The 44,245-nt window shown below is 71.2% G+C and carries 38 protein-coding genes, 5 tRNA genes, 1 other RNA gene and 1 pseudogene; 28 read left to right on the forward strand and 17 right to left on the reverse strand.

Annotated elements, in window-relative coordinates:
• Positions 1-26: 26 nt before the first annotated feature.
• Entirely contained in the window at positions 27-2,360 is a 2,334-nt protein-coding gene (locus ABZ910_RS28520) for a DNA polymerase III subunit gamma and tau (RefSeq protein WP_361370204.1), read from the reverse strand.
• A gap of 45 nt (positions 2,361-2,405) precedes the next feature.
• An RNA gene (gene ffs, locus ABZ910_RS28525) (signal recognition particle sRNA small type) lies at positions 2,406-2,504 on the reverse strand.
• 72 nt (positions 2,505-2,576) lie between these two features.
• Between ffs and ABZ910_RS28530 the strand changes: the two genes are divergently transcribed.
• Positions 2,577-2,664 (forward strand) — tRNA-Ser (locus ABZ910_RS28530).
• A 554-nt stretch (positions 2,665-3,218) separates the two neighbouring features.
• Here the strand turns inward: ABZ910_RS28530 and ABZ910_RS28535 are convergent.
• Both ABZ910_RS28535 and ABZ910_RS28540 read right to left on the reverse strand, forming a co-directional pair.
• Positions 3,219-3,587 carry a hypothetical protein gene (locus tag ABZ910_RS28535; protein ID WP_361370207.1) on the reverse strand — a complete coding sequence of 123 codons (369 nt, stop codon included), beginning with the start codon at positions 3,585-3,587 and terminating at the stop codon, positions 3,219-3,221.
• 202 nt (positions 3,588-3,789) lie between these two features.
• The gene (locus ABZ910_RS28540) at positions 3,790-5,640 is read right to left on the reverse strand and encodes a copper resistance protein CopC (protein WP_361370210.1); all 1,851 of its coding nucleotides are present in this window, start codon (positions 5,638-5,640) and stop codon (positions 3,790-3,792) included.
• Positions 5,641-5,861: 221 nt separating this feature from the next.
• Between ABZ910_RS28540 and ABZ910_RS28545 the strand changes: the two genes are divergently transcribed.
• The 6 genes from ABZ910_RS28545 (at position 5,862) to ABZ910_RS28570 (ending at position 9,335) form a co-directional block, all read left to right on the forward strand.
• Entirely contained in the window at positions 5,862-6,482 is a 621-nt protein-coding gene (locus tag ABZ910_RS28545) for an HhH-GPD-type base excision DNA repair protein (RefSeq protein ID WP_361370213.1), read from the forward strand.
• A gap of 91 nt (positions 6,483-6,573) precedes the next feature.
• Positions 6,574-7,242 carry an HdeD family acid-resistance protein gene (locus ABZ910_RS28550; RefSeq protein WP_361370216.1) on the forward strand — a complete coding sequence of 223 codons (669 nt, stop codon included), beginning with the start codon at positions 6,574-6,576 and terminating at the stop codon, positions 7,240-7,242.
• Positions 7,239-7,664, forward strand: a complete 426-nt coding sequence (locus ABZ910_RS28555; RefSeq protein ID WP_361370220.1) for a hypothetical protein — start codon at positions 7,239-7,241, stop codon at positions 7,662-7,664. The genes ABZ910_RS28550 and ABZ910_RS28555 overlap by 4 nt, the downstream gene beginning before the upstream one ends.
• A gap of 98 nt (positions 7,665-7,762) precedes the next feature.
• A complete protein-coding gene (locus tag ABZ910_RS28560) occupies positions 7,763-7,888 on the forward strand; it encodes a hypothetical protein (protein ID WP_361370223.1) in 126 nt (41 codons plus the stop codon).
• A 316-nt stretch (positions 7,889-8,204) separates the two neighbouring features.
• Positions 8,205-8,501, forward strand: coding sequence for a type II toxin-antitoxin system VapB family antitoxin (locus ABZ910_RS28565; protein WP_003999914.1), 297 nt, complete (start codon positions 8,205-8,207; stop codon positions 8,499-8,501).
• Between the two features lie 219 nt (positions 8,502-8,720).
• A complete protein-coding gene (locus tag ABZ910_RS28570; RefSeq protein WP_361370314.1) occupies positions 8,721-9,335 on the forward strand; it encodes a LytR C-terminal domain-containing protein in 615 nt (204 codons plus the stop codon).
• 79 nt (positions 9,336-9,414) lie between these two features.
• Here ABZ910_RS28570 and upp read toward each other — a convergent pair whose 3' ends face one another.
• Positions 9,415-10,050 (reverse strand): uracil phosphoribosyltransferase, encoded by a 636-nt coding sequence (gene upp, locus ABZ910_RS28575; protein WP_361370225.1) that lies wholly within the window; start codon positions 10,048-10,050, stop codon positions 9,415-9,417.
• 714 nt (positions 10,051-10,764) lie between these two features.
• Between upp and ABZ910_RS28580 the strand changes: the two genes are divergently transcribed.
• The 7 genes from ABZ910_RS28580 to ABZ910_RS28610 all read left to right on the forward strand — a co-directional run bounded on the left by ABZ910_RS28580 (position 10,765) and on the right by ABZ910_RS28610 (position 15,092).
• A complete protein-coding gene (locus ABZ910_RS28580) occupies positions 10,765-11,301 on the forward strand; it encodes a hypothetical protein (protein WP_361370228.1) in 537 nt (178 codons plus the stop codon).
• 68 nt (positions 11,302-11,369) lie between these two features.
• On the forward strand, positions 11,370-11,801 hold the full coding sequence (tadA, locus tag ABZ910_RS28585; RefSeq protein ID WP_361370231.1) for a tRNA adenosine(34) deaminase TadA: 432 nt from the start codon (positions 11,370-11,372) through the stop codon (positions 11,799-11,801).
• A 147-nt stretch (positions 11,802-11,948) separates the two neighbouring features.
• A tRNA-Ser gene (locus ABZ910_RS28590) sits at positions 11,949-12,033 on the forward strand.
• Between the two features lie 202 nt (positions 12,034-12,235).
• Positions 12,236-12,415 (forward strand): hypothetical protein, encoded by a 180-nt coding sequence (locus ABZ910_RS28595; RefSeq protein WP_361370234.1) that lies wholly within the window; start codon positions 12,236-12,238, stop codon positions 12,413-12,415.
• Positions 12,416-12,426: 11 nt separating this feature from the next.
• Positions 12,427-12,720, forward strand: a complete 294-nt coding sequence (locus ABZ910_RS28600) for a Dabb family protein (protein ID WP_361370237.1) — start codon at positions 12,427-12,429, stop codon at positions 12,718-12,720.
• 209 nt (positions 12,721-12,929) lie between these two features.
• A complete protein-coding gene (locus ABZ910_RS28605; RefSeq protein ID WP_361370317.1) occupies positions 12,930-13,781 on the forward strand; it encodes an RNA polymerase sigma factor SigF in 852 nt (283 codons plus the stop codon).
• 381 nt (positions 13,782-14,162) lie between these two features.
• The gene (locus tag ABZ910_RS28610; protein ID WP_361370240.1) at positions 14,163-15,092 is read left to right on the forward strand and encodes an RNA polymerase sigma factor SigF; all 930 of its coding nucleotides are present in this window, start codon (positions 14,163-14,165) and stop codon (positions 15,090-15,092) included.
• Between the two features lie 225 nt (positions 15,093-15,317).
• On the opposite strand, the gene ABZ910_RS28615 is transcribed toward ABZ910_RS28610, so the two are convergent.
• Positions 15,318-15,512: a hypothetical protein gene (locus ABZ910_RS28615; protein WP_361370243.1), complete on the reverse strand. Its 195-nt coding sequence runs from the start codon at positions 15,510-15,512 to the stop codon at positions 15,318-15,320.
• Between the two features lie 487 nt (positions 15,513-15,999).
• Between ABZ910_RS28615 and ABZ910_RS28620 the strand changes: the two genes are divergently transcribed.
• The 4 genes from ABZ910_RS28620 (at position 16,000) to ABZ910_RS28635 (ending at position 20,534) form a co-directional block, all read left to right on the forward strand.
• Complete coding sequence (locus ABZ910_RS28620; RefSeq protein ID WP_361370246.1) at positions 16,000-16,506, forward strand: MarR family transcriptional regulator; 507 nt, start codon at positions 16,000-16,002, stop codon at positions 16,504-16,506.
• A 20-nt stretch (positions 16,507-16,526) separates the two neighbouring features.
• Positions 16,527-19,094 carry an MFS transporter gene (locus ABZ910_RS28625; RefSeq protein WP_361370249.1) on the forward strand — a complete coding sequence of 856 codons (2,568 nt, stop codon included), beginning with the start codon at positions 16,527-16,529 and terminating at the stop codon, positions 19,092-19,094.
• Positions 19,095-19,210: 116 nt separating this feature from the next.
• On the forward strand, positions 19,211-20,032 hold the full coding sequence (locus ABZ910_RS28630; RefSeq protein WP_361370252.1) for a YceI family protein: 822 nt from the start codon (positions 19,211-19,213) through the stop codon (positions 20,030-20,032).
• A gap of 31 nt (positions 20,033-20,063) precedes the next feature.
• Entirely contained in the window at positions 20,064-20,534 is a 471-nt protein-coding gene (locus tag ABZ910_RS28635) for a PPOX class F420-dependent oxidoreductase (RefSeq protein WP_361370255.1), read from the forward strand.
• Between the two features lie 75 nt (positions 20,535-20,609).
• Here the strand turns inward: ABZ910_RS28635 and ABZ910_RS28640 are convergent, their stop codons facing one another.
• The 4 genes from ABZ910_RS28640 to ABZ910_RS28655 all read right to left on the reverse strand — a co-directional run bounded on the left by ABZ910_RS28640 (position 20,610) and on the right by ABZ910_RS28655 (position 23,780).
• Positions 20,610-21,368 carry a TetR/AcrR family transcriptional regulator gene (locus ABZ910_RS28640; protein WP_361370258.1) on the reverse strand — a complete coding sequence of 253 codons (759 nt, stop codon included), beginning with the start codon at positions 21,366-21,368 and terminating at the stop codon, positions 20,610-20,612.
• Between the two features lie 220 nt (positions 21,369-21,588).
• Positions 21,589-22,332 (reverse strand): response regulator transcription factor, encoded by a 744-nt coding sequence (locus ABZ910_RS28645; protein ID WP_361370261.1) that lies wholly within the window; start codon positions 22,330-22,332, stop codon positions 21,589-21,591.
• A 109-nt stretch (positions 22,333-22,441) separates the two neighbouring features.
• The gene (locus ABZ910_RS28650; protein ID WP_361370264.1) at positions 22,442-23,320 is read right to left on the reverse strand and encodes a DUF2797 domain-containing protein; all 879 of its coding nucleotides are present in this window, start codon (positions 23,318-23,320) and stop codon (positions 22,442-22,444) included.
• Between the two features lie 82 nt (positions 23,321-23,402).
• A complete protein-coding gene (locus ABZ910_RS28655) occupies positions 23,403-23,780 on the reverse strand; it encodes an HGxxPAAW family protein (protein WP_361370267.1) in 378 nt (125 codons plus the stop codon).
• 417 nt (positions 23,781-24,197) lie between these two features.
• On the opposite strand from ABZ910_RS28655, the gene ABZ910_RS28660 reads away from it, so the two are divergent.
• Entirely contained in the window at positions 24,198-25,880 is a 1,683-nt protein-coding gene (locus tag ABZ910_RS28660) for a DEAD/DEAH box helicase (protein ID WP_361370270.1), read from the forward strand.
• Positions 25,881-25,960: 80 nt separating this feature from the next.
• Here the strand turns inward: ABZ910_RS28660 and ABZ910_RS28665 are convergent, their stop codons facing one another.
• Positions 25,961-26,422 carry a TlpA disulfide reductase family protein gene (locus tag ABZ910_RS28665; protein ID WP_361370273.1) on the reverse strand — a complete coding sequence of 154 codons (462 nt, stop codon included), beginning with the start codon at positions 26,420-26,422 and terminating at the stop codon, positions 25,961-25,963.
• 497 nt (positions 26,423-26,919) lie between these two features.
• Here ABZ910_RS28665 and ABZ910_RS28670 point away from each other — a divergent pair, with 497 nt between their 5' ends.
• Both ABZ910_RS28670 and ABZ910_RS28675 read left to right on the forward strand, forming a co-directional pair.
• Positions 26,920-27,567 carry a hypothetical protein gene (locus ABZ910_RS28670; RefSeq protein ID WP_361370276.1) on the forward strand — a complete coding sequence of 216 codons (648 nt, stop codon included), beginning with the start codon at positions 26,920-26,922 and terminating at the stop codon, positions 27,565-27,567.
• Positions 27,568-27,789: 222 nt separating this feature from the next.
• Positions 27,790-28,104, forward strand: coding sequence for a tyrosine-type recombinase/integrase (locus ABZ910_RS28675; protein WP_361370279.1), 315 nt, complete (start codon positions 27,790-27,792; stop codon positions 28,102-28,104).
• A gap of 80 nt (positions 28,105-28,184) precedes the next feature.
• On the opposite strand, the gene ABZ910_RS28680 is transcribed toward ABZ910_RS28675, so the two are convergent.
• A tRNA-Arg gene (locus ABZ910_RS28680) sits at positions 28,185-28,257 on the reverse strand.
• 214 nt (positions 28,258-28,471) lie between these two features.
• Positions 28,472-28,562, reverse strand: a tRNA-Ser gene (locus tag ABZ910_RS28685).
• Between the two features lie 178 nt (positions 28,563-28,740).
• Between ABZ910_RS28685 and ABZ910_RS28690 the strand changes: the two are divergent.
• A pseudogene (locus ABZ910_RS28690) lies at positions 28,741-29,199 on the forward strand (SSI family serine proteinase inhibitor).
• A 322-nt stretch (positions 29,200-29,521) separates the two neighbouring features.
• Positions 29,522-34,024 carry a PAS domain-containing protein gene (locus tag ABZ910_RS28695; protein WP_361370281.1) on the forward strand — a complete coding sequence of 1,501 codons (4,503 nt, stop codon included), beginning with the start codon at positions 29,522-29,524 and terminating at the stop codon, positions 34,022-34,024.
• 96 nt (positions 34,025-34,120) lie between these two features.
• On the opposite strand, the gene ABZ910_RS28700 is transcribed toward ABZ910_RS28695, so the two are convergent.
• From ABZ910_RS28700 to ABZ910_RS28710, 3 genes are all read right to left on the reverse strand, one after another.
• Positions 34,121-35,776, reverse strand: a complete 1,656-nt coding sequence (locus ABZ910_RS28700) for a long-chain fatty acid--CoA ligase (protein WP_361370284.1) — start codon at positions 35,774-35,776, stop codon at positions 34,121-34,123.
• Between the two features lie 148 nt (positions 35,777-35,924).
• Positions 35,925-36,518, reverse strand: coding sequence for a SigE family RNA polymerase sigma factor (locus ABZ910_RS28705; RefSeq protein ID WP_361370287.1), 594 nt, complete (start codon positions 36,516-36,518; stop codon positions 35,925-35,927).
• 254 nt (positions 36,519-36,772) lie between these two features.
• Positions 36,773-37,084, reverse strand: coding sequence for a hypothetical protein (locus ABZ910_RS28710; protein ID WP_361370290.1), 312 nt, complete (start codon positions 37,082-37,084; stop codon positions 36,773-36,775).
• 378 nt (positions 37,085-37,462) lie between these two features.
• Between ABZ910_RS28710 and ABZ910_RS28715 the strand changes: the two genes are divergently transcribed.
• The 5 genes from ABZ910_RS28715 (at position 37,463) to ABZ910_RS28735 (ending at position 43,523) form a co-directional block, all read left to right on the forward strand.
• On the forward strand, positions 37,463-38,329 hold the full coding sequence (locus ABZ910_RS28715) for a bifunctional DNA primase/polymerase (protein WP_361370293.1): 867 nt from the start codon (positions 37,463-37,465) through the stop codon (positions 38,327-38,329).
• Between the two features lie 410 nt (positions 38,330-38,739).
• Entirely contained in the window at positions 38,740-39,465 is a 726-nt protein-coding gene (locus tag ABZ910_RS28720; RefSeq protein ID WP_361370296.1) for a DUF2637 domain-containing protein, read from the forward strand.
• A 348-nt stretch (positions 39,466-39,813) separates the two neighbouring features.
• Positions 39,814-40,320, forward strand: a complete 507-nt coding sequence (locus ABZ910_RS28725; RefSeq protein ID WP_361370299.1) for a hypothetical protein — start codon at positions 39,814-39,816, stop codon at positions 40,318-40,320.
• Positions 40,321-40,623: 303 nt separating this feature from the next.
• On the forward strand, positions 40,624-42,528 hold the full coding sequence (locus ABZ910_RS28730; RefSeq protein WP_361370302.1) for a hypothetical protein: 1,905 nt from the start codon (positions 40,624-40,626) through the stop codon (positions 42,526-42,528).
• Positions 42,529-42,725: 197 nt separating this feature from the next.
• Positions 42,726-43,523 carry a hypothetical protein gene (locus ABZ910_RS28735; RefSeq protein ID WP_361370305.1) on the forward strand — a complete coding sequence of 266 codons (798 nt, stop codon included), beginning with the start codon at positions 42,726-42,728 and terminating at the stop codon, positions 43,521-43,523.
• Positions 43,524-43,651: 128 nt separating this feature from the next.
• Here ABZ910_RS28735 and ABZ910_RS28740 read toward each other — a convergent pair.
• Positions 43,652-43,738, reverse strand: a tRNA-Ser gene (locus tag ABZ910_RS28740).
• Positions 43,739-44,245: the final 507 nt, after the last annotated feature.

Genomic DNA, 44,245 nt, shown 5'->3' on the forward strand with positions numbered 1-44,245 from the left:
GTGGGCCCACTCGCCGAAGGGCGGGCCTACTCGTTCGAGAACTCCTCCATCACCGTGGCTCCCAGCTCGCGCACGATGAGTTCGTGGCCGGAGAGGGCCGACTCGTCGAGGTCGGGATCGTCGTCCTCGGGAATGTCGTCCTCGATGGAGACCGGGGACCGCTCCGGGGGAGCCGTCGGCTGGGGAGCCGGCGCGGGCGCCGACTGCTCGGTCGACGGGGCCGAGGGAGCGGCGGGGGCCGGCTGAGGAGCCGCCGGGCGCGGGGCGGGTGCGGGCGCGGAGGCACCGTAGCCACCGGCACCGCTGCCGCCGTAACCACCGGCACCGGCACCGCCACCGCTGCCGCCGTACCCGCCGCCACCGAAGCCGGGGGCGCCGCCGGACGGCGCGGGGGCCGAGCCGCCGGACGGGTCGACGACCGCCTCGATCTTCCACTGCACGTTGAACTGCTCGGCCAGCGCCTGCCGCAGCACGTCCTCGCTGCCGCTGCCCGCGAAGTTGTCGCGGGCGCCGGCGTTGACGAAGCCGATCTGAAGGGTGGCGCCGTCGAAGCCCGTGACCTGGGCGTTCTGGCTGAGCAGGATCCAGGTGAAGCGGCGGCGGTTCTTGACCGCCTCAAGGATGTTCGGCCAGAGCATGCGGGGGTCGATGCTGCCGGGCGGCGGGGTCACCGTTGCGGTGGCGGGAGCGGGCGTGCTCGGGGCTGCGGGCGTGGGAGCGGGATCCTGCGGGGCGGACGCCTCCGGGGAAGGCCGGCCACCGCCCGCCGGAGCCGCCGTGGGCCAACCACCGGGCCGTCGGCCACCGCCCGCGGGGGCAGCGGTGGGCCAGGCACCGGGGGGCGAGGCCTGTGAGGCGGACGCCTGCTGCGGGGCGGACGTCTGGGAAGCGGCCGGGGCGGGAGAGCCCTGGGCGGCTGGAGCAGACTGCTGAGCCGGAGCAGCGGGCTGGGCAGCCGGAGCAGGCGGCTGAACCGGAGCGGAGGGCTGGGGAGTCTGCTCACCGCCGGGACCGGCAGCCGCGGCGGCACCCGTGCCGGTACCAGTACCGGCACCCCGTACGGCAGCCCTCGCCGCCGCGGGGCCGCCGCCCGGCGGAACCGGGGCGACCGGCGCGGCAGCGGGCAGGCCCGCGCCTCCGGCGTGTGTGTCGGGTCCGGGAACGTACCCCGCCGCAGGCGCCGTACCGCCGCCGGAGAAGTTGACGCCGCGCTCGATGCGGTCGAGGCGGGCCATCATCGAGCGTGCGTCGCCGTAGGCGGCGGGCAACAGCACGCGCGCGCAGATGAGTTCCAGCTGGAGACGGGGCGAGTTGGCGCCGCGCATCTCGGTCAGGCCCTCGTTGACGAGATCGGCGGCGCGGCTGAGCTCGGCGGCGCCGAAGATGCCGGCCTGGGCCTGCATGCGCTCGACGACGTCCGCCGGGGCGTCGATGAGCCCCTTCTCGACGGCGTCCGGCACCGCGGCGAGGATCACCAGGTCCCGCAGCCGCTCCAGGAGGTCGGCGACGAAGCGACGGGGGTCGTTGCCGCCCTCGATCACCCGGTCCACGACCTCGAAGGCGGCGGCGCCGTCACCGGTGGCGAAGGAATCGACGACGGAGTCGAGGAGGGAGCCGTCGGTGTACCCGAGCAGGGACGTGGCCATGGCGTACGTCACACCGTCCGCCCTGGCACCGGCGAGCAGCTGGTCCATGACGGACATCGAGTCACGCACGGAACCGGCGCCGGCCCGCACGACGAGCGGCAGCACGCCGTCCTCGACGGGGATGTCCTCCTTCTGGCAGACCTCGCCGAGATAGTCCCGCAGGGTCCCCGGCGGCACGAGCCGGAAGGGGTAGTGATGGGTCCGCGACCGGATGGTCCCGATGACCTTCTCGGGCTCGGTCGTGGCGAAGATGAACTTCAGGTGCTCCGGCGGCTCCTCGACGACCTTCAGCAGCGCGTTGAAGCCGGCCGACGTGACCATGTGGGCCTCGTCGATGATGTAGATCTTGTACCGGCTGCCGGCGGGCCCGAAGAAGGCCTTCTCGCGCAGCTCGCGCGCGTCGTCCACACCACCGTGCGAGGCGGCGTCGATCTCGATGACGTCGATGGACCCGGGGCCGTTGCGGGCCAGGTCGCGGCAGGACTGGCACTCACCGCACGGCGTCGGCGTGGGGCCCTGCTCACAGTTCAGACAGCGGGCCAGGATGCGCGCACTGGTCGTCTTGCCGCAGCCGCGCGGACCACTGAACAGGTACGCGTGATTGACCCGGTTGTTCCGCAGCGCCTGCTGCAGCGGGTCGGTGACATGCTCCTGCCCGATGACCTCCGCAAAGGTCTCCGGGCGGTAGCGGCGGTACAGCGCGAGAGACGACACGCATACGAGGTTATAGGTGAGCACCGACAACCGGTCCCGCCCGCGAACGCAAGCGCCCCCCACGCACCTGCCAGAGCCGACCTACCCTTGCTGCCTTCCGGCCCTGGGGGAGTTCAGTCAGATAGCACCGCGTGGGGGGCTTCGCACAGGGTACCTGATCCGAGCCGCGGGCAACGAGTTCGCGAGCACTCCCCTCGGTCATGTAATGTTCCGACCGGAGGATTCGCCTAGAGGCCTAGGGCGCACGCTTGGAAAGCGTGTTGGGGGCAACCCCTCACGAGTTCGAATCTCGTATCCTCCGCCAGTGCCTCACCGGGCACGATGTCGAAGGGCCCCACTGCTCGCAGTGGGGCCCTTCGGCGTTGCTCGTCTCGGCCTGTGCCTCGGACGACTTCCGGAAGAACTTCGGGAACTACTGGCTGGCCGATCCGAGTCAGCGATGACTCGACGATGACGACTGCGTCACGACCTCGCCCTTCTCCCCCTTCCTTCCGCGATTCCCCCTCCTGCCTCTTTGACCGTCCCTCCCGTCCCTCCCGTCTCTCCCGTCCGCCCCATGCCTGCCGTCATCGCCCGGCGGGCCGGTGGGGCCGTCCGGACCGGCGGGACCCTTGGGGCCGGGGGGACCGGAGGGGCCGGGCTCGACGAGGTGTCCCTGGAGGTCGATGTTCTGCACCCGCATGTCGTCGAGCTGCATTTGGTGGACGACTATCACCACCGACTGCACGACGAGCGCGACGCCCAGCACGGCGCCGAACAACAGGGGGCGCCACCGTCTACGCGACGCTTCTTTTACGCTGCTCACAATCTCCCTCACGGTGCGTAACGGCCGTTCAGAATGACGGAGGAACCGTGCCCCTAACTCGCACTCGGCGCCGGTGCCGGTGGGGCGACGGCGTTCTCCCCGTCCTTGCCGTCCTTGCCGTCCTTGCCGTCCTTTCCTTGATTCCCGTCGAGACCGTCCGTGCCGTCCTTGCCGTCCGTGCCGTCCTTCCCGTCCCTGCCTTTTTGGCCGGGGGGACCGGAGGGACCAGGGGGGCCGGGCGGACCGGAGGGGCCACGCTCGACGCGATGCCCCACCAGGTCGACGTGCTGTGCCTTCAGATCCGCGATCTGGCTGTCCTGAGCGACGAGTACAGCTGCCTGTGCGACGAGCGCGATGATCAGCGCTGCACGGAGAACAAGAGGACGTCGCGGCCTGGCCAGCGTTCTATGCAGGTTCCTCACATTGACCCTCACGCTGTGCGACGCAGCCCTTCCGCTGCGTGACGGCGACAGCGTAGATGGCGAGGCGTCGAAGAAGACGGATTTTCTCATCGCGTGTCTGTTGTCGATCGTCTTCGTTGTGCTTGGTTTCGCTTCGGCTTCGGCGCCCTTTTCGGCGTCCTCGTCGCTCTCGTCGCCCCCCGTCGCGCTTCGGCGAAATCCGCTACCGCGGAATCCGCACCTGCCGCGACTCGGTCACCTGGTCCAGCGCCGACACCCGGACCGTGACCTTCATCGTCCACGTACCGGGCATCGGCAGACCGACGGAATCCGCGCCCCAGTAGCCGCCCTTGTCGGTCAGCCCGGCGTCGATCGGGCCGATGTTCCGGGCGGGCAGGGTGAAGGAGAGGCGGAGCTCGGGGACGGTGGCGAAACCGCCGTCGGCGCCGAAGACCACCGCCTGCACGGAGTTCTTTCCGCTCGCGCCCACCCGGCCGGGATCCAGCGTGATCTGCACCTTGCCGCGCGCGTTGCCGACGGCGAAGGGCACCGTCGTGACCGACGCGACCGGTATCCCGCTCGTCGCTCCGGACGCCGAAGCCGAAGCCGAACTCGATGCCGACGCCTCGGCCGACGCGCGGCCCGGCAGCGTGCTCGCCAGTGCGGTCGAGATCACCAGCACCACGGCGGCGACGGCGGCCTCGGCGAGCACGGATCGGCGCAGGCTGCGGTGGTCCGACACAAGGCCCGGGCCGGACGAGGACCCCGGGGACGCCATAGAAGCCGTAGAAGCTACGGAAGCCGTAGAAGTCGCGGAAGCCGTATAAGAGGAGTCGCCGACCGGTGGGGCGGCCGCCGGCTCCGGAACCCGTTCCCGTAGTACGGACTCTGCCGCCTCCGTCGGCACCAGCCGGGCCGTCCACCGCCGTGACCGGTTCGCCGCGGCCAGCAGCAGCGCGACCGCCCCCGACTTGGCGATCAGGATGCGGCCGTACGACGTGCCGGTGAGCGCGTCCCAGGAGCCGAGGCCGCGCCAGGCCTGGTAGACGCCGGTGACGACCAGGACGGTCACCGAGGCGAAGGCGAGGCGGGAGAAGCGGGTGACGACGGTCACCGGCAGTGCGTCCGGGGATCGGTACAGCGTGCCGAGCAGGGCCGCCAGACCGCCGAGCCACACCGCCATCGCCAGCAGGTGCAGAACCGACGCGGCCATCGCCACCGGCACCTGGATCCCGGCCGAGGCATGCTCAGCCGACGCCCATGTCAGGGCCAGGGCGACGGCCCACACGGCGCCGACCGCACGGACCGCGCGCACCGGGCGCGACAAGGCCACGCGCGCGTGCGGGCGCCACAGCAGGGCGCCCGCGACGAGCAGCAGCGCCAGCCGGGCGAGGAGGGCCAGTCCCGGGCGACTGGCCGTCGTACGGCTCAGGGACGCCAGGCCGAAGGCCGATGCCGGTCCCGTGCCCTCCTCGTAGGGGGCGCGCAGCACCAGCAGGACCGCGGTCGCGGCGAGCAGCGCCCACCAGCCCGTCAGGGCCGGCGCCCGCAGCGGCCCGGAATCCGGCGGGCGGCAGGCCAGCCGGAACGTCACGGTGCCGATGAGGAGGGCGAGGGCGACGTACGCGACGTAGCGCGCGATGTCGTAGAGGCTGCCGGTGACCGGGTCCTCGGCCGGGCCGGTGCGCACGGTCGGCGCGGTGACGGAGGGCTTGCCGACGGAGTAGGTGAAGGCGCCGGAGACCGGGTGGCTGTCCGCCGAGACGACGCGCCAGGCCACGGTGAAGGTGCCCTGGCCCAGGCCGGCGGGCAGGCGCACCCGGGCGGTGTCGGAACGGCCCGGCACGGGCCGGGCCTCGCCCGTGTCGACCTGCCGGTTGCCCGGGTCGTAGACGCGGAAGGAGTCGTCGAGCAGTCCGACGGACTCGCTGAAGGTCAGGGTGACGTATCCGGGTGCGGACTTGAGGACGGTTCCGTCGGCCGGGTCGCTGCCGCGGAGGACGGCATGCGCCGACGCGGGGCCCGCCCCGCCCAGGAGGAACAGGACCAGTACGGCACCCAGCAGGGTCAGCACCCGAAGTCGCCCCGCACCACGCCCTGTTGTCCCGTTCGCTCCGCCCTCGCGCCCTTCGCCCATGCCACCGCCCCGTCCTCGGACTCGCGTGCCCGCATGCTCATCCGTGGGCACGCGCGCGTGCCCACGGATACGCCACCTGCTCACGGATACGTACGCGCGAAGCCCCCGGCGCGCTCAGTCGGGCGGTGAAAGGTGCCCGCGCGCGGGATCATCGACTCATGGACGTCACTCTGCACCTCGCCCAGGACCCCGAGGCCGACGCGCTGCTCGGGCGCAGTCCGCTTGCCGCGCTGATCGGAATGCTGCTGGACCAGCAGGTTCCGATGGAGTGGGCGTTCAAGGGGCCGGCGACCATCGCCCAGCGGCTCGGGGCGGACGGCCTGGACGCGCACGAGATCGCCGCGCAGAACCCGGAGGCGTTCGCCGCGCTCCTCTCCGAGAAGCCTGCCGTGCACCGCTACCCGGGCTCGATGGCCAAGCGGATCCAGCAGCTGTGCCAGTACCTCGTCGAGCACTACGACGGGGACGCCGAGGCCGTCTGGGAGGGCGTCGACAGCGGTGCGGAGCTGCTGAAGCGGCTGGAGAGCCTGCCCGGGTTCGGCAAGCAGAAGGCACAGATCTTCCTGGCGCTGCTGGGCAAGCAGCTCGGGGTGCGGCCCGAGGGGTGGCGGGAGGCCGCCGGGGCGTACGGCGAGGCGAAGGCCCACCGGTCCGTCGCCGACATCACCGGGCCGGAATCGCTGGCCAAAGTGCGGGCGCACAAGCAGGAGATGAAGGCGGCGGCCAAGGCCGCCAAGACGCCCGGAACGGCGAAGGGTTCCGCCAAGCCCGGCAGGTGAGACCACCGGCGGTCCCGGCAACGCGGCGAACCGTCAGCCGGGTGGCCCGTCTCGGGTGGCGGGTGGCGGCCGATCGGTCGAAGCATGGAGCATGACCGAGCCACCGAGCAGCGGTTCCCACCAGGGACCGGAGTACGACGATCGCAAGGTCCATGCCGCGCAGGTACCGACCGGCCGCCATGAGCCCGAGCCGCCCCTCGAAGGGCCCCTGCACGCTCTGTCCCGTGCCGCCTGGCAGGTCGTCCTGCTCACCAGCGTCGCGTCCCTGATCCTGGGCATCGTGATCCTGGTCTGGCCGGGACCGTCCCTGCTCGTCGCGGGCATCCTCTTCGGCATCTATCTCATCGCCAGCGGCGTGTTCCAGCTGGTCTCCGCCTTCGGCACGCACAGGACGACCTCCCTGCGGGTGCTGGCCTTCATCAGCGGCGCCCTGTCGATCCTGCTGGGCCTGTTCTGCTTCCGCGGTCCCATGGAGTCGATCCTGCTGCTCGCTCTGTGGATCGGCATCGGCTGGCTGATGCGCGGGATCACCCAGACCCTGGCGGCCGTCTCCGACAACTCCATGCCCGCACGGGGCTGGCACATCTTCCTCGGGGTGGTCACGTTCATCGCCGGCATCGTGGTGATCGTCTCCCCGTTCACCTCGATCGCCGTGCTCACCGTGGTCATCGGTATCTGGCTGATCGTGGTCGGCATCGTCGAGTTCATCACCTCGATCCGCATCCACGGCCGCGCCAAGCAGGTGCCCCGCACGGTGTGACCTCCGTGGCCTCCGTCGCCTCCGCGGCCTCCGCGGCCTCCGTGCCGCCCGTCTCCCCCGTCTCTCCCGTGCCCTCCGTGATGGCTGTGATCCCCGTGAGCACCCTTCCCCAGCGCCTCCCGCGTGGCCGCGTCTGGCTGCGGGTGCTCGTGCTGCTGCTCGCCCTGCTGGTGCCGGTCGCCCATACCGCCCTCCAGGCCCCGGTGCCCTCCCCGGCGGTGACCGGCGAGGTCCTCGAGTACGGCGTCCTCGACACGGCCCTGCGGCCACCGACCGCCCGCGTCCACCACACCGCCGTACCGCCGCACTCCGCGCCCCTCCGGACCCCGGCGCCCGCCATCGCGCAGCGACGGTGCCTGCGCGCGCCGACGCCACTGCCGTACGTCCTGCTCGCCCTGCGTTCCGTGGTGCTGCGCTGCTGACCGGGCCCACCGCCCGAGGCCGGCCGTCGCCAGCACGCGCAAGCGACGACGCACACCACACCCACCGAGACACACCACCGAACGCGAGGAACACAGCCATGCCCTCAGACCCGTACGCGGTCCTGCGCGCCCTCGTGCGCGCGGAGGCCCTGCGCAGCACACCGAAGACCGAAGCGAACAAGAAGAAGCCGCAGCAGCAACCCGTGAAGCGGGAACGCGGTTGATCACGAGCCGGGCGCCCGCGCCAGGACGCCCGGCTCATCGCCTACGGCGAAACGTGTCACCGCCCCTGCGAACCGTGTCACCGGCTCCCGCGGGACGTACCGAAGAGGGAGTGAGTGATCTCCCGGCACCCGCGACCAGGCTGTTGCCGGAACCATCTCGCTGTCGCCGGACCGCGTGCCCCGACCGAGCTCTCGGACCCGGCTCTCGGTTTGACCGGGTTCACGGCATCTTCGTCCTGATTCACGACATCTTTTCCAGCGTCGCACTCCGCCGCCATGGCTGCGCCATGAACGTGTTGGCCGGTAGGCTTTCCGTGTGATCTTCAAGCGCATCGGAAACGGCCGGCCGTACCCCGACCACGGCCGGGAGAGCACCCGGCAGTGGGCGGACGTCGCACCGCGCCCGGTCCGCCTCGATCAGCTCGTGACGACCAAGGGCCAACTCGACCTGGAGACCCTCCTCGCCGAGGACTCGACCTTCTACGGCGACCTCTTCGCGCACGTCGTGAAGTGGCAGGGCGACCTGTACCTGGAGGACGGCCTGCACCGCGCGGTCCGCGCGGCCCTGCAGCAGCGGCAGGTGCTGCACGCGCGCGTGCTCGAACTGGACTGACGCCCCCTCAGGACACCCGGAGGACGCCCTCGGAACATCCTCCGGCCACCATCAAACAAACACGCCGGCACCTCGGGAACATCTCGGGAGACACTCCGGCAAACCCCGTAAAAGGTTGCCCCTTTCGGGTTCTCCTGAGCCCCGTCGAATGATCATCTAGTAGGCACGGCGGCCCGGGAGCATTACTCTGCGCTCATGAGCATGCTGACTCCCCAGGGCATGGGCGGTAAATACCGGATCACGGGGAACAAATACCCTCGGATGCGCCCTCCCCGGCGGCGCGGCCGACTCGTGTTCGGGCTGGTCGCCTCGGTCGTCGTGCTCGGCATGATCGGCTGGGGCACGCTGCAGCTCATCGACGTCTTCACCGGCGGCAAGAAGGCCTCGGCCGCCGGTGGCAAGGGCGACTGCCGGACCGAGTCGAGCCCCTCGACCGCCCCGGCCAAGGCCTTGCCCGAGCCCGGCACGATCACCGTGAACGTCTACAACGCCACGGCTCGCACCGGCCTCGCCAAGAGCACCGCGGACGAGCTGAAGAAGCGCGGCTTCAAGATCGGCAAGGTGGGCAACGCCTCAAAGGACTTCGACAAGAAGGTCAAGGGCACGGGCGTCCTGCTCGGCCCCGACGCGTCCCTGAAGACCTCGCTTCCCGTCCTCGGCGCCCAGCTCACCGCGGCCGAGCGCCGGACCGACGCCGGCCGCAAGGGGGCCGACGTCGACCTCATCATCGGCGACGGCTTCAAGACGCTGACGAAAAAGGCGGACGCCGACCGGGCCATGGCCGCACTGACCGTGCCCCGTCCGGCATCCGCCACGACGAAGAAGAGCTGCTGAGGGCCGTACGACAAAAGCCGCGGCCCGGCTGCTCGAAGGCATCTGGGCAGCCGCTCCGCGGCCGCCGCCGTGCCGTGTCCTACTCGGCCGCCCCGTACAGCCGGTCACCCGCGTCGCCCAGGCCCGGGATGATGTAGCCGTGCTCGTTGAGGTGGTCGTCCACCGCGGCCGTGACGACCGTCACCGGGGTGCCCGCGAGCTCGCGCTCCATGACCTCGACACCCTCCGGGGCGGCGAGCAGCACGACCGCGGTCACGTCGTCGGCGCCGCGCTTGATCAGCTCACGGATCGCCGCGACCAGCGTGCCGCCGGTGGCGAGCATCGGGTCGAGGACGTACACCTGGCGGCCGGAGAGGTCCTCCGGCATGCGCGTGGCGTACGTGGAGGCTTCCAGCGTCTCCTCGTTGCGGATCATGCCGAGGAAGCCCACCTCGGCGGTCGGCAGCAGCCGGACCATGCCGTCGAGCATGCCGAGACCGGCGCGCAGGATCGGCACGACCAGCGGGCGCGGGTGCGACAGCTTGACGCCGGTGGTCTCGGCGACCGGGGTCTGGATGTCGACCTGCTCGGTGCGCACGTCGCGGGTGGCCTCGTAGGCGAGCAGGGTGACCAGTTCGTCGGCGAGCCGGCGGAAGGTGGCGGAGTCGGTGCGCTGGTCGCGCAGCGTGGTGAGCTTGTGAGCGACCAGGGGGTGGTCGACGACGTGGAGACGCATGCTCACAACAGTAACCGCGCCTCGGCCCCCCGCTCGCGCTCGCGCCGAACCGCCCGTCCGGGGGAAAGCTGGGAGGGACCGGCCGAGGTGGTGTGCCGATGTCTCAACTGCCGGGCGCGAGGCCGCCGACCGTGCGGGCACGGCCGGGGCTCGGGCACACGCACCCGCTGCCGAGCCCGACGCGCGCGTACCGGCTGCCGAGCCCGACGCGCGCGTGGCGTCACCGGGGGCGGACGCCGAGTGCTCCGCCGCCGGGCCCTGTTCCTGCGCGAACTCGCCGAGGGGGAACTCACGGGGCCGCGTCCGGCCGCGCCACGCCACGGCGGCCAGGCTCCGCCGCGCGACGCGCATGCGCACGTTCCGCCGGTAGGACATGCGCACATTCCGCTGGTAGGAAGCGGGTAAGGAACGTGGGCAGGACCGGGGGCCACGGGCGCGTTCCAGGTGAGGCCATGCGTGGGCGCCGGGGAAAGCCGCGTACGATCCGGACGTGGCCGCGACGAGGTCGCTGGTGATCGCTTGACGATCGCACGGACGCCTCTTTGCACACGTGCGATCGAAACTGCCAGACACAGGGAGCCGAAGACATCCCCTGAGCGCCTTGTTTCTGCCACGATTCCGAGTGGGCGGGGCTTGGAGCACAGCTCTCGCCGCCCAGAACCTCCGCCGGGGGGACCCCCAACCGGCACGCCTATGACCAGTGGGAGAGTCACGGTGTACTTCGCCGCACTGCTCGCGCGCACCGAAGACGGGTGGGAAGCGAGCGACACAGAGCTCGACGATGTGGAGACCCTGTCCGATCTGGCCGACCTGGCCCGGGAAGCCTCTCCCGACGAGGACACGGTGCTGGTTCTCATCGAGCAGGAGGACGCGTGGTTCGGCGTCGTCCGGGTCGACGGTGAGGAAGACCCCCGCATCTACGTCTCCGATGCCGCCGCCGCCGCCCGCAGCGCGTACGGCGAGCTGTTGCTCACGGACGAACTGCTCGGCCGCGAGCCCGGCTCGGACGGCGCCGACCTGGACGCCCTGGACCTCGACGGCACGGAGGACGGCGAGTCCGACTCCGACGACGACGCCGACGAGGACGGATCCTCCGACGACGCGGTGTCGCACAGCCCGGTGGGCGACATCGAGATCCTCGACGACCTGGGCATCGGCGAGAAGGAGCTGCGCGCTCTGGACGCCGACGACGCGCTGGGCGCCATCGCCGAGGCCCTGGGTGCCTCGGAGGTGCTGGAGACCGTCCGCTGACCGCCCCGAGAACACCAGCGCAGACATCGCCCACACCGGATCCGGTACGTGCTCCCTGGCGTGCCGCGATGCGGCTCGCCCTGGACGAGGCCGAGCGGGCCGTCGGGGGCGGGGACGTCCCCGTCGGCGCCGTCGTCCTGGCCCCGGACGGTACGACGGTGCTCGCGACCGGGCACAACGAGCGCGAGGCCACCGGTGACCCGACGGCGCACGCGGAGGTGCTCGCGCTCCGGCGGGCCGCCGCCCGGCTGGGAGAGTGGCGGCTGACCGGGTGCACGCTCGTGGTCACGCTGGAGCCCTGCACGATGTGCGCCGGCGCGCTCGTGCAGTCCCGCGTCGAGCGCGTCGTCTACGGCGCCCGCGACGAGAAGGCGGGCGCGGCCGGCTCCCTGTGGGACGTCGTGCGCGACCGTCGGCTCAATCACCGGCCCGAGGTCATCGAGGGCGTCCTCGCCGAGGACTGCGCCCGGCTCCTCACGGACTTCTTCCGGGACCGCTGATCCCGGCGCCCGGGGCCGGGGGCAGCCGCCGTAGCCCGTGGTTCCGGGACCTCGGGGCCCGTGATTCCGGGGAGCCGCGATCCATGATCCCGGGGAGCCGGGAAACGGATTTCGAACCACGCCCCACCTTGCTGTAAGGTCTCCCTCGGTAGCGTGTCCGAGCGGCCGAAGGAGCTCGCCTCGAAAGCGAGTGTGGCGCAAGTCACCGAGGGTTCAAATCCCTCCGCTACCGCTGAGGAAGGGCCCCGTCGAGAGACGGGGCCCTTCGTGCGTTCACCGCGAGAACGTTCATGTGTTCACCAAGAGGCGGAGCGGGAACAGGCCCCAAGTACGGCCCGCGGATCGGACGTTGATCCTTCGGCGGGCACGGAGGCTACACTCGCCGCCGTCAACTGGGCGCCCTAGGGGCACAGCAGTCACAAGGGAGGGCCGCGATGGCGGTGAACGCCAAGAAGATCGCCGTGTACGCGCTCGTGGTCTTCGCGCTGTACGTGATCATCACGGACCCGGCCAAGGCCGCGGCCTACGTCCAGATAGGCTTCGAGGGCATATCGGACGCCGCGAAGGCCATCGGGGACTTCATGACCTGGATCGCCAACGGCGCACAGAACTGAGGGAAGAGCCCATGATCCGCCACCTGGTCCTGTTCAAGCTCAACGAGGGCGTCGAGCGCGACGACCCGCGGGTCGTGACGGGCGTCGAGGCCTTCCGCGCCCTGGGCGGACAGATCGAGGAGCTGCGCTCCTGGGAGTGCGGCTGGAACATCACGGACCGGCCCATCGCGTACGACTTCGCGATCAACTCCGCGGTCGAGGACACGGACGCCCTGCAGCGGTACCTGGAGCACCCGGCGCACCAGGCGGGCGTCGCCCTGTGGCGCGAGTTCGCCACCTGGGTGATCGCCGACTACGAATTCTGAGCCTCCGCCGGGACATGGATCCCGGCTCGTACGAGCCTCGAACACGCACAGCCCTCCGCCGGAACGGCGGGGGGCTTTCCTGTGTCCCGTGCCGCAGGTTTGAGGCCCCAACTTGCCCTCAACACGGTGTTATGCGGTGCTTGCACACAGTGCACATGTCTTGTGATGCTATGACCGCTTTTGACGGATGATTGACCGAAGAGGTGGCGTTGACCGTGTCGGCCAGTACTGCGCCACCCCAGGACGAGGCGCCCGCCCCGACGCCCACCCCGACGCCCGCCCCCGCCCCCGAGAAGCGCCGCGGCGCCGACACCCGCGCTCTCACCCAGGTGCTCTTCGGCGAGCTGAAGGATCTCCAGCCGGGCACACCGGAGCACAACCGGGTACGCGGAGCACTCATCGAGGCCAACCTGCCGCTCGTCCGCTACGCCGCCGCCCGCTTCCGCTCCCGCAACGAACCGATGGAGGACGTCGTCCAGGTCGGCACCATCGGCCTCATCAACGCCATCGACCGCTTCGACCCGGACCGGGGCGTGCAGTTCCCGACGTTCGCGATGCCCACGGTGGTCGGCGAGATCAAGCGGTACTTCCGGGACAACGTCCGCACCGTCCACGTACCGCGCCGGCTGCACGAGCTGTGGGTGCAGGTGAACAGCGCGACCGAGGACCTCACGACCGCCTTCGGGCGCTCCCCGACGACCGCCGAGATCGCGGAGCGGCTGCGCATCAGCGAGGAGGAGGTGCTGTCCTGCATCGAGGCCGGACGCTCGTACCACGCCACCTCGCTCGAGGCCGCACAGGAGGGCGACGGCCTGCCCGGGCTCCTCGACCGCATCGGCTACGAGGACCCGGCCCTGGACGGCGTGGAGCACCGGGACCTGGTCCGCCACCTCCTGGTCCAACTCCCCGAGCGGGAACAGAGAATCCTGCTGCTGCGCTACTACAGCAATCTCACCCAGTCGCAGATCAGCGCGGAGCTCGGCGTCTCCCAGATGCATGTGTCGCGGCTCCTCGCGCGCAGCTTCCAGCGACTGCGTTCGGCGAACCGGATCGACGCGTAGCGGCGGACCCGATCACCGCACAGCCGTACCCCGGATCGGCACACAGCCGTACCCCAGGCCATCACGCGGCCGCACCTCGGACCGGCACACAGCCCGCACCCCGGACCGGCACGGAACCGCAAACAGGAGCGACCCGTCACCGGCGTGAGCGAATCGCTCACCAGGGCGATTCCCGACAGTTGTGCGTCGAAATACCGTCAGACCCCTTGCTGCCAGGGGCGATTCACAGATCACATGTCGACATGTCTCTACAGCGTGTTGCCGACATGTGACATTCTTCGGGAAGCGCGTTTGCCGAGGCTCCGGCTCCGGTATTCAGGTGAAGGCTGCGTTCCTCGAAGGAGCGCCGCCACGACCGTCCCGCGACCCAAAGGGGGTGGCATGTCCGCAGACCAGGGCAGCTCGAAGGTGCTCACTGCCACGAAGAGCGAGGCAGCGCCCAAGGAGCTCGACGCTCTCGACGTGCTCGACGCCGTCCCGGCCTTCGAGGCCACGCCGGCCGAGGGCGCGCCGGCCGCCGCACCTGTCCCGGCCGTGTCGGCCTCGGCGGACATCGACACCCGCACTCTGTCCCGTTCCCTGTTCCTGCGGCTCGCCGCACTCGGCGAGGACAGCCCCGAGCGTGCCTACGTCCGGGACACCCTGATCGAGCTCAACCTCCCGCTCGTGCGCTACGCGGCCGCCCGCTTCCGCAGCCGCAACGAGCCGATGGAGGACATCGTCCAGGTCGGCACCATCGGCCTCATCAAGGCGATCGACCGCTTCGACTGCGAACGCGGCGTCGAGTTCCCGACGTTCGCGATGCCGACGGTCGTGGGTGAGATCAAGCGCTTCTTCCGCGACACCTCGTGGTCGGTGCGGGTGCCGCGCCGCCTGCAGGAGCTGCGCCTGGCGCTCACGAAGGCCAGCGACGAGCTCTCCCAGAAGCTGGACCGCTCCCCCACGGTCACCGAACTGGCCGCCGTACTGGGCGTGTCCGAGGAGGACGTGGTCGACGGGCTGGCGGTCGGCAACGCCTACACGGCCTCGTCCCTGGACTCCCCGGCCCCGGAGGACGACGGCGGCGAGGGCTCCCTCGCGGACCGTCTGGGCTACGAGGACAGCGCACTGGAGGGCGTGGAGTACCGCGAGTCCCTGAAGCCGCTCCTGGCCAAACTCCCGCCCCGTGAGCGGCGGATCATCATGCTGCGCTTCTTCGCCAACATGACCCAGTCCCAGATCGGCGAGGAGGTCGGCATCTCCCAGATGCACGTCTCGCGCCTGCTCACCCGGACGCTGGCCCAGCTGCGCGAGGGCCTCATCTCCGACTGACGGAGATCGTCTCCACCCGACCGAACTCATGGCCGCCGAGGCTGCTTTACGGCAGCGTCGGCGGCCGTTCGCTGCCTGGATGCCCCGCTGTGGTTCAGATCAACTCGCCTGCTGCCGTGGTCCGTACGTGTCCGGACAGCGGCAAGGGCAGCACCGCTCGTGGAAGTAGCGGTACTGCTCGGCGTGTTGGCTTATGGCCCGGTCGAACCGACCAGACCGGTCCGACTACTTGAGCGCCAGCCAGGCCACCGCCGCCACGACGGCCACCGCGATGACGACGCCGACGATGAGACCGACGCGCGAACCCGACTGAGCGGCCTGCTGCGGCGCGGCCGGCGGGGCGTCGTCGACGAAGGCGCGGAACATCTGGGTACTGCCTGCGGGGTCGTGATTGCCCTGAGGGCCCTGGGTGTTAGCCATGGCCCGAGAGATTAGCGAAGGCGCGCCGGGCGCCCCAAGCGGGGGCCGTGAAAGATGCGGTACAGAGCCCGTGTTCACACAGTTCCTGCGCACTTGCCCGCGTCGCTCGCGCGCGTCCGGTTCCGTCGGGGGTCCGTCGTCGGCGATCAGGAGCCACGCCCGAGGGAACCGCTCCGGCGATCCGGAGCGACGCCCGAGGGACCACCCCGGCGATCCAGACCGACACCCGAGAGACCACCCCGGCGGCCCGAATCCACGCCCGAAGGATCACCCCGGCGATCCGGACCGACACCCGAAGGACCGCCCCACCGATCTCCCCCGCCTCGGTCGACCCGCCCCACCTGCACGTTCGCGTGCACGCCCGTCCATGCGTTCACGTTCGCGATGCTTGCCTTTGCCAAGTTTTGGTGCCGGACCACCCCTCTTTATTTGCCTGCAGCAACCAAACAAGCTTACGGTTGCCTCAAGCAACGACTACGGAGGCGTGATGGCGGGGCAGGCGCAGTTCGCGGAGCTGGCACGTCAGCTCAGTGCACTCGGGGCCGTGAAACGGGACCTGGCGCGGATCCTGCCGCACGACTGCCCGGCGGGGTCCGCGGCCGTGCTGGCACTGCTCGCACGGCACGGGGACATGCGCATGAGCAAGCTCGCCGAGCTGCTCGCGGTGGACATGTCGGTCACCAGCCGGCACGTCGCGCACCTCGTCGAGCGGGGCTGGATCGAGCGGTCCCCCGACCCGGCGGACAAGCGCTCGCGCATCCTGCGCCTCACGCCCGACGGCGAGGCCATGCTCGACGAGCTGTCCCGGCGCAGCACCGAGCTGCTGACCGAGCGGCTGAGCGACTGGACCGACGACGAGGTCGGCCTGCTGATCGGGCTCATGACCCGGCTGAGGGAGAGCTTCGGCGACTGCCGGGCCGGACACAGCCGGATCCCGGCCTCCGCCGCCGCCCCCGTACTCGGCGAAACGACCACCCATACCCCCACCGCGTAAGCACGGAGAAAAGGAAGTCCATGGCAACGACCACACCAACCGGTGTGCGGGCCCACGCAAAACACGGGGGAGGCTCCGCCGACGACGCCCCCATGACGCACCGGCAGATCATGGAGGCGCTCTCCGGGCTGCTGCTCGGCATGTTCGTGGCGATCCTGTCCGGCACGATCGTCTCCAACGCCCTGCCGCAGATCATCGGGGACCTCGGCGGCGGCCAGTCCGCCTACACCTGGGTGGTCTCCTCCGCCCTGCTGGCGATGACCGCGTCGACCCCGCTGTGGGGCAAGCTCGCCGACCTGTTCAGCAAGAAGGCCCTCGTCCAGATAGCCCTGGTCATCTACGTCCTCGGTTCGGCGGCGGCCGGTCTGTCGCACAACACCGGCATGCTGATCGCCTGCCGCGTGGTCCAGGGCATCGGCGTCGGCGGTCTGTCCGCCCTGGCGCAGATCGTCATGGCGGCGATGATCTCCCCGCGCGAGCGCGGCCGTTACTCCGGCTACCTCGGCGCCACGTGGGCCGTGGCCACCGTCGGCGGCCCGCTGCTCGGCGGCGTCATCACCGACACGTCCTGGCTGGGCTGGCGCTGGTGCTTCTATGTCGGCGTGCCCTTCGCGATCATCGCGCTGATCGTGCTGCAGAAGACCCTGCACCTGCCCGTCACGAAGCGGGCCGTGAAGGTCGACTGGGGCGGCGCCTTCTTCATCTCCGCCGCCGCCTCGCTGCTGATGGTCTGGGTGACCTTCGCCGGTGACAAGTACGACTGGCTGTCGTGGCAGACGTACGCCATGGTCGGCGGCTCGGTCGTCCTCGCCCTGCTGTTCATCCTGGTCGAGTCCAAGGCCAGCGAGCCGATCATGCCGCTGCGGCTGTTCCGCAACCGCACCATCACGCTCGCGTCGCTCGCCTCGCTGTTCGTCGGTGTCGCGATGTTCAGCGGCACGGTGTTCTTCAGCCAGTACTTCCAGCTGGCGCGCGACAAGTCCCCGACGATGTCCGGTGTCCTGACGATCCCGATGATCGGCGGTCTGTTCGTCTCCTCCACCGTCTCCGGTCAGCTCATCACCCGCACCGGACGCTGGAAGGCGTGGCTGGTCAGCGGCGCTGTGCTGGCGACGGCCGGCCTGGGTCTGCTCGGCACCCTCCGGTACGACACGGCGTACTGGAAGATGGCGGTCTTCATGGCCCTGCTGGGCCTCGGCATCGGCATGATGATGCAGAACCTGGTGCTGTGCACGCAGAACCAGGTGGCGCCCGCCGACCTCGGCTCGGCCAGCTCCACGGTCACGTTCTTCCGTTCGCTCGGCGGTGCCGTCGGCGTCTCCGCGCTCGGCGCGGTGATGTCCCAGCGGATCCCCGACTACGTCAGGGACGGCCTGGCCGGCCTGAGCCCGAAGTACGCCGCCGCCCTGTCCGGTTCCAGCTCGTCCAGCAACAGCATTCCGGACATGAACAAGCTGCCCGCGCCGCTGCGCTCGGTCATGGAGAGCGCCTACGGCCACGGCATCGGCGACGTGTTCCTGATCGCCGGCTGCCTGGTGGCGCTGGCCTTCCTGATCACGCTCTTCATCAAGGAGGTTCCGCTGAAGACCAAGGGCGGACTGGCACAGGCCGCGGCCGACTCCGCCGAGGCGGAGCCCGCCGCCGAGGCCGAAGCCGCGGCCGAGGCCACGGCTCCCGTGGCGGCGTCCGCGCCGGCCGCGGAGAAGGTGCCGAGCTGGGCCGTGCCCGCGGTCGGCGCCGAGGACGGCGAAGGCACCGAGGCCGCCGCGACCGGGCAGCCCACCGCCGTCGCCATGGTGGCCGGCTCCGGGGAGGCCCCGTCGTCCGGCGGCATCCCGGTCCACGGCTTCGTCCGCGGCGCCGAGAGCGCCCCGGTCGCACAGGCCGCGGTCACCCTGATCTCCCTGTCCGGCCGCCAGCTGGGCCGCTCGGTCGCACGGGCCGACGGCTCCTACTCGGTGGACGCTCCGGGCACGGGTTCGTACGTCCTGATCGCCGCCGCCGACGGCCACCAGCCGCAGGCGTCCACGATCGTGGTGCACGACGGCCCGGTGGCGTACGACATCCTGCTCAGCGGCACCAGCGGCCTGAGCGGTGTGGTGCGGGGCGCCGGGAACGCGCAGCCGGTGCAGGGCGCCATGGTGATCGTCACCGATGTGCGCGGCGATCTGCTGGCCACCGGGTCCACCGGTGAGCGCGGCGAGTTCGCCTTCGCCGAGCTGGTGCCCGGTGCGGTGACCGTCGCGGTGAACGCGGCCGGGTTCCGGCCGCGCGCCCTGCCCGTCGAGATCGCCGCCACCGGGGTCACCCGGATCGAGGTCGACCTCGACGCGGGCGCCCAGCTCCAGGGCGTCGTACGGGCCCCGCAGGGCCCGCTGGCCGACGCCCGCGTGACCCTCGTGGACGCGGCGGGCAACGTCGTCGGCACGTCCACCACCGGTGCGGACGGCGCGTACGCCTTCGCCGACCTGGACGGCGGCGAGTACACCGTCATCGCGACGGGCTACCCGCCGGTGGCGACGGCCCTGAAGATCTCCGGCACCGGAGTCGACGGGCACGACATCGAACTCGCCCACCCCGGCGAGTAGATGGACCCCGGCCCGTGGCGGGCGCGCGCTTCGAGCGGCGGCGCGTGTGCCACGGGCCGGTTTCTTCGGACCAGCTTTTCTATGACCAGCCGTAAGGCTTTGCAGGGAGAAACGGGATGGGACTGACCGCGAGGATCCAGACCCGGGACGGGTGGGCCGTGTCGCACGCGGTCGTCACGGTGACGGACATGACGGGCTCGCAGGTGGTGCGGGCGGAGGCGGACACGGACGGCGCCGTACGGGACACGACGGTGCTGGCGCCGGGGGCGTACACCGTCATCGTCACCGCCGTCGGGTACGCGCCGGCCGCCGCCAGCACGATCGTCACCGGCAGCGGCCGGGCCGAGGTCGGCACGGTGACGCTGGCCCGGCAGGGCGGCACCGAGCTGCCCCCGCCCGGCCCCTGGACGATCGACCCGGCGCACTCCACGGTGGGCGCGGTCGCCCAGCACCTGGGGATCTCCAGCGTGCACGGCCGGTTCACCGACTTCGCGGGCTCGATCGAGATCGCGCCCGACGACATCACCAAGTCCCGTGTCGAGGCGGTCATCCGCGCCGCCTCCATCGACACCGGCAACGGCATGCGCGACACGCACCTGCGCTCCGCGGACTTCCTGGACGTCGAGCGGCACCCCGAGGTCACGTACCGCTCGACCGGCGTGACGGCGGCCGGCACCGACCGCTGGACGGTCCACGGCGAGCTGGCGCTGCGCGGCGTCGTACGCCCCGTGGACCTGGACCTGGCCTACCTCGGCACCGGCGCCGACCCGTGGGGCGGCACCCGCGCGGCCTTCCGCGCGACGGCGGAGCTGCGCCGCGAGGACTTCGCGATCAACTACAACCAGATCGTCCAGGCGGGCATCGCGGCCATCGGTACAACGCTGAAGGTGGAGCTGGACATCCAGGCCGTCCAGGGCGAGTCGCTGCCACAGGCGTAGCCAGCGGGCCAACCGCTCCTAAGCTGCCCCCATGGCACCGAACATCGCAACGAACACCACCGTCTCCCGCGACGAGCTGCTGGACTTCGTACGCCCCCGTCACCGCGCCATCCTGCTGACCCGGCGGGCCGACGGCAGCCCCCAGGGCTCGCCGCTGACCTGCGGGGTCGACGACTCGGGCCGGATCGTGCTCTCCACCTACCCGGAGCGCGCGAAGACCCACAACGCCAGGCGGGACCCGCGGGTCAGCCTGATCGTGCTGAGCGACGACTGGAACGGGCCGTGGGTCCAGGTCGACGGCACGGCGGAGGTCATCGACACGCCCGACTCCGTCGAACCGCTGGTCGAGTACTACCGGAACATCGCCGGTGAGCACCCGGACTGGGACGAGTACCGGGACGCGATGCGCCGTCAGGGCAAGTCGATCATCCGGGTCACGCCCGAGCGCTGGGGGCCGGTGGCGACCGGCGGCTTCCCCTCGCGGCTCGTCGGCGGCGAGTGACCCCGGGTCGCCCGCGGCCGGGCCGCCCGGCACGTGTCGCCGCCGTCCCCGGCGCCGACGCCTTCACCCGGCCGGTCAGCCGCGGGCGACCATCGCCTCGATCCCGGCCACCAGCAGGTCCAGGGCGAAGGCGAAGTCCCGCTCCAGCATCTCCTCGACCGTGTCACCGCCACGGGCCGCCATGAGCTCGGCGGACTCCTGGAGGACCTCGGCGGCGCCCGGCGCCTCGGTCACCGCGTCCATGGCGGTACGGAAGTACTCGTCGGGCGTCATGCCGGCGGCCGTGACCCGGGCGGCGAAGTGGCCCTCGATCGTGCCGCAGCCGTAGACGAACCGGAAGACGGCGGAGATGGCGCCCGTGATGCCGTGCGCGGGCAGCCCCGTGCGCCGGATGACCTGCTGCACCCGGCGCGCGAAGGCGAGGGAGTGGGGCCCGATGTTGAGGTACCGCCCGGCGAGCGGCGACAGCCAGGGGTGGCGCACCAGCAGCACCCGGTACTCCCGGGCCAGCAGGCGCAGCTGATCGCGCCAGTCCTCCTCCCCGGCCTCGGGGTCGGGCAGTCGCAGCTCACCGAAGGCGGCGTCCAGGGCGAGTTCGAGCAGGTCGTCCTTGGTGTCGACGTACCAGTACACGGACATCGCGGTCACGTTCAGCTCGGCGGCAAGCCGCCGCATGGAGAACTTCGCGAGCCCCTCGGCGTCCAGCAGCCGTACGGTCGCCTCGGTGATCCGGTCCCGGTCCAGCCCCGAGGGCTGCCCGCCGCGCCCGCTCCGCCGCTCCTTGCCCGTCAGCCAGACGCTGGAACGCGCCGACCGCTCGGCTGCCCTCACCATCGGCGCACCTTCCTCGAGGAACTCCGGCCACCGTTCACGATGCCAAGGACGGCCGCCGCTCCCACCGACTGGCCCGCCTCCGGATCGGCGGCCGGCCCGCCGGAGGCAACCCGGGAACCGAGGACCGCCCCCAGGACCGCTACCCCCGATCCGTTGCCGAACTCCGCCGGCGTCCCGGCCGCGTCACCGTGGTGTCGAGGACGCGGTGCTCACGTGGCGCTCACGCGGCGGGCTTGATCAGGTACCCGGCACCGCGACGCGTGTGGATCATGGGCTCGCGCCCGGCGTCTATCTTCCGCCGCAGGTAGGAGATGTAGAGCTCGACGACATTGGCCTGACCGCCGAAGTCGTACGACCACACCCGGTCGAGGATCTGCGCCTTGCTGAGCACGCGGCGCGGATTGCGCATCAGGAAGCGCAGCAGCTCGAACTCGGTGGCGGTGAGGTGGATGTCCTCCCCGGCCCGCGTGACCTCGTGGCTGTCCTCGTCGAGGGTGAGGTCGCCGACGACGAGCACCGATTCGGAGCGGCGGTCGGCGGCGCCGGCACCCGAGCGCCGGATGAGTCCGCGCAGCCGGGCCACGACCTCCTCGACACCGAACGGCTTGGCGACGCAGTCGTCGCCGCCCGCGGTGAGCCCGGCGACCCGGTCCTCGACGGCGTCCTTGGCGGTGAGGAAGAGCACCGGCACACCCGGCAGATCACGCCTCAGCCGCCCCAGGACGGTGAGCCCGTCCATGTCGGACAGCGTCATGTCCAGGACCACGGCGTCGGGCCGGAACTCGCGGGCCGCCCGGAGAGCGCCCTCTCCGTCACCGGCCACCCGAACCTGCCAGCCCTCGTAACGAAGGGACATGCCCAGCAGTTCGGTGATCGACGGCTCGTCGTCCACCACAAGCACGCGGACGGGGCTCCCGTCCGGCCTCAGCAGTGCGGTACGCCCTTGGGGCGAGGTCGTGGTCATGGACACACCCTGAGGGCGCCCTCTGAGAACACGCTTTTCACTGTCTGTGTTTTTTCTGAGAAACCGGCAGGAGCCGTTGACCGGCGCCCGGGAGGCGGATCTCAGGAGGTCAGAACAGCCCGTCCTGCATGCCCGGCTCCTCCCTGAACTCCCGTACGGGAAGGGTGAGTCCGCCGTCGGCCGGGGCGGGCGACAGCTCCCACCCGGCCATCAGCCGCGTGTCGAGGACGACGACCCCGCGACCGGCGACCGCCAGATGCAGATCAGGCCCGGCGGCCGCGACGAGCTCACCGCTCACCACGCCGCCCGCGACCAGCTCGACGACCTGGCCGACGGCCGCGGGCAGCCCGTCGAGGCCGAACGCCCTTGTGTGGTCCACGGGTTGGTACGGCTCACGGGCCAGGGACTCGGGCCAGCCGTCGAGCGCCACGGCGCGGCCGTACAACTCCTCGACCTCGGCGGCCCGTTCGGCCTCGGTGCGTGGCAGCGCGGACCGCACCGCCCGCTTCTCGGCGTACGGAATCCGGTCGGGCACGCGCAGCGCGGCACGCAGCAGCTCCTCGGTCCGCCGCGCGGCCATCAGCGGACCGACGCCCAGCCAGCTGAAGCAGACGGCGCCCTGCTCAAGCAGCCGCGCCGAGCCCCGTTCGAGCGCGGTGATGCCGACCTTGACCATGCCGGGCCCGAACCACGCCAGATATACGTGGTACGGCCGGGGATCGTCCGCGATCGTGTCGGCGGCGACGGAGTGGGCACGGTCCAGCCGCGCGCACTCCTCGCACCGCGCCCCCGTACCCCGTCCCGGCACGCCCGCCCGTACCGGACACGGATTCCCCCGCGCTCCCACGCATCCGCGCACTCCCCCTTCGGCGACCCGGAAGGCCACCCGCTTCCCCCACGGCAGCACGCTGCTCCGCCCGCCGTCCCACACCAACGCGGGCCCGTCCGCCGCCCACCGCAGTCCCGCGCACTTCCATGCCTGTGCCATCACTCTCGAGCGTAGGCGCCACCACTGACAACGCCCCCGCGCGGTCGGGGAGAGAAAGGTGCCGCGCGCCCGTCGCCGCGGATCAGATCCCGGCCTCGGCCCCCGCGGGCTCCGGCTCCCCGGAACCAGGCACGGACCGGGCGGCCACCACCGCACTCCGCTGCCCCCGCCCCGCCAGCAGGCACCCCACGCACCCGGGGTGCCCCTCGCGCGCGCTCCGGTCCCGTACCCGCATGGGCCATGTGTCCCGGGGCCGGCGCCCCGGCGGCTTGCCCCAGCCCGCGAGGTGAAGGGCCCAGGTCACCAGGACGCTGATCGCGACGATCACGACACCGCCGCCCACCATGACGGGCGAGGGCACGACCACGCCCGCCGCGACCATCGTGGACCCGACGGTCCCGATGAGGAAACCGGTCCAGCCGGCGACCGTGTGCCCCTCGTCGTGCAGATGTCCGCTCACGTACCCCGCCTCTCGTCCTGACTCCCGTACCAGTCGAACTCCCTGGCCACTCAGGGAATTTACCCACCAAACCTCTTGCGATCCACGGGAGTTGGGAATCCGCCGACGCTGAATGGACGGCTGGACGGACGACCCGTCGGACGGCCGGACAGGGGCCACAGACCGGCCCCGTACGCCACCGACCTGCGGTTGCGCGGTCTCGGGCGCGGTGTAGCGTCGTGAGGGAGGAGTCGTGGATCGGAAGTCGTGACGCCCGTGATCGCGATCGCGGGCGTTCTTGCTGTTCAGGCTTGCTGTTCGGCCACCCGGCAGGCTCTTCACCGCGCAGCGGGCTTCGAGGACACCGCGTCCACGCAGACCTTCTGGAGGACCTGGAGGAAGCAGACCTTCTGGAGGACCTGGAGGAAGGGGTGCGCCATGGCAACAGACGCCACCGCCCAAGAGGAACAAGAGGAACAGGTCAGTTTCGCTGATCTCCACCTGGACCCGGAACTCCTGCGGGCACTGTCGGGACTGGGCTACGAGGAGCCCACCCCGATCCAGCGCGAGGCCATCCCTCCCCTGCTGGAGGGCCACGATCTGCTGGGGCAGGCCGCCACGGGCACCGGCAAGACGGCCGCGTTCGCCCTGCCGGTGCTGCACAGCATCCCCCGGGACCGTACGGAACGGACGCCCGCGGCCCTGGTGCTCGTGCCCACCCGGGAGCTGGCGATCCAGGTGTCGGAGGCCGTCCACCGTTACGGCAGCGGGATGGGCATCCGCGTCCTGCCCGTCTACGGCGGCCAGCCGATCGGACGCCAGCTGCGCTCCCTGGAACGCGGCGTCGACGTGGTGGTGGCGACACCGGGGCGGGCCCTGGACCACATCGCCCGCGGGTCGCTCCGGCTCGACGGTCTGCGGACGGTCGTACTGGACGAGGCCGACGAGATGCTCGACATGGGCTTCGCGGAGGACATCGACTCGATCCTCGAGAACGTGCCGGAGGACCGTCAGACGGTGCTGTTCTCCGCGACGATGCCGGACCGTATCGACTCCATGGCCCGGCGCCATCTGAGCGATCCGGTCCGTATCCAGATCGAGCGGGAGGCCCCGGCCCCGGGCGAGGCCCCGAAGATACGGGAGTCCGCCTACGTCGTACGCCGGGCGCAGAAGCCCGCCGCGCTCGGCAGGCTGCTGGACCTGGAGTCCCCCGAGGCCGCGATCGTCTTCTGTCGGACGCGCGAGCAGGTCGACCAGTTGAGCGAGACCCTCAACGGACGCGGCTACCGGGCCGAGGCCCTGCACGGCGGCCTGAGCCAGGAGCAGCGGGACCGGGTCATGGGGCGCCTGCGCGGCGGCACCGCGGACCTCCTTGTCGCCACCGACGTCGCCGCCCGCGGCATCGATGTCGAGCACCTCACCCATGTGATCAATTACGACGTTCCCTCGGCACCGGAGTCCTACGTCCACCGGATCGGCCGGGTCGGCCGCGCCGGACGCGAGGGCGTGGCCATCACGCTGGCCGAACCGCGGGAGCACCGGCAGCTGAAGGCGATCGAGCGGGCGACCGGCCGCCGCGTCCCCGTGGAGAAGGTGCCCTCCATCGCGGACCTGCGTGCCCGCCGCCTGGAACTGACCCGGGCCGCCCTGCACGAGAGCATCCTGGAGGACGAGGACCTGGACCGCTTCCGTGTGGTGGTGGAGACCCTCGCGGACGAGTTCGACGTGGTGGACGTGGCCCTCGCCGCGGTGAAGCTGGCGCACGAGTCGGGCGGCACGGCGATCGACGAGGAGGAGATCCCCGAGGTCGCGCCGATCGAGCGGGGCAGGGAGCGCGCCCCGCGCGGCCGCAAGGGCGCCGGTCCGCCCGCGCGCGGCATGACCCGCCTGTTCGTCGGCGCCGGACGCAGTGCCGGCATGCGGCCCCAGGACCTGGTCGGCGCCATCGCCGGCGAGACACGGCTGAACGGGCGGGAGATCGGCTCGATCGAGATCGCCGACCGCTTCTCCCTGGTGGAGGTCCCCGAAGGCGCGGCAGCCGAGGTGATCCGCGCCCTGCGCGGCAGCACCGTCAAGGGCCGCAAACCGATCGTCCGCCGAGAACGCGCCCAGAACCGCTGACGGCCGGACACGCAAGGGGCCCCGGATTTCTCCGGGGCCTCTCGTCCATGTGCGGACCTCCGCCACGGTGGAACGGGCGCTCAGTGCTCGGTGGCCGTCTCCTTGGCCCGCGCGGCGCCGACGAGAGAGGCCAGGCGGTTCTCGGTGAGGGCGCCGGCGGCCGTTGCCGCGAACCTGCCATGCGTGTCGACGACGAACGTGACGGGCAGACCCTGCGCGCTCATCAGGCCCTTGGCCAGTGCGCGGAACCGCTTTCCGTCAGGGTCGAGGACACTCGGGTACGACATGTGGAAATCGCGGGCGAAGGCCCTGGCTTCGGAGGCCGAGTGGTCCTCGTTGAGCCCGAGCACGACGACGCCCCGGTCCTTCGTCTTCTCCTGGTACCGCACCAGCATCGGGGTCTCCTCTCGGCAGGGCCCGCACCAGGAGGCCCACGCGTTCACCACAACCGTCTTCCCGCCGCGGCCGACGTCACCGGTATCACCACCGACGGCCCGGCGGGCCAACAGGGGGGCTGGCAGGTGAGGAGGAAGTGTGGCCACGCTCGGCAAGCTGCCCGACGCAATGGGTAGCAACCGGGCCGACGCCGACTGATCTCGATCACCTGTTGCTGGATTTCACTGCTGTACGACCCGGAAACGCCAGAGGCCCCGGATCTCTCCGGGGCCTCTGATCTCTGTGTGCACTCGGCAGGATTCGAACCTGCAACCTTCTGATCCGTAGGCGCGTGCAGCACCGTCACAAACCGCTCGCCCGCTGGGATTTGACGGCTCATATGTCGATTACGGGTCTGTGACCGAGCGCAGTTGTACGCCTCTGTTGATGTCAGCTACTGATGTCACGCACAGGTCCTGGAACTGCGGCTTCGCGCTGGGACGGACTCGGAGTGCGGCGTCTCGGGGTTCGTGGGTACCGTCATAGGTAGATCTTTCCCACGCAAGGAACAAGGTCAGGGCGGTTCCCGTTCCAGCGGGGTCAGGGCCTGATCCGGCGTTCGGTGACGTACGAGCCGATGATCCCGGGAAAGCGAGGCTTTCAGATGCGAAAGGCAATATCCTCCCTGGCAGCGGCCGGTGTGCTGGGCCTGTCGATGGGCTTCCCGACGACGGCAGCCGCAGACTCCAGCTCGCGCGGCTTGCGGGCCGACTTGACTCCGATCCGGACGAACAACGTGACCGGCTCGGGCACCGCGACCGTGTCCCTGTCCGGTCACAAGGTCACCGTGAGGATGACCGTGAAGGGGCTTCTGGCCGGGGTTCCGCACGCGGCCCACATCCACGTCAACGGCATGGGCACCTGCCCCACGGCGGCCGCGGCCACCAACCTCAACGGGCACACCGCGATCAGCACCACCGACGGCATGAAGTCTTACGGCATGATCGGCACCTCCCTGACCACGCGCGGCGACACTTCCCCGGCCAGCGCACTGGCGGTGACCCGCTTCCCCGTGGGCAGCTCCTACCAGTACTCGCGTACCATCACCGTCAACAACGACGTGGCCAGCAACATCCGCGCCGGCAAGGCCGTCATCGTCGTGCACGGCATCGACTACGACGGCAGCGGCAAGTTCACCAACGTGCTGGGCCCCAGCGAGCTAGACCCCAAGCTCCCGCAGGTCGCCACCGCCCCCGCGCTGTGCGGCACGCTGAAGGCCATGCCCTCCAAGAGCGCCACGACCGGCTACTAGCGCGCCACCCACAACGGCTCAGCCCGCGGCCAGTTGGCTGCGGGCGTGGCCGCATCGAGCCCGGTCGTGGCGGCGGGCACGTTCACCGGCGCGTGCACACTCTGCGTGTCCAGCACGGCCCCGGACAGCTCCGCGTCCGCCGGAACGTCCAGCGCATCCGGCGAGAGCTGATTTTCGGGGAAACCTGCGCCCGGTCAGCCCGAGGGGCTGATCTTCACCACGGTGACCGGTCGCGTCACGGACCCCCGGAGCTTGAACCGGATGCTCACCATTCTGTGCAGGGACGCGAAGGTACGCCGGGTGCGGGTGCACGGCCTCCATCACACCTGCGCCTCACTCCTGCTCGCTCAGGGTGTGGACGCCCGCACGATCATGGAAACGCTGGGGCACGGCACGATCACGATGACGCTCGACACCTACGCGCACGTGATGGGGACGACCTTGCAGGCCGCTGCCGACCGCATAGACGACGCCCTCAGGCTCGATGAGCCGGATGAAAAATCGGAGGGCGAGGAAAAGCCGGACACCGATAGGTGATCACCATTTCCGGCCGCGTTGATGTCACCGGCTGATGTCAAAGGCCCCTCGGGATGATCCCGGGGGGCCTTTGACCTGTGTGCACTCGGCAGGATTCGAACCTGCAACCTTCTGATCCGTAGTCAGATGCTCTATCCGTTAAGCTACGAGTGCTTGTTTTGTTTTCGTCTCCGTTTCCCGGCCCTTCCGGCCCGCTCGCGGCGACAGGAAGAACATTACATGACTGCCGTCGCCATGTGAAATCCATTCCCCACACCCCATCTGACCTGCGGAAACGTGTTGCGAGGCAGGTTGGGCCCGCCGCGGAGGCACGGCAGGAAGCACCGAAGCCCCGGTCCGTGTGGACCGGGGCTTCGGTGATCAGGTGCGGAGGCGGAGGGATTTGAACCCTCGATGGGCTTTAAGGCCCAAACCGCATTAGCAGTGCGGCGCCATAGACCGGACTAGGCGACGCCTCCAGCACAACCTCCCTCGCGAGCGCGCGGGCGGTGCGTTGCAGATGATGACACAGTCGAGCGTGCTGCCACCAATCGACCCCCACGGTACTAGGCACTCGGGCCGCAGGGCAAAGTCCTTCTCGTCGGCGGGGCGCCCGCGCAACGTACGGGGACGTGCGGCGTTGGTCAGGTCATGCCGATGTCACCGATCACGTCACGCGTCCTCGCGGCCGCCACCGCAGTCGCCGCCGCCACCGCCGCCCCGCTCGTCGGGCTCGCCGCCTCACCCGCCTCTGCTTCCTCTCCCTTCACCTCGCCGGGCCTCCGGGGCGGCGATCACCTCGTCGTCACCGTCCGGGACGCGGGTGATGGGTGGGACGGGACGTACGAGCTGTTCTGTCATCCCGGGGGCGGTAGTCATCCGGACGTGGACGGCGCCTGCCGCGCCGTCGACCGGCGCACCCGCTGGGGCAGCGAGACCTTCGCGCCGGTGCCGGCGGACACCCCCTGCACGATGCAGTACGGCGGTCCGGCCACCGCCCGTGTCACCGGAACCTGAGCGGGACGACCCGTCGACACCATGTACGACCGCGGCGACGGATGCGAGATCGCCCGGTGGGACGGGATGGTGCCGCTGCTGCCCGACCTGCGTTCGTAGAGAGCCCCCGGCGCGGTCGTCGTACGGGGTTCACCGGCATTTCACGCTCGGATGTTTCGTTCACGGACACTTCGCCCACCAGCGTTTCGTTTCGCGGGCATTTCATGGCGAAGACCCCGGTCCCGTAAAGGTCCCGCAAAGGTCTCGCGGAGCCGGGACGCGCCAAGGCTGGTCCCTCGTCACTTCGTCGTGCGACCTCCCTCTCATCCGGCGTCGCGGGGGCAACCGCTGCCCGTAGACTCCCTCGCGTGACACGCCGCGGGCCCGTTGGCAAGATGGCCCAAGCGGTGCGCAAGGTGCGGTAACAGGGAGGAAGCGTCTCGTGAGCAGCAGGCCATCCCGAGGCGCTGCTCGCCTCGCAGCCATACTCGACGCGCTGCCCGATGCGTTGCTCCTGGTCAACGCCAACGGGACGGTCGTCAACGCGAACACGATCGCGTTGGAGGCGTTCGAGACGCCGGGTACGGCGCTCGTCGGGCGCGGGCTGCTCGATCTGCTGCCGGAGTTCGACTCCAAGCTCATCCCGGGCTCCATGCGGCGGCCCGACCACATGGACCCGCAGGGGCGGACCAAGCCGACGCGGATGGTCGCGCGGCGGACCGACGGCAGCGAGTTCCCGGTCGAGGTCACCAGCGCGAACCTGGAGAACGCGCAGCAGGCGTACGACAGTTACGGCTACACCGGCGACGAGCTGCTGATGCTCGTCGTACGCGACCTGTCCGGAACCGTCGACACCGAGGCCGAGCTGGCCCGTTCGCAGCGGCAGACCGAGATGATCCTGCGGGCCGCCGCCGAGGGCGTCGTGGGCACCGACACCGACGGACAGATCGTCCTCGTCAACCCGGCCGCCGCCCAGATACTGGGGTACCGGGCCGGTGAACTCGGCGGCAAGAAGCTGCACGACCTCGTCCTGCACTCGCGCCCCGACGGTTCGCCCTTCCCGTACGACGAGTCGCCGCTGGCCGACACCCTGCGCTCCGGACGCAAGCACCGCGTGCGCGGACAGGTGATGTGGTCCAAGGGCGACCAGAAGGTGCCCGTCGACCTGACCACCGCGCCCGTGCGCGACGGCGACCAGCTCGTGGGCGCCGTGCTGACCTTCACCGACCGGCGGCCGTACGACACCCTCGCCGAGGAGAAGGCCGCCGAGGAGAAGAAGCACACCGAGGCGCTGGAGCGCCTCTCCGAAGGGCATGCCTCCGACCTGACATCCCTGCGTCAGGAGCACGTCACCGAGGTCGAGGAGCTGCGCGCGAAGCACGCGGCCGAGATCGAGGAGCTGACCGAGAAGCACGCGGAGGAACTCGCGGCGGGCGAGGAGCGGTACGCCGCGCTGGGCGAGCGGGAGAAGGACCGGTACGAGGCGCTGTCCGCGCGGCACGAGCAACTGCTCACGCTGCTCGGGCGTTCGCTGCGCGGCCCGCTGGACGAGCTGCGTCGCGAACTGGCCGCGCTGGCCGCGGACGACGCCGGCCAGCTGTGGCCCGAGGCCAATCAGGTGCTCCACCACCTGTCCGCGGGCTACACGCGCATCACCCAGCTCATTGACAACGTGCTCGGCTACCAGCGGCTCGACGCGGGCACCGAGGACGTCAACCGCACGAAGGTGATGCTCGACGCCGTCGTCGCCGCCGGTGTCGAGGGGGCCATCGAGCTCATCGGGCCGGGGCGCGTGCAGCTCGCCGTCCACGCGCCGCCCATCGAGGCCGAGGTCGACGCGCACCGCCTGGCCACCGCGCTCGCGCATCTGATCGCGGACGTGGCCGGCGTGGACGCGACCGGCAACGCGCCCGTGTCCTCGGGCAGTTACCTGGACAACACCGTGGTCGTGGCCGCCGCCCAGCGCGGCGACGGCGTACGGATCGAGGTGCGCGGGCCGTACGCCGGGGGAGACCCGGTGCACGAGCCGATCGTGCGCGGGATCGTACGGGCGCACGGTGGTGTGCTGCAGACGCACGATGTGCCGGGGATGAGCGGCAGTGCGTATGTGCTCGAGGTGCCGATCGGCGGCGGGGCAGGGGTCGTCAAGGCGGCCAAGGCTCCCGACGTCGCCGCGGGCGTCGAGCATGCGAGTGCCGAGCTCGCGACCGTCGAGAACGCGGTGGCGGAGAACCCGGTGGCGGAGAACGTGGACGCCGACGCGGACGCGCCTGCCGAGGCGTCCCCCGGTGGCGGGCGGCGCCGGGCCCGGCGGGCCTCCGTCGACGCGTTCCTGGAGAGCGAGGTCGCGGGTGCGGCCGACCGTGCCGGGGCGGCTGCGCCCGCGCCGACCGGGCGCCGCAGGAGGCGTGCGGCCGAGAAGCCCGCGGAGGCCGCGGCGCAGGTCGGCGCCGAGGTCGCGGTGGCCTCCGGCGGCAGCGGGCGGCGACGCGGCCGGCCCGCCGAGGGCACCGCGAGCACAGAGAACGCGCAGGCCACGGCGGCCGGCGGCCAGGGTGCGGCCGAGGGTGCCGTCGTGACGGCGGCCGAGCATGCCGCGGGGGCCGCCGCCGCCAATACCGGACTCGGCGGGACCGTACCGCCGCAGGGCGTTCCCGCGCCCGCCGGAGGACGGCCGACCCGGCGCGACGGCGGCGAACAGCACGCTCTGCCGCCCGCGTTGCCCGCCGCCGGTACGCAGCCGGGGCCCGACTCCGGGCCGGCCGACGATGCACAGGCGCCCGGGCGCCGTCGGCGTGCCCTGGCCACCGCGACAAAGCGCCCCGCGGCGCAGGAGGCCGGCCCGCGGCCGGTCTTCGCCCTGCCGCCCGCCGAGGCCGACCGCACGTCGGCACCCGAGGGCGCGGGCGCCCAGGCTCCGGTACCGGCTCAGGCACCGGTTCCGGTTCCGATCCCTGCCCAGGCTCACGCACAGGCTCAGGGTCAGGGCCAGGTGGCTGGTGCGGGCGCGCCGGGCCAGGACGGTCGGCACGACGCCGTACCGCACGACCAGGCCGAGGACCACACGCCGCCCCAGCCGCACCCGACCAACGCGCCGACGGGCCGCCGCCGCAGGGCGATCGCCCAGGCGCCGGAAGCACCGGCCGCGCCCGCGCAGGGAGTTCCCGCACAGGCGCCCGCCGGTCCCGGCATTCCGGCGCAGGCGCAGGGATCGGCCGCGAGCGGTGCTCCCGTTCAGGCCGCTGCCCCGGCTCGCGCCGCCGACGTCACGGCTCCGGGCGCACGCGCCCCGCACGCGCTGCCGAGCGGAGCCGTGCCCGCGCAGGGCGCTGCCGGCCAGGGCGCGGTCGACCAGGCCGTGCCGGTGGCCCCCGGACAGCCGGTTCCGGCGCAGGTGGCCCCCGGGCAGCCCGCCCCCGCGCCGCAGCTCCCCAAGCGGGCGGCTCCGGGACAGCCGCCCCGGCCCGTCGCCGCCCCGGCGCTTCCGGCACCGGCGGCCGCGCAGCCGGCACCGGCCGCACCCCCTGCCCCGGCAGCCGCACAGCCGCTCCCGGCAGAGGCGTCCCCCGGCGCCCGGCCCGCCCTTCCGGCCGCGCCGCCCGTCCCTCCCGCACCGCCCGCCAACGCCCCCGCCGCTCCTGCCCCGCAGCAGTGGCCCGGTGCCGACGACACCCCGGCTCCGGGGACGATCCTGCCGCCCGAGCACGCGGCCGCCCCGCCGCGCGCGGCCCAGCCGTTGCCCGCCGAGGCGCCCCCCGCGCCCACCGCCCCTCCTGTCGACCCGAACTCGACGCAGGGACGGGCGTTCAGCGTGCGCACGCTGGGACAGGGTGTGCCGTTCACCCGGCAGGCCGCCCAGGTGCAGCAGCCGACGGCGACGCCGCCCCCGCACCAGCCGGGCGGCGCCGGCCGCCGACGCAAACTGGGCACGCCGCCCGACCCGGCGGCGCGCCCGGAACAGGGGGCCCACCCGCACCCGCCGGCCGAGCAGCCGACCCCTCCGCCCCCACCGACCGCGCCCCCCGTGCCGTCCGCTCCGCCGACCGCACAGCCGTCGCTCGCCGGGCAGTCCCGGCTCGCCCCCGCCACCGAGGGCCCCGGACGCTCGTACGCCATAGGCGCACCGGACGAGAACGCCGCCGAAGGTCCCGAACCGCTGGACGGTCCCGGCGGTGCGATCGAGGTCTCGGACACCCCGCGCCCGCAGCCGATGGACGACGAGCTGCCGCCGGAGCCGCTGGACAACCCGCGCAGGCTGCTGGTGTGGCCCGCGCCGGACGCGGCGACCCAGCAGGCGCTCAACGACCGCGGCTACCGTCCGGTGATCGTGAACTCGCGCGAGGAGGTCGCCGCACAGATCGCCGCCTTCCCGGCCGCGCTGTTCGTGGACCCGCTGACCGGGCCGATCACCCGTACCGCACTCCAGTCGCTGCGGCAGGCCGCCGTGGCCGCCGAGATCCCGGTGCTGGTCACGGCCGGTCTCGGACAGGCGTCGCGCGAGGAGGCGTACGGCGCCGACCCCGCCGTACTGCTGAAGGCGCTCGCGCCGCGCGACAGCGAGCAGCACCCGCCGCGCGTGCTGCTGATCGAGGAGCACGCGGAGATCGCGCTGGCGCTGACCGCGGCGCTGGAGCGGCGCGGGATGCAGGTGGCGCGGGCCGCCGGCGAGACCGACGCGGTGGTGCTGGCCGGGCAACTGCGGCCGAACCTGGTCGTGATGGGCATGATGCAGGTGCACCCGCGCCAGGCCGGGATCATCGACTGGCTGCGCGCGAACGGTCTGCTCAACCGCACCCCGCTCGTCGTCTACACGGCCGCCGTCGAACCGGCGGACCTGCCGCGGCTCGGCTCGGGCGAGGCGGTGCTGTTCCTCGCGGAGCGGTCCACCACCCCCGAGGTGCAGGAGCGGCTCGTCGACCTGCTGGCGCGGATCGGCACCAACTGACCGCGGTCGGTGGGCCCTTCCTCGGGCCCACCGACCTTCGTCATCGTCGAGCGGTCACACTGGTCCGGTCACAACGGACCTGTCACAGCGCGGCGTTCACAGCCGGGTGACGTCCAACTGGCCGTCCGCGTACTGCCTGCGCAGCACCTTCTTGTCGAACTTCCCCACGCTCGTCTTCGGCACCGCCTCGATGACCGTCCAGCGCTCGGGCAGTTGCCACTTGGCGATGCTGCGCTCTTCGGCGAGAAAGGTGCGCAGGGTCTCGAAGCCGGCGGAGGAACCCTCCCTGAGGACGACCGTGGCCAGCGGGCGCTCGCCCCACTTTTCGTCGGGGACGGCGACCACGGCGGCCTCGGTGACGTCCGGGTGGGACATCAGGGCGTTCTCCAGGTCGACCGAGGAGATCCACTCGCCGCCGGACTTGATGACGTCCTTGGCGCGGTCGGTGAGGGTGAGGTAGCCGTCGGCGCTGATGGTGCCGACGTCGCCGGTCTTCAGCCAGCCGTCCGCGGTGAACTTGTCGGCGGGACGCAGGGGTTCGGCGCCGGAGCCGTTGTAGTAGGCGGCGGCGATCCAGGGGCCGCGGACCTCCAGCTCGCCGGTGGACCTGCCGTCCCAGGGGCGGCGTTCGCCGTCCGGGCCGGTGAGGCGGGCCTCGACGCCGGCCGGGAAGCGGCCCTGGGTGAGCCGGAACGCGAACTCCTCGTCCGTACCGACCGCGTGGGCCGGCGGGCGCGCCACCGTGCCGAGGGGGGAGGTCTCCGTCATGCCCCAGGCGTGGCAGACCCGCATGCCGAGGTCGTCGAAGGCCTCCATGAGGGAGGGCGGACAGGCCGAGCCGCCGATGGTGACCTGGGTGAGGGTGGAGACGTCACGGGGCTTCGCGCGCAGTTCGCCGAGCAGGCCCTGCCAGATCGTGGGCACGGCGGCCGCGTGGGTCGGGCGCTCGCTCTCGATCATCTCGGCGAGCGGCGCGGGCTGCAGGAAGCGGTCCGGCATCAGCATGTTGACGCCGGTCATGAAGGCGGCGTGCGGCAGACCCCAGGCGTTGGCGTGGAACTGCGGGACGACGACGAGCGAGGTGTCCTCGTCGGTCAGGCCCATGGACTGGGTCATGTTGACCTGCATGGAGTGCAGGTAGATCGAACGGTGGCTGTAGACCACGCCCTTGGGGTCGCCGGTGGTGCCGGAGGTGTAGCACATGGCGGCGGCCTGGCGTTCGTCGATCTCCGGCCAGTCGAACGTCGTCGGCTTGCCCGCGATCAGCTCCTCGTAGTCGTGCACCTGCGCCGTGGCGCCTTCGAGGGGGGAGCGGTCGCCGGGGCCGGAGACGACGAGGTGCTCGACGGTCGTCAGATGGGGCAGCAGCGGGGCGAGCAGCGGGATCAGCGAACCGTTGACGATGATCACGCGGTCGCCGGCGTGGTTGGCGACCCAGGCCAACTGCTCTGCCGGCAGGCGGAGGTTGAGCGGGTGCAGCACGGCGCCCATGGCGGGGACCGCGAAGTACGCCTCCACGTGCTCGGCGTTGTTCCACATGAGCGTGGCAACGCGGTCGTCGCCCCGGACGCCGAGGTCGTCGCGCAGGGCGTTCGCGAGCTGTACCGCGCGGATGCCGGCCTCGGCGAAGCTGCGCCGCTGCGGCTCCCCTTCCCCGGTCCAGGTGGTGATCTGGGATCGTCCGTGCACCAGCACCCCGTGCACGAGAATGCGGGTCACGGTCAGCGGTACGTCCTGCATCGTGCTCAGCACGGAGTCCTCCCGGGGCGGCCTGGCCTGCTCGGTGGTAAGGGCTGGCCTGATTCTGCTCACATACCGCGTGGTATGTCACTAGCCTCCGGCGATCGATCGCATCACAGAGGGAATCGGCCCGCTCCCGGTCCGCCGCACATGCGCCCCGCTACCGGACCAGCCCCAGCTCGGGATCCTCCCGGAGCTTCCCGAGCGCCCGTGACACGGCCGACTTCACGGTGCCCACCGACACCCCGAGCACCTCGGCCGTCTGGGCCTCGCTCAGGTCCTCGTAGTACCTGAGGACGACCATCGCCCGCTGCCGCGCCGGCAGCTTCGCGACCGCCCGCCACATCGCGTCGTGCAGCGCCTGCCGCTCCGCCGGGTCGTCCTCGCCGGGCACCGGCTCCGGCTCGGGCAGCTCGTCGCACACGAACTCGTCGACCTTGCGCTTGCGCCACTGCGACGTGCGCGTGTTCACCAGCGCCCGGCGCACGTAGCCGTCGAGCGCCCGGTGGTCCTCGATCCGCTCCCAGGCGACGTACGTCTTGGCGAGCGCGGTCTGCAGCAGGTCCTCCGCGTCGCTGGGGTTCGCGGTCAGCGACCGGGCGGTGCGCAGGAGCACCGGCTGACGGGCCCTCACGTACGACGAGAACGAGGGATACGCGAGCGTCCCCGCGCCGGAACGAAGCCGAGGGTGGGGGAGGGCCCGCCTGGCCGATGCAGCGACGGCCGAGGCGCTGGTGCAGACGGGTGTGGTCATGTCTCCACGCTAGAAGCGGGCCCTGGTCCGGCGGATCGGCCGCAGGTCCCGAAGCTGAGTCCCCCTCAGGTTGTAGGGGTGGGGGCGTCTCCACCTCCTGGAGGCGTAGGGGGAGGGGGTACGCCTACGGGATCACCCCTGGGGGCCGGGGCGGCACGGCCGTGGAAAACGTCTGCGCGGCGGTACCGAAGCACCGCCGCGCAGACGTGTCACGACCCCACGGAGCACACCCCACACGGGACTTCAGGCGCGGTTCACCACAGGCGGGTGAAGTGAATGGCGACGTTGTGGTTGCCCTGCTGGATCGCCGTCCACGCGGACCCGTTGACCTGCGCGGTGTTGCTCTGGTTCGAGGCGTGGGAGCCGACCGCGTTCTGCTGCGTGGTGGACGAGTTGCCCTTGTTGTCGTGGCCGACCCCGCTGCCGACGATGCTCGCGACGCCCGCATTCGATCCGTTGTCCGCGATGGCCCCGCTGCCCGCGGCCGCGACGCCCGTGAAGAGGGCGGCCGTGAGCGGAAGCGCGGAGACGGCGGCGAGAACGCGGGCGGTACGGATGCTTGCCATGTTGTTCCTCCAGAACGAGGTACCCGTCGGCCGTCTGGCCGGGAGTACGGGAAGTGCGTGAACTGCGGCTTCTAACCAGGGAGTTGGCCGACCCTCCTGGCGGTTGTGCACGACGTCGCGAGACCAGAGTTGCCCAGCGGATCACCAGCGAACCATCCCGGAAGCCTCGATTCGCCCTCAAGCGTGATGACAAGTCGATAAACCCCTTTCGCCACCTTTCGTCGCGCCACGCCCCACTCACGCACAGGACGGATGCCCTCACCCCAAGCGCCCCAACCGAGGAACCGTTCCGGCGCACATCCGGGCCGATGTCCCCGCCCCGGCGTGTCTCACCCCGCCCCTCTTCCCTTTTTCGAACATGAGTACGAGCATGAAGGTATGGCCACCACCGACCGGCAGGCCACGACGCTGGCCCTCGCACACGCCCTGTCAGCCGCCGAACGCGGCCTGGCCGTCATCCCCCTGTCCCGGACGAAACTCCCGGCCCTGCGCTCCCCGCACCGCGGCCATCCCGAGCACGCCCCCTGCCACGGGGAGTGCGGCCGCTTCGGCCACGGCGTGTACGACGCCTCGACCGACCCCGCGCGCATCCGCGCTCTGTTCGCCGCCGCCCCCTGGGCCACCGGCTACGGCATCGCCTGCGGGCTGCCCCCGCACCACCTGATCGGCATCGACCTCGACACCAAGCCCGGCACGGACTCCCCGGCCGCCCTGCGCGAGCTGGCCCTGCGGCACCTGTTCACGATCCCCGAGACGGTCGTGGTCCTCACCCCGAGCGGCGGCCGCCACCTCTGGCTGAGCGGCCCCCCGGACGTCGCCGTGCCCAACTCGGCCGGCCGACTGGCCCCCGGCATCGACGTCCGGGGTGCCGGCGGCTACCTCGTCGGCCCCGGCTCCCGCACCGACCACGGCGTCTACGGCACCGCCCCGGGCACCGCACACCTGGCTCCCGCCCCCTGCCCGGCCGCCCTGCTGCGCCTGCTGCTCCCGCCGCCGCGCACTTTCCATGCGGCGCCTCCGCCGGCCGGGGACCGCGGCAACGGGCTGGTCCAGTTCGTCCTCGCGGCCCACGCCGGCCAGCGCAACACCCGCCTGTTCTGGGCGGCCTGCCGCGCCTACGAGAACGGCATCGGCCCCGCTCTCACCGACCTCCTGCTGGACGCGGCGCTCCACACCGGCCTGTCCGAACGCGAGGCCCGGGCCACGATCGCCTCGGCGGCCCGGATGACGGCCCGGCATCCGTGAGGCGATTCGCACGGGGAAGGGGTGCCGTCGACCGGGCGAAAACCCTTCTACGTTTCATTCGTTCATCGGGCAAGTGCGTTAAGTCGCGCGTCCCGGTACCCCTCACGGGTGGCTTAATCCCCCGAACGCCGGACACCCCGCCTCCGACGGTGCTCGTTATGCGTGCGTGACAAGGAAAGACAGGTGCGGAGAAAGGATTCTTCCGCAGATCAGATATACCCATGGGCCTACCGGTGGCAGCGACTGCCCGGACCGGCTGGATGACTTTCTGAACAAGATCAGGACTATGGAAACCGAATACCTGCGGGCAGCCTGCCGACGGCACGGCAGAGCCGACGCCGTAACGGCGGCACCGTCCCGGTCCCGTGCTCCCCACGGAACATCCTGAACGAGGGCACGGAGGACTTCAGTTGGACAGGTACAGCGACGGGGCACATCTCTACAGCCCGCAGTACCCGCCGAGAGCAGAGCACGACGCGCTGAGCCAGTACGGCAGCGCCATCCCCATCCCCTTCCCGACCCAGCAGCCCTGGGACGGCACGGCGCCCGATGCCACACTGAACGGCTGGAACCTGGACGAGGAACTCGCCCACATGCTGTCCACGGCACCGAGCCCCACCCCGACCCCGGCCCCCCTCCCCCTGGACGAACCGCCCCGCAGAAGCGACCGGCGCCGCGTGCGGGAGGACCCGCATCTGGTCGTCGGCGGTCGGCCCATCACCCATGTCACGGTCCTCATCACCGTGATCGCGGTGTGCGCTGCGGCCCTGCTGGGCTGGTCCATCTCCTATACCTACGCCCAACTCCGCGCGATCGCCGAGACCGTACTGCCCATGAGACTGGCGCATTGGTGGCCGCTCACGGTGTACGGCCCGTGGTTCGTGGCGGCTCTGTCCATTCTGCGGGCGACCATGCAACGCCAGCCCGCGCCCCGCTCTTGGGGTGTCCTTCTCGCGGCCTCGGCCATGGCGGTGGCCCTGTGCGTCAGTCACGCGTCCCGCTCGCTGCTGGCCTTCGTGATGCTGGGAGTTCCGCCCATCACCGCCCCGGTGTGCTTCTGGGAGCTCATCGGCCAGGTCTCCGCCAAGTACCGGATCCGGAAGGGAGCGCATGCGCAGCGGGGCTCCAAGACGTGAGGCGTTCCGCGTGAACGCCTGACGGGCGCGGACGGAGGCACCGCGTCGCACACAGAAGGGGTGTCCCTCGTTGAGGGGCACCCCTTCTGCTCCGCAGGGCCGGGACATCCAGCAGTGGTGCGCTGCGGCGATGCGGTCCACGATGGAGAGAGCAGCGGACAACAAGCCAAATGGTGATCATGTGGTTGGACTGGTCATCGTCGTCAATTCCCGGAGCCTTCCCCGCTGCTCGCGCCGGCTTCCGCGCTGGGCCCTTCACTCTGGACGATCACTGGGCGTGCCCGGCGTACCGGCTTGCTCACGGACCAGTCCACGGCCGCAGTGATCGCCGGGCCGAGGAAGAGCGCGATGGTTACCGAGGCTGAGCTACTGAAAACCGACGATCAGCGGCTTGAGGAGCTGTTTCGCAAGAGTCCGGCGGGCGAGATCCCCAAGGGCCCGATGGAGGGGAGGACGATCTTCCCGGCGGCCGGTCCTACAGGGGTGCGGCTGCTGGCGGCCCTGGTGAATCTGGTCCTGTGGCGGGGCAAGGTGTTCAGCCCGGACGGCTATCTCAGCAACCGGCTCACACCGCTGGACATCCTGTCCGTCATCGCCCTGGTCGGGCCCGGTCGGAGCCGTCTGGACGACCAGGAGTGCATCGTCATCGACTACTCCCGGACGTCCCTGGTGTGCGGGCGCGTACGGGATGAGGTCCGTCAGGTCGGCCCTCAGCTGTACCTGGGCCTGATCTGGCTGTTCGACCGCAAGATCGGATGGTTCACGCTGCGCGAACCGGCCAGTGGCAACGGGTCCGGCGGCGCCGAGTCCGGCAGGACCGCATCCAGCGGCACGGTGTCCAGCGGCGCCGCATAGGCCCGATCGCGCCGAAACCATGCCGCTGCGCTCCCGGCCGTGACGAGAGCCTGCCATCGACGGCGCGGCCTCACTGCGACCTCTCGCTGCGACCTCCCTGCGTCCTCTCCGCACGACCCGTCGGCGCGTCAGGCCCCGGCCCGCGGGCGAAGGTTCCGCAACGTGCCGACATGACGAAAGGCCCGGATCTTGTTTCCCCCCAGCATGCGCGCCTGCAGATCAACACCCCGCGCCCTGCGCGGCGTTGGGAAGGCCAAACCGTCGCGACGCCGCTCAGGCACCGCCCTGGCCGCATCGGCCACCATGGCCCTCGCCCTGACGGGGCTGCCCGCCACCACGTCCCCCACCACCTCGGCCTCGTTGCACGGAACGGTCACCAGCGCGGGAAAGGCGCTGGCCCACGCCGACATCACCCTCTTCGCCGGAGACCGGCAGGGGGCCCGGGTACTGGGACGCACCACCACCGACGCCAACGGGGCCTTCGAGATCCGGCCCAACAAGCCCACGGGCTCCGTGCTGTACGTCCAGGCCACGCCCACCGGCGACCAGTCGTTGCGCCTGCGCTCCGTCGTGGGCTTCGGTCCCGACGGCGGCGTCCCGCAGCACTCCGAATCAGCCGTCACGGTCAACGAGTTCACCACCGTCGCCGCCACCTACGCACTGGCCCAGTTCACCGGCGAGGGAGGCGGGATCACCGGTCCGAGCCCCGGCCTGGAGAACGCCGCGGCCACGTCCTACAACCTCGCCAACCCGGCCTCAGGACGGCCCGGCAGGGTCGTCACCGACCAGAACAACGGCAGCAAGAACGACACCCTGGCCACCCTCGGCACCCTGGCCAACCTCGTCTCCCTGTGCGCGCCGGGAGCGGACACCGGCCGATGCCAGGACATGCTGCGCCTGGCGACACCGCAGCACGGCAGCGCACCGGCAAACACCGCGGAAGCCGTGCTCAACCTCGCCCGGAACCCCAGGCTGGCCACCGCCAAGCTGTACGCCCTCGCCGGCCAGGCACACACGTACAGCCCCGCGCTCACGGCGGCACCGTCGGCCTGGGTCCTGGCCCTCCACTACACGGCCCCCTACGTCTACGCCCCGGGCCGTATGGCCTTCGACGCGAAGGGCAACGTCTGGGCCTCCAACAACTGGCTGCCCGGAACGCGGAACCCCAGCCCCTACGTCACCGTGCAGGACCCGGTGGGCGACCCGACCCTCAACAGCCCCATCAGCGGCGGCGGCATGAAGGCGGGCGCATGGGGCATCGCCGTCGACCACGAGGGCTCCGTCTGGGTGCCCAGTTACGGCGGCGACGCCATGTCGAAGTACTCGTCCGCCGGAAAGCCGCTGTCGCCCGACACGGGATTCAAGAACGGCGGCCTGAACCACCCTCAGGGCACCGCGGTCGACCAGCGGGGCAACGTCTGGATCGCCAACTTCTACGGCCTGCACGGCAACCGCGGACAGGGAAGCGTGATCGTCTACCCCCATGGTGACCCCTCGAAGGCGATCACCATCAAGGGCGGCGGCCTCGACCACCCGTTCTCCATCCAGATCGACGGCCACGGCCGGGCCTGGGTGTCCAACGCCCGCTTCAACGGGGCGAAACTCATGGAAAACCGCACCCCCGAAGGCCACGCGGGCGGGAGCCTCACCGTCATCGGCCCCGACTTCAAGCCGACCTCGTTCTCTCCCATCAAGGACAAGTCGCTCGACTGGCCGCTCGGACTCGCCGTCGACTCCAGGAACAACGTCTGGGTGCCCAACTTCGTCGGCAACTCGGTCACCCGCCTCACGCCCAACGGCACCGTGGCGGGCGTGTACAAACTGCCGACGGCCATCGCTCCTTGGTCCGTCGCCGTCGACGGATCCGACCGTGTGTGGGTCGCCGGCTTCGGCGCCCCCTCCGTCTCCGTCCTGTGCGGCGTGAACACCGGCGCCTGCCCGGCCGGATCCTCCACCGGAACCGTGCTGTCGCCGTGGGGCGGCTACCGCAGCGATTCCATCCAGCACCTCACCGCCGTCCAGCTCGACCAGTCCGGCAACGTCTGGCTGGCCAACAACTGGTCAAAACTCGCCCCGCCCACCGGCGGCGACGGCCTGGTCGAACTCATCGGAGTCGCCACCCCCGTCTGCACACCGCTGCAGCCCCTGCCGGCCCGCCCGGCACCGAACCGCTCGACCGCGTGCCCCACTCAAACCAGTACCTCGTAGCCCTACGGGACGCACTCGGCTGTACGGCCGACGAATCGAGGTGCACTGCCGGGGCGTCGCGAGCATCAGGGGTCTTCGACCTGTGACCATGAAGCGTCCGGTGAAAGCAGCCGCTCCGGGCCGGCGGGAGCTCGGGGTCGCGGGGGCCGATGTGCCGCCGCCGTACGGCAATCCAGGAACACGCTGTAGGTGATGTGGTGAACTGGCTGACCTCGCTGCCGGCGGTGGCGCTGGTCGTGGGCGCGCTCGGGATCGCCTTACTGGTCGCGGCGGTGGCGCGGCTCGGCATCCGGGCCCTCGTACCGGCGGGGGAACGGGACCGGGTGCCGCAGATCGTCACCCCCCTGATGCCCACGCTCGGCGCCTGCTTCGCGATCTTTGCGGCACTCTCACTGGCCAGCGAGGCCGGCTACCTGCGCGAGGCGGACGGGCTGGTGAGCACCGAGGCCGCCGCGGCCTCCCGACTGGCGTGGGCGGCGACAAGTCCACGAGTCCGGTCGGAGCCGATCCATGCGGCACTGATCGACTACCTGCAGACCACGCGTGCCAGGGAATGGCAGGGCGGGGCAGCGGCGGCCGGTGACGACCGAGCCACCGCTCGCGCCATCGCACGGCTGGAGCGGAGCGTACGTTCCGAGGCGGCCCGGACCGCGGTGGGAACCCCGGCCAGTACGGAGCTGGTGGCCGCCCTGGACGATGTCACCAGCAGTCGTCGCGCCCGTGTCGAGGCCGCCTCGCGCGAAGTCCCCACGCTCTACGTCGTCACCCTTGTGGTCAGCGGGCTGGCCCTGATCGTGAACGCCGGCGCACTGGTCTTCCGCAGCAGCTTGCGAACGTCCCTGCTCATCGTGGGTGTTGCGAGTGTGGTCGGGCTGAGCCTGGCGTTGCTCTTCGCGCTCAGCGCACCCTGGAACGGACCGTTCATCGTCAGCGGGCATCCACTCGACGACATCGTCGGCGACCTGAAGTCCGGCTTCTTCCACGGCGGTCCGTAGCCGGCGAGCCGGGATCACCTTCGACCCGTCTGCCGGTCTTCCGGCCCCCGGTGGGTGAGACAGGCCCATGCAGAAGGGGTGCCCCTCCTCAGGGGCACCCCTTCTGACCAGCACATCTACGGCCTGTGCGGAGGCGGTGGGATTTGAACCCACGGTGACATCGCTGCCACGACGGTTTTCAAGACCGTTCCCTTCGGCCGCTCGGGCACGCCTCCCCGCGTCGCCCACCTGGGGCGGAGCGGGTAACAGCAGCTGGGATCAGCCATCAGACGAGAACGTGGTCCACACAGGGTCCACTGACTCTGTTTCCAGCCGTCGACAACGCCGCTTCAGGCACCATGGCCGTGTCCCCCATGAGATGGCCCTCTGATCCGTAGGATCGGGCGCGCCGTTGGGTGGGGGCTCCATCCGCCCGCTGGCTGATCGCTGCTGGTCGTGATCCACGGTCTCTGTGCGCCGTCGTTGCCGTCAGGGTTGCCGTCACCGCTCTCAAAGCCGTTCCCCCGTCACCCCCAACATCGCTGAACCCTCAACCCGGGACGAGGTGCCTAAGTAACCGTCGCCCGAGCTTGCGCCCCTATCTACGCCTCGCACGGGCGGGACTGGCGTCCATGGCGCGCACGGAAACTAGAGATCTTTAACGGCTGAGGTTACGTCGGGTCGTGACGGCTGCCGCAGGCCGCGCTATGTCAGGGGTATGAGGTATCCCGATGGCGGTGGAT

Source organism: Streptomyces sp. NPDC046805 (assembly GCF_040645355.1).
Taxonomy (GTDB): domain Bacteria; phylum Actinomycetota; class Actinomycetes; order Streptomycetales; family Streptomycetaceae; genus Streptomyces.

What these genes read in the sequence shown, in the direction of transcription:
- ABZ910_RS28545 (WP_361370213.1), top strand. Translation starts at nt 5,862, where the DNA reads ATGGACGTCACTCTGCACCTCGCCCAGGACCCCGAGGCCGACGCGCTG.
- ABZ910_RS28550 (WP_361370216.1), top strand. Translation starts at nt 6,574, where the DNA reads ATGACCGAGCCACCGAGCAGCGGTTCCCACCAGGGACCGGAGTACGAC.
- ABZ910_RS28560 (WP_361370223.1), top strand. Translation starts at nt 7,763, where the DNA reads ATGCCCTCAGACCCGTACGCGGTCCTGCGCGCCCTCGTGCGCGCGGAG.
- ABZ910_RS28570 (WP_361370314.1), top strand. Translation starts at nt 8,721, where the DNA reads ATGGGCGGTAAATACCGGATCACGGGGAACAAATACCCTCGGATGCGC.
- upp (WP_361370225.1), bottom strand. Translation starts at nt 10,050, where the DNA reads ATGCGTCTCCACGTCGTCGACCACCCCCTGGTCGCTCACAAGCTCACC.
- tadA (WP_361370231.1), top strand. Translation starts at nt 11,370, where the DNA reads ATGCGGCTCGCCCTGGACGAGGCCGAGCGGGCCGTCGGGGGCGGGGAC.
- ABZ910_RS28595 (WP_361370234.1), top strand. Translation starts at nt 12,236, where the DNA reads ATGGCGGTGAACGCCAAGAAGATCGCCGTGTACGCGCTCGTGGTCTTC.
- ABZ910_RS28600 (WP_361370237.1), top strand. Translation starts at nt 12,427, where the DNA reads ATGATCCGCCACCTGGTCCTGTTCAAGCTCAACGAGGGCGTCGAGCGC.
- ABZ910_RS28610 (WP_361370240.1), top strand. Translation starts at nt 14,163, where the DNA reads ATGTCCGCAGACCAGGGCAGCTCGAAGGTGCTCACTGCCACGAAGAGC.
- ABZ910_RS28615 (WP_361370243.1), bottom strand. Translation starts at nt 15,512, where the DNA reads ATGGCTAACACCCAGGGCCCTCAGGGCAATCACGACCCCGCAGGCAGT.
- ABZ910_RS28620 (WP_361370246.1), top strand. Translation starts at nt 16,000, where the DNA reads ATGGCGGGGCAGGCGCAGTTCGCGGAGCTGGCACGTCAGCTCAGTGCA.
- ABZ910_RS28625 (WP_361370249.1), top strand. Translation starts at nt 16,527, where the DNA reads ATGGCAACGACCACACCAACCGGTGTGCGGGCCCACGCAAAACACGGG.
- ABZ910_RS28630 (WP_361370252.1), top strand. Translation starts at nt 19,211, where the DNA reads ATGGGACTGACCGCGAGGATCCAGACCCGGGACGGGTGGGCCGTGTCG.
- ABZ910_RS28635 (WP_361370255.1), top strand. Translation starts at nt 20,064, where the DNA reads ATGGCACCGAACATCGCAACGAACACCACCGTCTCCCGCGACGAGCTG.
- ABZ910_RS28640 (WP_361370258.1), bottom strand. Translation starts at nt 21,368, where the DNA reads ATGGTGAGGGCAGCCGAGCGGTCGGCGCGTTCCAGCGTCTGGCTGACG.
- ABZ910_RS28645 (WP_361370261.1), bottom strand. Translation starts at nt 22,332, where the DNA reads ATGACCACGACCTCGCCCCAAGGGCGTACCGCACTGCTGAGGCCGGAC.
- ABZ910_RS28650 (WP_361370264.1), bottom strand. Translation starts at nt 23,320, where the DNA reads ATGGCACAGGCATGGAAGTGCGCGGGACTGCGGTGGGCGGCGGACGGG.
- ABZ910_RS28660 (WP_361370270.1), top strand. Translation starts at nt 24,198, where the DNA reads ATGGCAACAGACGCCACCGCCCAAGAGGAACAAGAGGAACAGGTCAGT.
- ABZ910_RS28670 (WP_361370276.1), top strand. Translation starts at nt 26,920, where the DNA reads ATGCGAAAGGCAATATCCTCCCTGGCAGCGGCCGGTGTGCTGGGCCTG.
- ABZ910_RS28705 (WP_361370287.1), bottom strand. Translation starts at nt 36,518, where the DNA reads ATGACCACACCCGTCTGCACCAGCGCCTCGGCCGTCGCTGCATCGGCC.
- ABZ910_RS28710 (WP_361370290.1), bottom strand. Translation starts at nt 37,084, where the DNA reads ATGGCAAGCATCCGTACCGCCCGCGTTCTCGCCGCCGTCTCCGCGCTT.
- ABZ910_RS28715 (WP_361370293.1), top strand. Translation starts at nt 37,463, where the DNA reads ATGGCCACCACCGACCGGCAGGCCACGACGCTGGCCCTCGCACACGCC.
- ABZ910_RS28725 (WP_361370299.1), top strand. Translation starts at nt 39,814, where the DNA reads ATGGTTACCGAGGCTGAGCTACTGAAAACCGACGATCAGCGGCTTGAG.
- ABZ910_RS28730 (WP_361370302.1), top strand. Translation starts at nt 40,624, where the DNA reads ATGGCCCTCGCCCTGACGGGGCTGCCCGCCACCACGTCCCCCACCACC.